Consider the following 56,393-nt stretch of genomic DNA (forward strand, 5'->3'; position numbering starts at 1 on the left):
GCGCAATCTACGTTGCAAGCTCAAGGCTTAAGGGTGGACACGGCTTGCAGCTCCTCCCCCGATGATCAGTCGGGAACCATAACCTCACTGAAAGGCTGTAGTCGAGATACAAGGGTGGACGACGCTTCACCTGCGCGGCCCGATCCGTCCACCAACCTTGCGATCGCAATGGTGGATGAAAAGAGCGTCAGCTACGCGCCCCGATCCACCCTACGTCTGCTATCGCCTTTCTTACCAGAACGTAGCCTGGATTAGCCGCAGGCGTAATCCGGGGCCGAAGGCCGTGATCCATGGTTCAACGCGAGTCACCGACCGGCTGCTTTCGCCTTTTTGCTGTCATTGCTCGAGAGATCGTGAACAGGTTCTTAGATGACGATACGCAAGCGAAACAGCCGCTCACATTGTGCTGGCGTCAGCGCCTGGCCCCAGAACAGCGAAGTGAGCAGCACACCCTCTGCCGATGGCGACTGCAAAGCTGTTCCAGTGAACTAACACGCAGCAACTCCATCGGCGCCTGCTCCAGCTCCGACGGGCATTCATGACCGAAAGCCCCCAGTAGAACCCTACGCCTCATCGCCGCCCCTTCACACCTAGGGTACCGTCAGGCGACACAGTGGTTTCGAGCATTATCGTCTTCTCCCAATGCTGCTTGATACGCCCCGGCGTGCGCCTCGTGGAAGGCGTCGCGCAGTGAGCACTTGCCACGGTGGGCGCGGGGCGATCCGCCTGCAATGCCGAACCACAGCACGTTGGCTCCTACAGGATGCTGCCCGAACCATTCCACCAGCGTCAGGCCGGTGCTCCGGGAAGCCCCGCGCCGACGATCGCAGGGCTGTTCCAGAATCGCAGTCCCATCCAATGCCGATCGTCGGCGCTCTGCGATAGTCCTTGTGCATGTTCCGCCGAGCATCGCAGGCGCGGATCCGGCCATCGCAGCATCTCCCGTAACCTGATAGGTAACCGACATGAGCAATCCAAAAACCGAAGTCCTGACACCACAAAACAGCCAGGTGATCTTCATCGATCAACAACCGCAGATGGCCTTCGGCGTACAGAGCATCGACCGGCAGACCCTGAAGAACAACACCGTGGGTCTGGCCAAGGCAGCCAGGATCTTCAACGTCCCGACCACCATCACCACGGTGGAAACCGAAAGTTTCTCCGGCCATACCTACCCCGAACTGCTCGCCGTATTCCCCGACGCCCCACTGCTCGAGCGCACCTCGATGAACTCCTGGGACGACCAGAAGGTACGCGACGCGCTGAAGAAGAACGGCCGCAACAAGATCATCGTCTCCGGTCTGTGGACCGAGGTGTGCAACACCACCTTCGCCCTCTCTGCCATGCACGACGCCGGCTACGAGATCTACATGGTCGCCGATGCCTCCGGCGGCACTTCGCAGGCCGCCCATGACTACTCCATGCAGCGCATGATCCAGGCCGGCGTAGTGCCGGTGACCTGGCAACAGGTGCTGCTGGAATGGCAACGAGACTGGAAGAACCGCGACACCTATGACGCCGTCATGGCCCTGGTCAAGGAACATTCCGGCGCCTATGGCATGGGCGTCGACTACGCCTACACCATGGTGCACAAGGCACCGGAGCGTGTAGAGCACGGCCCGACCCTGGCGCCGGTCGCCGCGCCGATCTGAGCAGTCGCCAGCCTCCATGCCGTGGGGGCTGGCCCCGATCCGCATACACGCGAACACAGCCGAATGAATCAGACATCCGCCGATACCGTCACCCTGGTGGTACGCCACCAGGTGCGCCAGCATCATGAGCAACACTACGAGACCTGGCTGCGGCAGATCATCGACACCGCCAGCCGCTGCCCTGGTCACCTGGGCGTCGATGTGGTGCGCGGACGCCAGGCTGGCTTCGTGAACTTCACCTGCGTGCTGCGTTTCGACCAGTTGCAACACATGCAGAGCTGGCTTGATTCCGAAGCGAGAACCCAACTGGTCGCCGAAGTACAACCCCTGCTGCGAGCTGGCGATAACACCGAAATCCTGTTGGGCAAGGACTTCTGGTTCAGGCCTGACAACGCTCAGCAACCACCCCCACGTTGGAAGCAGGCCTGCGTGACCTTCCTGGTCATCCTGCCACTGAGCCTGCTCGTGCCGTTGCTCTGGCAGCCCCTGTTTCAACGTATTCCCTGGCTTGGCGGCTATGTGCCGAGCAACCTGCTGATCACCCTGAGCATCGTCCTGCTCGTGGTGTACCTGTTCATGCCCATGGCCACGCGCTTGTTCGCTGCCTGGCTGAACCCAACCCCCGATGAGGATCGACCATGAGCCAGGATCCCTCCGACCCGAAACGCCGTCATTTTCTCGCCACCGGCAGCGCACTCGGCGCCGCGGGTGCGCTGTGGTCCGCCATGCCCTTTGCCGCTTTCGCCGGCACGTCTTCCGCAACTATCCAAGGAGGCAACATGAGTGCCGATCTCATCCTGTTCAACGGCCGCCTGCATACGGTCGATCAGGAAAAGCCACACGCCAGCGCCGTGGCCATCAAGGATGGTCGCTTCGTCGCCGTGGGCAGCGATGCCGAAGCCATGGCCCTGCGCGGTGACGCCACCCGTGTGGTCGATCTGCAAAAGCGTACCGTGATTCCCGGCCTCAACGACTCGCACCTGCACCTGATCCGCGGTGGCCTCAACTACAACCTGGAACTGCGCTGGGAGGGCGTGCCGTCGCTGGCCGACGCTCTGCGCATGCTCAAGGAACAGGCGGATCGCACACCGACGCCACAATGGGTGCGCGTGGTCGGTGGCTGGACTGAATTCCAGTTCGCCGAAAAGCGCCTGCCCACGCTGGATGAGTTGAACAAGGCGGCGCCGGACACCCCGGTGTTCGTCCTCCACCTGTACGACCGCGCCCTGCTCAACCGCGCCGCGCTACGCGCCGTGGGCTACGACAAGAACACGCCGAACCCGCCCGGTGGCGAAATCCAGCGCGATGCCAGCGGCCAACCCACCGGCATGCTGATCGCCCGGCCCAACGCACTGATCCTCTACGCCACCCTGGCCAAGGGGCCGAAGCTGCCGCTGGAATACCAGGTCAACTCCACCCGCCAGTTCATGCGCGAACTCAACCGCCTGGGCGTGACCAGCGCCATCGACGCCGGCGGCGGCTACCAGAACTACCCGGACGACTACCAGGTGATTCAGGAGCTGGCCGACAAGGATCAGCTCACCGTGCGCATCGCCTACAACCTGTTCACCCAGAAGCCCAAGGAAGAGCTGACCGACTTCAAGAACTGGACCGGCAGCGTCAAGCTGCACCAGGGCGACGATTTCCTGCGTCACAACGGCGCTGGCGAGATGCTGGTGTTCTCCGCCGCCGACTTCGAGGACTTCCTCGAACCACGCCCGGATCTGGCCCCAAGCATGGAAGACGAGCTGGAGCCGGTGGTGCGCCACCTGGTCGAGCAGCGCTGGCCGTTCCGCCTGCACGCCACCTATGACGAGTCCATCTCGCGCATGCTCGACGTGTTCGAGAAGGTCGACCGCGACATACCCTTCAACGGCCTGCCGTGGCTGTTCGACCACGCCGAAACCATCAGCCCGCGCAACATCGAGCGGGTGCGTGCGCTCGGCGGTGGCATCGCCATCCAGCACCGCATGGCCTTCCAGGGCGAGTATTTCATCGACCGCTACGGCGCCAAGGCCGCCGAGGCCACGCCGCCGATCCAGCGCATGCTGGCCGAAGGCGTGCCGGTCGGCGCCGGCACCGACGCCACCCGCGTGGCCAGCTACAACCCCTGGACAGCGCTGTACTGGCTGGTCAGCGGCAAGACCGTCGGCGGCACCACGCTCTACCCGCAGGGCCTGCCACGTTCCACCGCCTTGCAACTGTTTACCCACGGCAGCGCCTGGTTCTCCAGCGAGCAAGGCAAGAAAGGCCAGATCCGCGTTGGCCAGCTCGCCGACCTGGTAGCGCTGTCGGCGGACTTCTTCAGCGTCGAGGAAGAGCAGATCAAATGGCTGGAATCGGTACTCACCGTGGTCGGCGGCAAGGTGGTGCATGCCACATCCGAGTTCGACAAACTCGCTCCGCCAACCCTGCCGGTGATGCCGGACTGGTCGCCGGTGGCCCTCGTGCCCGGCCACTGGAGCCCCAGTGCCGCACCGCTGACCGCCAGCATCCACCAGTGCGTCGGCGCCTGCGCCGTGCACGCGCACCAGCACGACCGCGCGCGCCGCAGCAGCGTACCGGTAAGCGATCACCAAGGCTTCTGGGGCGCCTTCGGCTGCTCCTGCTTTGCCTTCTGACATGGCCAACGAAAAAGCTTCGCCCTGGGGCGCGCTCAACCACAGCACGTTCCGCTGGCTATGGCTGGCCAGCATCGCCTCGAACATCGGCACCTGGATGCACGAGGTGGGTGCCGGCTGGCTGATGACCAGCCTGTCGAGCAACCCCATGCATGTGGCACTGGTACAGGTAGCCGGTTCCGCGCCGATGTTCCTTCTCGCTCTGCCGGCCGGGGCCATGGCCGACATCATCGACAAACGCCGTTACCTGCTCGGCGTACAGATGTGGATGGCCGCCGTGGCAACCCTGCTCGCCACTCTGACCCTGCTCGGGCTGACCACGATCGGGTTGTTGCTGGGCATGACCCTGGCCATGGGCGTCGGCACGGCGCTGATGATGCCGGCCTGGTCGGCCTTGACCCCGGAGCTGGTGAACAAGCGCGACCTGCCCTCGGCCATCGCCCTGTCGAGCCTGGGCATCAACGTCGCACGCGCCCTCGGCCCGGCCATCGCCGGGGTGCTGGTCAGCCTGAGCGGCCCGTGGGCGACCTTCGCCCTCAACGCCCTGTCGTTCTCCGCGGTGATGGTGGTGCTGCTGACCTGGAAGCGCGAGCGCCAGGTCGCTACCTTCCCGGCCGAACGCCTGCTCGGCGCCATCCGCGCCGGCTGGCGCTACAGCCGCGCCTCACGTCCTTTGCAGGCAGTGCTGGTGCGCGCCGCGGCATTCTTCGTCGGCGCCAGCGCCGGTATGTCGCTACTGCCACTGATCGTGCGTGGCGAGCTGCAAGGCAGCGCCAGCGACTTCGGCCTGATGCTCGGCAGCGTCGGCGTCGGCGCGGTGCTCGGCGCTACCCTGTTGCCCCGCCTGCGTGAGCACATCAGCAGTGACCGCCTGGTGCTGCTGGCCAGCCTGCTCTACGCCCTGGTGCTGCTGGCGCTGGCCGGTTTACGCCACTTCGCCGTATTGCTGCCGGTGATGCTGCTCAGTGGCGCGGCCTGGATCGCCGTGCTCTCCAGCCTGCAGATCGCCGCGCAGACCTCGGTGCCGGACTGGGTGCGCGCCCGTGCGCTTTCCGTCTATATCCTGGTGTTCTTCGGCAGCATGGCCGCCGGGGGCGCGCTCTGGGGTTTCGTTGCCAGCCATACCTCGATCCCCGTCGCCCTGCTCGCCGCTGCCGGCTGCCTGGTGCTGGGCCTGCTGTTGACGTCACGCTTCCCGCTGCCGGTTACCGAAGCTGAAGACCTTGCGCCGTCGCTGCACTGGCCGGCGCCGATCCTGGCCGACGAGGCCGACCGTGAGCGCGGCCCGGTGATGGTCACGCTGCAATACGACATTGCGCCGGAACAGGCCGCCGCCTTCCGCCAGGCGATGAACGAAGTGGCGCGCATGCGTAGACGCAACGGCGCGTTTTCCTGGGGGCTGGTGCAAAGCAGCGAGAACCCGCGGCACTGGCAGGAATTCTTCTTCGACGAGTCCTGGCTCGAGCACCTGCGCCACCACGGCCGGGTGACGCGCGCCGAACAACGCATCGAGGCCGCCGCCAGGCGTTTCCAGAACCCTGACATAGCGGTACGCATCGAGCATTTCCTGATGCCCGCGAAAGACGTTCCACTGCAGGCGGAGTAGTTACCCACCTGGTCCTGAGAACGACCACGACCAACGCACGACACGCGGGCCTGCGCATGAATCGACACGCTCTATTCATCCACGGTACCTGGCTCACTCCCTCGATCTGGGAGCCGTTCCAGCGTCGTTTCAGTGCCTGCGGTTATTCTTGCAGCGCGCCGCCCTGGCCGCTGCTCGCCAACAAGATGGAGATCCCGCACGAACAACTCGCCAGGCAGATGACGCAACTGAGCATCAGCACCCTCCTTGCCCACTACGAAGAGCACATCCGCAGCCTCGACCAACCGCCGCTGCTGATCGGCCACGACCTCGGCGGCCTGCTGGTGCAACAACTGCTCGATCGCGGCCTGGGCCTGGCCGGTATTGCCATCGACCCCATGCCGCCACGCGCGGGGCTGCTGGGCGTGTGCAGCACCTGGCCATGGCTGCTGCAATGGGCCACTTGGCGTAAGGTGCTATACATGACACCGCAGTATTTCGCGCGCAATATGGCGCAAACCCTGACGCCGGCAGAGCAATGCGCCGCCTACGCGCGACACATCGTACCGGCGCCAGGGCGAGTGTTCTTCGACACGGCGCTGGGTATTGGCAACCGGGTCGATTTTGCCAATTCAAGTCGCGCGCCTCTGCTGCTGATCGCCGGGGGCAGTTCCCGAACCATCCGCGCCGACATAGTCGCCGCCATTTATCGCCGCCATCGCCGTTCGACGGCCGTCACCAGCTTCAAACAGTTCTCCGGCTACAGCCACTGGCTGATCGCCGAACCTGGTTGGGAGAGAATTGCTGACTACAGCATCGAATGGGCACAGAACCAACTTGGACGCTTCTAGACAATCGCACGCCCTACAGGCCCGCCTCTGCCTTGTAATGGGCCTTCTTTGCCTGCTGCTTTTCAGTGCCCCGGCACAAGCCGACAGAAGCGCACTGGAACAGCAGTTGGAACATCGCCGCTGGACTCTCAACGACGACAGCCCCAGCCAGATCGGTGCACTGGCCAAAACCCATGACGGTTATCTGTGGCTGGGCACCCACGACTCCCTCTACCGTTTCGACGGTTTCAACTTCACCAGCTATCGCACGCCGGATGGCCATAATCTGGGCATCGTCTCCAGCCTGCTGGCCGGCGATGCCGGACTGTGGGTGGGGCTGCGCAATGGCGGCGTACGCCTGATCGCCTCGCAGGAAGAGCAACCGCTCGCATTCGATCTGGCCCGCGGCGTGATCTATGCCCTGGCGCAAACGTCGGACGGTCGAGTGTGGGCGGCGGCCAACGACGGCCTGATGCGCTTCGACGGCAAACACTGGGAACACCTGACCAGCGATAGCGGCTTTCTCGGCAAGAACGCCTATAGCCTGTTCGTCGATAACGGCGACAGGCTCTGGGTCGCCGACGAACAGCGCCTCTACTATCTGGAGCCCGGCACGCAGGTACTGCGCGACAGCGGCATTCACAGCAATCGCACCCGGCAGATGGCCCAGGCCCCCGATGGAGCCCTGTGGCTGATCGAGCGCGACCGCGAGACGTTGCTCCGGGTCGAGACGGATAAACCCCAGCCGCAGGCGACTCGTATCGCCGTCGGCGAGGTGGTCAACGCCATGCTCTTCGATCTCCATGGCTGTCTGTGGCTGAGCACGGCTGGCGGCGGCCTAATGCATGTGGCCAGGCCCAACGACCATGACGCCAGGGGGTTTACGTTCAGCGAGCGGTTTTCCTCGCGCGACGGGCTCAGTTCCGACGTCGCCTGGCCCCTGCTCGAAGACGACGAAGGCAGCCTCTGGATCGGCACGCAGAAGGGCCTCGATCGCCTGCGCGAACGCCCGCTGCAGCCCGCAGGTTTTCCCGCCAACGCGCACAACCTGGCACTGGCCGCTGACGACGACGGCAACCTCTGGGCCGCAAGCAGCAACCTGCCGGTCATGCGTATGGACGGCGACAACCTGCATTATCTGTCTTTGCAAACGCCGATCAACGCGATCAGCAAAGCCCCGACAGGCTCGGTCTGGCTGGCCGGCCCCGAAGGTATCTGGCGTAGCGCTGGCGACCAGTTGCAGAAGGTCTCCGCCCTACCCATCGAGCACGACCTGGACTCATCGGTACGCACTCTTCTGGTCGATCGCGAGGAGACGCTCTGGCTATCGCTGAACCGCCAGGGCCTGTACGTTCTGCGTCAGAACCAATGGCAACGACTGCCAGCACCCACCGACAAACCATCCCAACAGATGCCGGTGAGCTCCGCCCTAGCGCCTGACGGTCGACGCTGGTTCGGCTATCGCGACAACCTGATCGTCAGCCATGATGATCAGGGCGAGCGCCACTGGGGCAACACCGATGGCCTGGATATCGGCCATGTGACGGCCATGGCCCATCTGGCGGATCACAGTTGGTTCGGTGGCCAACTGGGCCTGGCACGTTTCGATGGCAGACGCTTCCAGACCCTGCCACTGACCAGTAACGGCCTGTTCGACAACATCTACGCCATCATTGCCGTTAAAGGCGAGCACGGCGAAGACCTCTGGCTGCAGAGCAAGGGAGGCGTCTTTCAGTTGCCGGCCGAAGAAATCGAACGCGCTCTGAACGACCCTCGACACTACATCCGCTATCGAACCTACGACCTGCAAGGTGGGCTGGCCAATGACCCGCAGCAGGTGCTCGCCCTGCCGACTGCCGTGCGCACCACCCAGGGCCGACTGTGGTTCGTGACCCGCAATGGCGTGCTCGGCTTGAACCCGGATCGGGTGGAGCAGAACACCCCTCCCCCCAAGGTGCGGATCGAGTCGATGATCGTCGACGGCGAAACGATCCCGCTGAAAACCTCTCCGACATTGCGAGCCAACAGTCAGCGCCTGGTCATCGGCTATGGCGCCTTGAGCCTGTCCGCTCCCGAAGGCCTGCACTTTCTCTACCGCCTCGATGGCTTCGATAGCGACTGGCATTCCGCCGGGCGACAGCGTGCGGCGATCTATACCGGCTTACCCGCCGGCACCTATCGCTTTCGCGTACGCGCGCTCAACCAGGATGGAATACCTAGCGAGCAGGATGCCGAATTGAGTTTCAGCATCGACCAGGTGTTCTACCGCCATCCCCTTTTCATCCTGGCCTTGGCCCTGGCCGTGCTGGTTACCCTGCATCTGCTCTACCGCAGCAATATGCAGCGGACAGCCGAACGCCTGCGCACGCGCCTGGAAGAGCGCCACGACGAGCGCGAACGCATCGCCCGCGAACTGCACGACACACTGCTGCAAGGAGTACAGGGATTGGTTCTGCATGTGCAGGCCGCAGCAGATAGCCTGCCTGTCGAGCAACCGGCGCGGCGCAAGCTGGAAAACGCCCTGGATCGTGCCGACCAGGTGATCGCCGAAGGCCGCGAACGGGTACGCAATCTGCGTCACGCCCAAGACGCTTCGGCCGACCTGCCGCAGACCCTGCGCGAGTTCGAACACCTGCACGAACACCCCGGCACCCGCTACCAGGTAGAGATCGAAGGCGCGCCCTGCGCATTGCACCCGGTGGTGCATGACGAACTCTGCCAACTCGCCCGTGAAGCCGTCAGCAATGCCTTTCGCCACGCCATGGCCAGTGCCGTGCGCGTACAGCTGGACTACAACCCTCGTCAATTCTCGTTGCGAGTCAGCGATGATGGTCGCGGTATGCTTGCCGAGTACCTGCAAGGTGCAGCACCCGTCGACCATTGGGGCCTGAAGGGTATGTACGAACGCGCCGCCAAGATCGGCGGCACATTGAACATTAACAGTGCCCCTGGGCGTGGCTGCCAGGTGCAGTTGACCCTGGCCGGGCCATTGGCCTACCGCCAGCCACACCCTCGCGCTCGGCACTGGCTACACTGGATACGCTTGATCAGGAACTCGCTCCCATGACAACCGCCAACCCCATCCGCGTCCTGGTCGCCGATGACCATCCGCTGCTACGCGAAGGCATCGCCGCAGTGCTCGCCGGGCAGGCGGACATCGACCTGGTCGGCGAAGCGGGCGATGGCCGGGAGGCGCTGGAATGCTTTCGCCGGCTGCGTCCGGACGTCACCCTGATGGATCTGCAGATGCCACGCATGAACGGCATCGAGAGCATCCTGGCGATTCGTGGCGAATGCCCGGATGCGCGCATCGCCATCCTCACCACCTACCGCGGCGACGTGCGCGCCCTGCACGCGATTCAGGCGGGCGCGCAGGCCTATCTGCTGAAAAGCAGCCTGCGCAAGGAACTGGTGGAGACCATCCGCACACTGGCCGCCGGCAAACGCCACATTCCCCCGGAAATCGCCGCCGATCTGGCCGAACATATCGGCCAGCAGTGCCTCAGCCCGCGCGAAGTGGAGGTATTGCAAGCCGTAGCCGTCGGTTACTCCAATCGCGATATCGCGCTGCAACTGCGCATCACCGAAGACACGGTCAAGGGCCATATGCGCGTGATCATGGACAAGCTCAGGGCCAACAATCGCACCCACGCCGTGGCCATCGCCGTGCAACGCGGGATCCTCGAAGTCGGAACCCCACTTTAGTGCTGTCACCCATCCCCTCCTTGTGAGCTGTGCGCCGCCAGTGGCACCGCGCATGCTTTGCATCCAGTCAGACAAGGAGGCTTCCAGATGGGCTCGCTCGGAGAATTTCGCGCAATCCCGCCCTGCCTGCATCAAGCCGGGCGAGACCCGCAGATGCTTGCACGGGTCGCCAAATTGCTCGGTGATGCCGCAACGGCGCTGCAGGAGGACACGCAAAGCGCTTACTTCTACCTCGACCAGGCCATGGAGCTGTTACGCCAGGCGAACAACTGCAGCGAGTGTGGTGCTCGCCATGCCGGAGGCGGTCTTACCCGCTGGCAGGCTCGCCGCCTGGATCAATACATCAGCCAGAAGCTCGCAGAGCCCATTCGCACCTGCGACCTGGCCGCCCAGCTCAGCCTGAGCAGCAGCCACTTTTCACATGTGTTCAAACAGAGCTTCGGCATCACGCCCCTGGCTTATGTCGCGCGCAAACGCATAGAGGCCGCCAGGGAGATGATGCTGGCTACCGAGGCGCCACTGACGCATATCGCCCATGCCCACGGTTTCTGCGACCAGTCGCACTTCACCCGCACCTTTCGCCGCGAAACGGGGCTGAGCCCGCTAATGTGGCGGCAGCGCTGCGCCCCGAGGACGCAGCCCGGCAATGACCATCAGGAAAGTATCTGATCAGCCCAGCATGGTCACATGGCCCGGATGACTGGCCACGCGCTCGATCCAGGCGCGGATGGCGGGGGAAGGTTTGGCCGGTGGATGAAGGTAATAGATGGGTGGGACATAGCCCAAAAAAAGGCCGCCTCCTGATGGAAGCGGCCTCCGATGCTGGCTAAACAACAATCGATCACTGCGCCTGGTTGGATGCCTCGGCGGCCTTGATCAGGTCAGCCCCGATATCGCCCTCGAATTTCTTCCATACCGGACGCATGGCTTCGCGCCACTGCTCGCGTTCCTCGGGGGTAAGTTCGATGATCTCGCTGGTACCAGCCTTGACGATGGCGGCACGGGCTTCGTTGTTGAGCGCGTCGGCCTGGCGGTTCACCTCGGCAGTGACCTCGACCATGACCTTGTCCAGTTCGCTGCGTACATCCTCGGGCAGACCGTTCCAGAACTTGGTATTGGTGATCACCATGTAATCGATCAGGCCGTGGTTGGATGCGGTGAAGAACGGCTGCACCTCATGCACCTTCTGGCTGAAGTAGTTCGACCAGGTGTTCTCGGTACCGTTGACCACCCCGGTCTGCAGGCCCTGATAGACCTCGGCGAAACTCATCTTGCGCGGCGCGGCACGCAGGGTCTTGAACTGCTCGTCGAGCACCGCGGAGGCCTGCACGCGGAACTTCAGTCCGCGAGCATCCTTCGGCTCACGCATCGCCTTGTTGGCCGACAGCTGCTTCAGACCGTTATGCCAGTACGCCAGGCCGGTGATGCCCTTGCCTTCCATGCTGGTGAGCAGGGCCTTGCCCTCGGCGCTGCCCTGGAAGCGGTCAACGGCTTCCATGTCGTCGAACAGGAACGGCAGGTCGAATATCTGCATCGATTTGGCGTAATGCTCGAACTTGGCCAGGGATGGAGCCAGCAACTGCACGTCGCCGAGCAGCAGGGCCTCCATTTCCTTGCCATCGCCGAACAGCGACGAGTTGGGGTACACCTCGACCCTGACCCGGCCCGGCAGGCGCTCCTCGGCCAGCTTCTTGAACAGCAGCGCGCCCTGCCCCTTGGGCGTGTGCTCGGCCACCACGTGGGCGAACTTGATGCTGATGGGAGCCGCCGGCTTGGCGTCGGCAGCCTGGGCCAGACCGGCTACGGAAACGGCTACAGCGCAGACCAGCGCTTTAAGGGAAAGCTTGAGCATGGTTGTACCTCATCTTGTTTTTGTTGATAGGTAGCTATTCGAGCTGCGTACTACTGTTTACAACGCGCGGCTCCCTCCGCGGAATTCACCATTGCGCATAGGCGCGTTCGGTATCTCCGAACGCAAGGCCTTAACCGGCACGCTCGACGATGCGCCTGGCACGGCCAACAACGGGCGCATCGACCATTTGCCCATCGACCACGAAAACACCGTCGCCGCCTTCGCCGGCCTGCAATACCCGACGCGCCCAGGCCAACTCTTCAGCAGAAGGCGCCAGGGCCTGATGCACCACGGCGACCTGGCTGGGATGAATGCACAGTAGCCCGCCGAAGCCCATATCGCGGGCGTCACGGCTGGCGCGGTCGAGACCGGCCTGATCCTGGATGGCGGGAAATACGCTATCCAGCGGCGCGGCCAGATTGGCCAGACGGCTGTGCAGCAGAACTGCGTAACGGGCCTGATCGAGAATACGCTCGGCTGCCGCCGTGCCGCTGTTCAGTCCCAGGTCGAGCCCCAGATCCAGTCCCCCGAACGACAGCCGCTCGACACCTGCCGCAGCGGCAATGTCTGACAGGTGATGCAGGCCGCGGGCACTTTCGATGATCGGCCATATGGGCTTGCCGGCGTCTGCGACCCGCGCCACCTGGGCGGCGCTTTCCACCTTGGGCAGCAGTACGCCGACAACGCCGGCATGGCGCTGACACAAGGCGATATCTTCAGCGTGCCCGGCATGCTCGGGCGAATTGATGCGTACCAGCAGCCGAGCCTGGGGATGGCCGCCGAGAAAGGCATCCAGGTTGGCCCGGGCCTCGACCTTGAGGCTTTCCTGCACGGCGTCCTCGAGGTCGACGATGACCGCGTCGGCACCGCTGGCCAGGGCCTTGGGAATACGCTCCGGCCGGGAGGCCGGGACGAACAGGGCGGAACGGACAATGGGTGTGCTCATAAAGACTGCTTCCTGGCCCCATGGGGTCAATGGGAAATAGGGTTGAAACTGTTCACGATGTACGACTGCAGAAAGGCGAAGCGGCCATTCGTGGACGACGCTTTATCCGTCCACCGCTCTCGCAATGGTGGACAAAAAGAGCGTTGTCCACCCTACACCCTGGACTGTGGGAGGTGCTTTAGCTCGTAGGATGGGTGAAACCCATCAATATACCGATGGGTTTCACCCATCCTACGTCCGTTCCCGGCCTTGCAATGGCCAACTCCAACTGTCCAGCCCGCAAAATCGTGGACAACGTGTCAGATCGCTCCGCTGGCTCTCAGGCCGGTGATCGCCGTACCGCTGTAGCCCAGCTCCGCCAACAACGCCTCGGTGTGCTCGCCCAATCCGGGTACGGCATCCATGCGTGGGCTGAAGGCGCTGTTGCTGCCTGGCGGCAGCAGTGCGGGCAGCGTGCCGGCCGGGCTGCCGACCTGGCGCCAGCGGTCGCGGGCCTTGAGCTGCGGATGAGCCCAGACACCAGCCATGTCATTGACGTGGGCGTTGGCGATCTGAGCCTGTTCGAGTCGCTCGATCACCTGCTCGGCGCTGAGCGCAGCGAAGGTTTCGACGATGATCGCGCGCAGCGCCTCGCGGTTGGCCGAGCGCTTGAAGTTGGCCGAGAAACGCTCATCGGTCGCCAGCTCCGGCTGCAACAGCACCAGCTCGCAGAAGGCCTGCCATTCGCGCTCGTTCTGCAGGCCGAGCATCACCGTGCCGCCGTCACCGGCGGGAAACGGGCCGTAGGGGTAGATGGTCGAGTGAGCGGCCCCGGCACGCGGCGGCGGCGTGGCACCGTCGTACGCGTAATACAGGGGATAGCCCATCCACTCGACCAGGCTCTCGAGCATGCTCACGTCGATGCGGCTGCCCAGGCCGGTCTTGCCGCGCAGCAACAACGCCGAGAGGATGCTGCTGTAGGCGTACATGCCGGCGGCGATATCGGCGATGGAGCACCCGGCCTTGGCCAGTTGATCGTCGTCTGCTCCGCCGGTGACCGACAGGAAACCGCCCTCGCTCTGGATCAGCAGGTCGTAGGCCTTTTTCTTCTCGTAGCTGCCGCCTTCGCCGTAGCCGGAAATGTCGCAGACGATCAGCTTGGGAAAACGCTCGTGCAGCGCCTCGAACGACAAGCCCATGCGCGCCGCCGCCCCCGGTGCCAGGTTCTGTACCAGCACGTCGGCCTTTTCCAGCAGGCTGTCGAGTACATCGCCGGCACCGTCCTGCTTGAGGTCGAGGGTCAGGCTTTCCTTGGAACGGTTGGTCCACACGAAGTGCGAAGCCAGGCCATTGACCCGCTCGTCATAGCCGCGCGCGAAGTCGCCGCTACCGGGGCGCTCGACCTTGATCACCCGAGCGCCCATGTCGGCAAGCTGGCGGGTGCAGAACGGCGCCGCAATGGCGTGTTCCAGGCTGACCACGGTGATGCCATCGAGCGGACGGGGTTGTTGTGCGTTGTTCATATCCAGATCCTTTCCGTAGGGTGGATCGCGCTTTATCGATCCACCGGAAAATGTCGGCGATGGCAGAAGTCCGCCCCTGCCGTCAGGCCAGGTTGCTCAGATCATCCGTCTCACGCAGGCGCCAGACCTTGGCGATCAGCTCACCCGCATCAAAGCTGCTGCGCTTGCCGGCGAATGCCAGCAGGCGACGGAATTTGTCTTCCAGTTCGACGCGGCTGAGCGTGTTGCCCGGATCGCCCTTGGGCTCGTCGATGGCGCCGTGCAAGGTGCGGCCATCGCGGGTGAGCACCTCGACCCGGCCCAGCCAGCGCGCCGGATAGGCGGCGTCCACCTCGGGATCGAGGCGCATGCTGACCTTGTCGCGGAACCTGGCGACGTCCTCATCGGTGAGCGACAGGTTCTCGAATTCGGTGAGCTGCGCCTTGCCATGCACGGCGATCAGGCCAAGCACGGTGCCCATGGAGAACTTGGCCTGGTGCACGGTCTGCGGCACCACTACACGGCCGAGCACATCGATGGCACCCTGGTGCACATGGGTGATCACTTGTGCGATGTCGCCATGGCACAGACCCTCGCGCTGCATCAGATCCAGCAGCGCATCGGCGGCCGGATGAGTGTGGCGACAGGAGGCGTGGAACTTGAACGAGGTTTCCACCAGCGCCCAGCGGCTGCCGAGGCGATCCGACAGTTTGCTCGGGTCGGCATCGCTGGACATGCCCGCAGCCATGCCCTGCTCGCCCTCCAGAATGTTCTGCGCGCCGGTCAGGCCCTGCTCGGTGAAGTACGCGGCCAGCAGGCCATCGGCGGCGGCCTTGGCGGTGTGCAACTGCTTGGAATCGGCGGCGTCGCGCAGGAACTCCCAGAGCCCGGCGGCCTGGGTACCGGCGTTGCCGAGCAGGTGGACGAACTGCTTCTGGTCGAAGTTCAGCAGCTTGCCCACCGCCACGGCTGCGGCCAGGGTGCCGACCGTGGCCGTGGTGTGGAAGATGCGGTAGTGGGAACGGCCAAGGAATTCACCGATGCGAATGCCCGCCTCGTAGCCGGCCACCGAAGCCAGTAACAGCTCACGGCCGGACTTGCCCAGATCCTGCGCTGCGGCCAGGGCCGCCGGGAATACCACGGTGGCCGGGTGCAGTACCGAGCTGTTGTGCAGGTCATCCTGCTCCACCAGATGGGAAGACGCGCCGTTGACCAGTGCCGCGAAGTACGCCGAGGTGCCACGGCCATTGACCAGGATACGTGCCGGGCCATCGGCCGGGCCCATCTTCTGCGCATAGGCTTCGAACAGCGGAATCGGCCGTGCACCTTCGCTGGCCAGGGCCGAGCCGAGCCAGTCGAGAAACAGGTCTTCGGTGCGATCCAGAACCTGGGCTGGAATCTGCTCGTAATCAAGGTCGGCGAGGAAACCCGCCAGGGCCTGGGTATGGCTCATTTCGGACTCCTCAGAAGCTGCGTGGCAGTTCGAGCAGGTGCTCGGCCACGTAAGACATGATCAGGTTGGTGGAGATCGGCGCCACCTGGTACAGGCGGGTCTCGCGGAACTTGCGCTCGACGTCGTATTCATTGGCGAAGCCAAAGCCGCCGTGGGTCTGCAGGCAGGCGTTGGCCGCGGCCCAGGAGGCTTCCGCCGCCAGGTATTTGGCCATGTTGGCGCTGGCCCCGGCGTTCTCGCCACGGTCATACTGCTCGCAGGCGCGCCAGCGCATCAGGTCGGCGGCCTCGACCTCGATATGCGCCTTGGCGATAGGGAACTGCACGCCCTGGTTCTGGCCGATAGGGCGACCGAACACTTCGCGGTCGCGGGCATAGGCGCTGGCTTTCTCGATGAACCAGCGGCCATCGCCGATGCACTCGGCGGCGATCAGGGTACGCTCGGCATTCAGGCCGTCGAGGATGTAGCGAAAGCCCTTGCCCTCTTCGCCGATCAGGCTGCTGGCAGGAATTTCCAGGTTGTCGAAGAACAGCTCGTTGGTCTCGTGGTTGACCATGTTGGCGATCGGCTGCACGGTCAGGCCGTTGCCGATGGCCTGGCGCAGGTCGACCAGGAAGATCGACATGCCGTCGACCTTCTTCGTCACCTCGGCCAGCGGCGTGGTGCGCGCCAGCAGGATCATCAGGTCGGAATGCTGGACGCGCGAGATCCACACCTTCTGCCCGTTGACCACGTACTTGTCGCCCTGGCGCACCGCCGTGGTCTTGATCCTGGTGGTATCGGTGCCGGTGGTCGGCTCGGTGACCGCCATCGACTGCAGGCGCAGCTCGCCGCTGGCCAGCTTCGGCAGGTAGTAGCTTTTCTGCTCATCGCTGCCGTTACGCAGCAGGGTGAACATGTTGTACATCTGCCCGTGGATGGTGCCGGAGTTGCCGCCGCAGCGGTTCACTTCCTCGAGGATCACCGAGGCTTCGGCCAGGCCCAGGCCGGAACCGCCGTACTCTTCCGGGATCATCGCAGAGAGCCAGCCGGCTTCGGTCAGCGCCTTGACGAAGGCTTCCGGAAAGCCTTTTTCCTCGTCGATCTTGCGCCAGTATTCGGCGGGGAATTCGGCGCACAGGCCACGCACGCCTTCGCGGATGAAATTCAGTTCTTCGCTCTGTTCCGGGGTCATCTTGATTTCCTCGATTGTTCTTGTTGCTTCAGCCGTAGGGTGGATCGGGGCGTGTAGCTGTCGCTTTTTACATCCACCAAAACGCCACCTGGTGGATCGGTAGAGCGTGATCCACCCTACTCGGCATCGGTCATTCGAATTCCACATCGGCCTGTTGGGCCATACCGGCGTCGTTACCGGCCCACAACTGCGCCTTGCCCGGCGCGGTTATCCGCCCGGCCACCTCGAAGGGCTGCGGCGCAATCAGCGGGCGCACGCCGCGATAGGCGAAGCGGCGCAGGCGGGTCTGCGGGTTGGCGCGGCAGAAGGCGCGCAGGTTGAGCGTGGCGATCAATGGGCCATGCACTACCAGACCGGCGTAGCCTTCGGTGCCGGTGACATAGGGCCAGTCGTAATGGATGCGGTGGCCATTGAAGGTCACCGCGGAATAGCGGAACAGCAGGGTCGGGCTGGGCACCACGGCCTCGCGCCAGTCGCCCGCCGGCAGTGCTTCGCCCCCTCCGCTCTTGGGCGGGCTGGGTTCGCGGTAGACGATATCCTGCTCTTCGCGGATGGCCAGTTCGCCGTCCTGCAGGTAGTCGTGCTGCACGGTGACGAACAGCAGTGCTCCGGTACGACCGTGCTTTTCTTCGATGTGCTTGATGGTCGACACGCGGGTAGCCTCGCCGCCCACCCGCAGCGCAGCGATGAACTCGACACGGCCGCCGGCCCACATACGGTTGCGGTTGTCCGCCGGTGGCAGGAAGCCGCCTCGCGCCGGGTGGCCGTCACCACCCAGAGCGCTTTCGGCGATGGGATCCTGAAAAAACGCCCAGTGCCACAGCGGCGGCAAGGCCTCGCCGTGGGCGGGAGTGTCTTCGCCCAGGGTCGCGGCGATGCGCTTGACCAGGTTGCGGCTCAGTTGATCATGGGATTCTTCGGTGCGGCCGATCCAGGCGGAAAAAGCAGAGTCGCTCATGGTGGGTTCCAGCTGTCTTGTTATGTGCTGCCAGCATGCAATTCGCTTATCGTTCTGTGAATTTGCATTTGCATAAGCCGGCGTTCGGTTATGCTGAACACCAAGTTTGTAGGAAGTAGTCTGTCGCGCAGCAAACATGACTCGCTGGATACGCGCTGCAGGAACAGCGGGGATGCCTGACCCTGCTGGCGATAGCGGTGGTGAAATCCAGGCTGGAGTCGCGACAAGAATTTGTATCGCCCGCAAGCGGGCTCCTACGGGGATTTTCCGCCATGCACTTCGATCTGCCGGATCTGCGCCTCTTCATCCATATCGCCGAATCGCCTAGCCTGACACAGGGCGCACGGCGTGCCTCGCTCTCGCCCGCTGCGGCCAGCGCGCGCATCAAGGCACTGGAAGGCCAGCTCGCCACCCGCCTGCTGTACCGCGACAGCCGTGGCGTGGAACTGACACCCTCCGGTCAGCGCCTGCTGCAGCACGCGCGGTTGATCATGCGTCAGGTCGACTATCTGAAAAGCGAGTTCACCGAATACGGCAGTGACTCGGCAGGGCATATCCGCATCTTCGCCAACACCACGGCAGTGACCGAATTCCTGCCCGAAGTGCTGGCCGGTTTCCTGGCCGGTCGCCCTGGCGTAACCGTGGATCTGCAGGAGCGCCTGAGTCGCGATATCGTGCGCGGCGTACTCGATGGCGGCGCGGATCTGGGCATCATCGCCGGCCCGGTAGAAGCCGCCGGCCTGCAGGTGCTGCACTTCAGCACCGACCGCCTGGTGCTGGTGGTGCCGGACAACCACCCCCTGGCGGGCCGCGACAAGGTCAGCCTGCGCGACACCCTGCAGTACCAGCACATCGGCCTGCACGACGGCAGTACCCTGCTGACCTTCCTGCGTGAACACGTGGAAACCCTCGGCGGCACCCTGTCGCTGCGCATCCAGATGTCCAGCTTCGAAGCCATTTGCCGCATGGTCGAAGCCAACGTCGGTATCGGCATCATCCCCGAGTCCGCCGCCAGCCGGCATCGCCGCACCATGAAACTGCATACCATCGAACTGAACGAACCCTGGGCGATACGCGAACGCAGCATGCTGGTACGCGACCTCGAAGCGTTGCCGGGCAGCGTGCGGGCGTTGATTGCGACCTTGTTGCCAGAAGCCTGAATAGCGGGTTTGGTTGGGAGTCGTAGATGTTTGGGAACACGATGATGCCGCTTTCTTGCGGCGGATTACGCCTTCGGCTAATACGCCCTACGGGTTTACGGATCACGCCTCACTGGGCACCCCAATTCATCCTTCACGGCCCAGTACGCAACGTCATGAGCTCGTTGAAATATAGCTACTGACCTTCCCGCCCGATCCCATGCTCGCGCAGCTTGTTGGCAATGGTGGTGTGGGACACGCCCAGGCGTTTGCCGAGCAGGCGACTGCTCGGGAACTCACCGTGCAAGCGCTCCAGCACGGCCTTCTCGAAGCGCCCGACGATAGCGTCCAGCCCGCCCTCCAGGGAGAAGTCGCCGAGCGGTTGGGCCGCCCCGTAGCCTGGCAGGCGAATATGCTCTGGCTTCACCACCCCGCCTTCGCACAGCGAAACCGCCTGGAACAGCGCGTTCTCCAACTGCCGCACATTGCCCGGCCAGTGGTAGCGACCGAGCTTTTCCAATGCTGTCGGCGCCAGGGTCGGCAAAGGGCAACCGATCTGCCGGCTGGCGCGGTCGAGAAAGTGCTCGACCAGTGGCTGCAGACCGTCCAGGCATTCGCGTAGCGGCGGAATATGCAGACTGAGCACGTTGAGGCGGTGGTACAGATCCTCGCGAAACTCACCGCGGGCACACAGCTCGGACAGGTCTACCTGGGTGGCGCAGGTTACCCGCACATCGAGGTAGACCTCTTCATCGCTGCCGACCCGGCGGAAGCAGCCATCCTGCAGGAAGCGCAGCAGCTTGGCCTGCAGGCGCGGGCTCATCTCGGCGACGGCATCGAGAAACAGCGTTCCGCCAGCAGTCAGCTCCAGCAAGCCGAGCTTGCCTTCGGGGCGGGCGCCTTCGAAGGCGCCGGGGCCATAGCCGAACAGCTCGGTTTCGGCCATGGACTCGGGCAACCCGGCACAGTTGAGCGCCATGAACGGCGACTGTCCCCGCGGGCTGGCCAGGTGGCAGGCGCGGGCCAGCAGTTCCTTGCCGGTACCGGTTTCGCCCTCGATCAACAGCGGCGCGTCCAGTGGTGCCATGCGCCGCGCCTCGCGTACCACCGCGGCCATCACTTTCGAGCTCTGGAAGATGCTGTCGAAGCCGCGCAGCTCCTGCTTGCGCACCTGGTAGATGCGCTCGCCGACACGATCGGCGCGGTGCAGGGTCAGCACCGCGCCAGCCATGGCCTCGCTTTCATCGTGTTCGGTTTGCAGCGGTGCGATATCGGCAAGGAACACATCGCCACACACCTTGACCCGCAGGCCATTGATACGCGACCTGTTGGCCCGCACCAGCTCCGGCAAATCGAAATCCTCGGTGTAATGCGACAGCGCGATACCCGGCACCTCGTCCACCCGCACACCGAGCAACTGCGCGGCGGCCCGGTTGGCGGCGACGATGCTGCCAGCCATATCGATGGACAACACCGGAAACTCCAGCGCACCAAGCAAGGCGTTGAGCTCCAGATGGCGGCGCTCGCTGGGCATCAGCCCCACGCGCTTGACGCCGAACACGCCGGTGATGGCTTCGAGCTTGGGGCGCAGAGCCTGGAATTGCAGATTGATCAGGTTGGGGCAATGCAGGTAGATGGCATTGCCCTGCTCGCCCCCGACTTCGCCACGGGCGACGTTGATACCGTAGTCGACCAGCAGTTCGAGAATGTCGCGCAGGATTCCAACACGGTTCTGGCAATGGATCTTGATACGCATGACGGCCGCTCTTGTTATTTTCGTCAAGGTTTCTTGCCAGTCTAGTGGATTCGACTGAGCCCACGACAATGCTTTGCGCGCGACGTAATCCTTTCTTTACGAAAACCTCGGCCATGGCGCTCGAACGGGTCGCGCATGCGCCTCGCGCAATCCTCAGCCTGCGCCATGCTGCACACCGTAGGGTGGGTCGGGCCGCGCAGGTTAGCGACGCCAGTCACAGGACGTGCTCCTGCAGCGGTCTTAACGCGTCGCGTAACCCACCAGTCGATATCCGACATCGTAACCATCACGGATGGAGCGCTGCGACAGATGCCTACCGCCGCCTCGAGACGAGCCGTAACGCGCCAGGGAGATTGCCAGATGAAAGCCAGCCAGTACGTCGCCAGGCAGCCTGACGCGAGCGGCTTTATCCACTATGACGAGGTCGAGCATCGCACCTGGCAGACGCTGATCGAGCGGCAACTCGAGGTGATCGAATCACGGGCCTGCCAACCCTATCTCGACGGCCTCGACAGACTCGCCCTGCCACACGAGCGGATTCCCCAACTGCCCGACATCAACCGCGTGTTGCACGCCGCGACCGGCTGGCAGGTCGCTCAGGTACCGGCACTGATTCCGTTCCAGCGCTTCTTCGAGCTGCTCGCCAACCGGCAGTTTCCGGTGGCCACTTTCATCCGCACAGAAGCGGAACTGGACTACCTGCAGGAGCCGGATATCTTCCACGAGATATTCGGCCACTGCCCGTTGTTGACCAATCCCTGGTTCGCCGAATTCACTCACACTTATGGTCGCCTGGGCCTGGCTGCCAGCCCCCAGGAGCGCGTGTTTCTCGCCCGGTTGTACTGGATGACCATCGAATTCGGCCTGGTCGACACACCTGCCGGGCGGCGCATCTACAGCGGCGGCATTCTCTCGTCGCCCAAGGAAGCGGTGTACTGTCTATCCGCAGACCCCGAACACTTGCCGTTCGATCCAGTGGAAACCATGCGCACGCCCTACCGTATCGACATCCTGCAGCCGCTGTATTTCGTGCTGCCGGATCTGCAACGGCTGTTCGCCCTGGCCCAGGAAGACATCATGGCTCATGTACGGGAGGCCATGCGCCTGGGCCTGCATCCGCCGAAGTTTCCGCCCAAGGCGGCGTGAGAGCAGGAAAATGCCGCACAAACACCACAAAACCATGTAGGAGCTGCGGGGGCGCCTAGCCTTGCGGGCGATGCGATAGCAGTCATCCAGCCCCGTAGCCTGGATTAGCCGCAAGCGTAATCCGGGGAGCACGCGTCACGGGCGATTGAGCACCTTGCAGAGAAGGATCTGCGCGGCCGTGACAATCAGGCAGAACCAATGGCGTACGAACGGACACAAACCTGAACGACACAGTCATCGAATCACGGAGCACCCTATGACCGATCTCAAACAAGCCAAGTGCGAAGCCTGCAACGCCGATGCGCCGAAAGTCAGCGACACCGAGCTGGCCGAACTGCTGAAGCAGGTTCCCGACTGGAACATCGAAGTACGCGATGGCGTGATGCAGCTCGAACGGCCCTACACCTTTCGCACCTTCAAGCACGCTCTGAACTTTACCAACGCGGTGGGCGAGATCGCCGAAACGGAGAATCACCACCCCGCCCTGCTGACCGAATGGGGCAAGGTCACCGTGACCTGGTGGAGCCACTCGATCAAGGGCCTGCACCGCAATGATTTCATCATGGCAGCGCGCACCGATGAGGTGGCCGAGGTGGCTGAAGGACGCAAGTGAGATGCCCGCAAAACGGGAAAAAATCGCTCTGCAACGCCCCGCGATGGTGCCATTCCCTGACCCGAAAAATTAGAAGACCGTTCGTCGATAAAAATAAACCATGCATATCAAATAGTTAACCAACCATCACAAAGATCACTGGCGCGCTTCCTGCTTGCTATCACCTGCATAGTTCCCTAGGGTAGTTCGCCATGTGGTCCTTGATTGCCCCTATCAGCTCGTTGCTGGGTGGGGTTGCGTTACTCCTCCTTGGCAACGGTCTGCTCAACACTCTACTGACCCTGCGTGGCGTCGCCGAAGGCTACTCCACCGGGATGCTCGGACTGATCATGTCCGGGTACTTCGTCGGTTTTCTCCTTGGCACCTGGCTAGCGATTCCGCTGGTTCGTCGCGTTGGGCATATCCGTGCGTTCTCCTTTTGTGCCGCCCTCGCCGCCATCACCGCACTGCTCCATGTACTGATTGTCGATCCCTGGGTCTGGCTCGGTTTGCGTGTGCTCTACGGCCTGGCTTTGGTCAGCCTGTACATGGTCATCGAGAGCTGGCTCAACGCCCAGGTACCCAACGACAAACGCGGGCAGATGTTCGCCGTGTACATGGCGGTGAACCTTGGTGCTCTGGCCGCCGCCCAGCAATTGCTGAACCTGGCCGATCCCGGTGAATTCCTGCTCTTCGCCTTGGCTGCGATGCTGATCAGTGCCGCGCTGATGCCCATCACCCTCACGCGCCAGCCACAGCCCAGCGTGCCGGAAACCCTGCACACCAACCTGCGCAAGATCGCCAGCATCGCCCCATTGGCCATCGCGGCTGCCGGCCTTTCCGGCCTGGCGCTTGGAGCCTTCTGGGGCATGGCACCGGTGTATGCCAGCCTCAACGGTTTCGATGCTGCGGGTGTCGGCCTGATGATGAGCGCGACCATTCTCGGCGGCGCCCTGCTGCAATGGCCGATCGGCCGTTTCTCCGACACTCATGATCGGCGCTGGGTGCTGTTCTGGGTCGTCTGCGCGGCGGTAGTCGTGGCCCTGTTGATGAGCCTGCTACCCGCTGGCCGCCCGCTGCTGGCACTGATGTTCGTGTTTGGCGGACTGTCGTTCGCCATCTATCCCATCGCCGTGGCGCAGCTGATCGACCAGCTGCACAGCGACGAGATTCTTTCCGGCTCCAGCAGCCTGCTGATGGTCAATGGCATCGGCTCCGTATGTGGGCCGCTGCTCGCCGGCGTGCTGATGCAATACACCGGTGCCGCCGCACTACCCCTGTATTTCGCCGCTACCCTGGGGCTGCTGGCGGCCTACACCTTCTATCGTCTACGTCACGTCAGCGACCTGGTCGCCGGCGAGCAGGCGCACTTCATGCCGATGTTGCGCACCAGCCATACCGTGCTGGAACTGATGCCCGACGCCCCGCCGTCGGACGACGACAACGCCTCGGACAACGATAACCCCGACGATGCGCAGGAGCGTGTCGTCACCTCATCGTAGGCACTGGCCTACACAACAGAGGCGTCAACCAAGGCGCCCACTTTGCTCGTCGGCTGATGTCGGCGCGTCACTGCACCACTTTGTTTATGGACAGGGAGACAGCGCATGTTACTTGCAACCGATCTTGATGGAACCTTTCTCGCTGGCGATCCCGAGGATCGTCTGAGCCTTTACCAAACCATCGCCGCCCACCCGGAAATTCAGTTGGCCTACGTCACCGGTCGCAGCCTGGAAGCGGTGCTACCGCTGTTGGCCGACCCGACCTTGCCGCAACCGGACTTCATCATCGCCGACGTAGGCGCCACCTTCGTGCATGGCGACACCTTGCAACCGATCCAGCTGCTGCAGGGCCAGGTCGATGCCCGCTGGCCGGGCGAAAGCCTGGTGGCCCAGGCACTGGACGGCTTCGGCCTGGAGCGTCAGGACGTGCCCCAGACGCGCCGCTGCTCCTACTTCTGCACGCCTGAGCAGGCAGCCGACCCGGCCCTGGCGGCGGTGGCAGAAACGCTAGGTTGCGACCTGCTGTACTCCGCGGATCGCTACCTGGACTTTCTGCCCAAGGGCGTCAACAAGGGCAGCAGCCTCAAGGCGCTGGTCGACTGGCTGGAACTGGATGCAGACCAGGTACTGGCCTGTGGCGATACCCTGAATGACCTGAACATGCTCGACGGCACCTACAAAGGCGTCTGCGTCGGCGAATCCGAACCGAATCTGCTGCGCGCCACCGAGCACCAATCCTGGATCCTGCAGGCGGATCGCTCAGGGTGCGGCGGCATTCTTCAGGCATTCGTGCATTTCGGTTTCCTCGGCGAGCACGGTATCGCCGCGGAAAAACGCAGTGCCACCAAACCAGGCCGGGCCGAGCTGGTGATGGTCTATCACCGCCTGCCCTACGAGGAACACCGCGTCGATGGCAAGCTGCAGCGCCGCCGGCCGACTTCACCCAACGGCATCATTCCCACGCTGATGAGTTTCTTCGGCGATTCGCGTCCCGGTTCCTGGGTTGCCTGGGCAGTGGACGAAGGCGGCGACGAGCCCTTCGAAACCCATACCACGGTGGATGCCGAACGCTATCCCAAACTCACCGCTGCACGGGTGGCGCTGAGCAAGGAAGAAGTCGACATCTTCTACAAGCGCTTCTCCAAGGAAGCCTTCTGGCCGACCCTGCACACTTTCTGGGAGCGTGCGCGTTTCGACGAGGACGACTGGCAGGTGTTTCTCAAGGTCAACCGCGCCTTCGCCGAACGCACGGCAAAGGAAGCCGCGGAAGGTGCCATCGTCTGGCTGCACGACTACAACCTGTGGATGGTGCCGGGCTACCTGCGCGAAATGCGCCCTGATCTGCGTATCGCCTTCTTCCACCACACCTACTTTCCCTCGGCCGACGTCTTCAACGTGCTGCCGTGGCGCCGGCAGATCATCGGCAGCCTGCTGCAGTGCGACTACATCGGCTTCCATATTCCACGCCAGGTGGAAAACTTCGTCGACGTGGCTCGCGGTGTCACCCCGCTGCAAACCATCAGCCGGCAGAACTGCGCGCCGCGCTTCATCACCTATGGCTGCGCCGTGGGCCTGGAGCGCATGACCACCGCCGTGGACACCGGCAGCCGCGTAGTCAAACTTGGCGCTCACCCGGTGGGGCTGGACATCGACCGTGTGCGCAATGCCCTGGCCCAGGACAAGACCCGCAAGCAGATGGCGCACCTGCGTGAAGAGCTGCGCGGCATCAAGCTGGTGCTGTCGGTGGAGCGCCTGGACTACACCAAAGGTATTCTGGAAAAACTCCAGGCCTATGAGCGACTGCTGGCCGACAATCCGGAGCTGCACAAAAAGATCACGCTGGTCAGCATCTGCGTGCCGGCGGCCCGCGAGATGACCATCTACGACGAGCTGCAATCGCAGATCGAGCAGGCCGTGGGCCGTATCAACGGCCGCTTCGCGCGGATCGGCTGGACGCCGGTGCAGTTCTTCTTCCGCAGCTTCCCCTTCGACGAAGTGGTAGCCTGGTACGCCATGGCCGACGTCATGTGGATCACCCCGCTGCGCGACGGCCTCAACCTGGTGGCCAAGGAATTCGTCGCCACCCAGGGTCTGCTCGAAGGCCAGGGCGTGCTCGCACTGTCCGAGTTCGCGGGCGCCGCAGCCGAGCTCAAGGGCGCGCTGCTGACCAACCCCCACGACACCGCCGACCTGGCACAAACCTGCTACCTGGCGTTGAACATGCCCAAATCCGAAGCCCGTGCGCGGATGCGTGAGCTGTTCGATATCGTCAATTACAACGATATCCGCCGCTGGGGCGACGAGTTCCTCGCCGGCGTCGCCGAGCCGGAGGCCGAGAACGTCCTGCATCTCGCGGCAGGCTGAGCCAGAGCTGTAACGATCCGCCGATAGCCCGGCGTTGACGCAGCGGCTCAGGTCGAGCCGCTGCGTGACTAACTGATATGCTGCGCGCCTCTGGCAAGAACGAGACGTGCGGCATGAAAAACATCCTGATCATCGGCATCGGCGCCGGCGACCCCGACTACCTGACGATGCAGGCGATCAAGGCCCTCAACCGGGCCGACGTGTTCTTCATCCTCGACAAGGGCGAGGCCAAGGACAAACTGATCGCCCTGCGTCGGCTGATCTGCGAACGCTATATCGAGACCGGTCGCACGTACCGCATCGCCGAAGCCAGCAACCCCGAGCGCGAACGCGACACGCCTGACTATGACGCCAGTATCGACAGCCTCAATCGCGACAAACAGGCGGTGTTCGAGCAATTGATCGGACAGCTGAAAGATGGCGAAACCGGCGCCTTCCTGGTCTGGGGTGACCCGTCGCTGTACGACAGCACCATCCGCATACTCGACGGGGTGATCGCCAGCGGCCATCGACTCGACTACCAGGTAATCCCTGGTATCACCAGCGTGCAGGCGCTGACCGCCCGCCACCGTATTCCACTGAACCAGATTGGTCGTGCCGTGCAGATCACCACCGGCCGACGCCTGCGCGAAGGCTGGCCAGCAGGCGTGGACAGCGTGGTGGTGATGCTCGATGCCCAGAACAGCTATCGCCATCTCGTCAATCAGGATCTGCACATCTACTGGGGCGCCTATGTCGGCACGCCGGACGAAATCCTGATCGAGGGCAAGCTGGCCGATGTCGCCGAGCGTATCGTGCAAACCCGCGCGGCAGCGCGCGAGGCCAATGGCTGGATCATGGACAGCTACCTGCTGCGCCGCGGCGGACGTGAGGCCTGATTCCAGAGTCGCAGCCCTCAGCAGCCTGTTCGCGATCTGCTGCGTGTCGCCTGCAGACGTATTCGATCGCAAGAAAAGAAGGCGATAGCGGACATTCGTAGGGTGGACGACGCTTGCCTACGCGGCCCGATCCTTCCACCAACCTAGCGATCGCAATGGTGGATGAAAAGAGCGTCATCCACCCTACGTCCTATGGGGTCTATGGCACGAATGTAGCCTGGATTAGCCGCAGGCGTAATCCGGGGCCGAAGGCCATGATCCATGGTTCAACGCGGGTCATCGGCCGGCCGCTTCCGCCTTGTAGCGGCCTGTCAGGCGACCCTTGATTCAGGCTTGCGAGATCGTGAACAGGTTTTCAGAGGCGCCCGCGGAACAGCGCCTGGTGCTTGCGGCATTGCTCGGCCGAAAGCATGAACACGCCGTGGCCGCCACGGGCGAAATCCAGCCAGGCGAAATCCACCTCGGGATACAGCGTCTCGACGTGCACCTGGCTGTTGCCCACCTCGACGATCAGCAGGCCCTTGTCGGTCAGATGATCGGCCGCTTCCGCCAGCATCCGGCGCACCAAATCCAGGCCGTCGTCACCGCAGGCCAAACCCATTTCCGGCTCATGCTGGTACTCGGCCGGCATATCGGCGAAGTCTTCGGCATCGACATAGGGCGGGTTGGAGACGATCAGATCGAAACGCTGCCCCGGCAGACCGGCGAAGCCGTCACCCTGTACGGTGTAGACACGTTCTTCGAGGCCATGGCGCTCGATATTGCGGTTGGCCACTTCCAGCGCATCAAAGGACAGATCACCCAGTACCACTTCGGCGTCGAGAAATTCGTAGGCGCAGGCGATGCCGATACAGCCGGAACCGGTGCACAGGTCAAGAATCCGCGCGGGTTCACCGGCCAGCCACGGGCTGAAACGCTGTTCGATCAGTTCGGAGATCGGTGAGCGCGGCACCAGTACCCGCTCATCGACGATAAAGGGCAAGCCGCAGAACCAGGCCTCGCCGAGCAGATAGGCGGTCGGCACGCGATCCTCGATGCGCCGCTGCAACAAGGTGTGCAGGTGCTGCTGCTCATCTTCTTCGAGACGGCAATCCAGATAGCCGTCAGCGATTTCCCAGGGCAGATGCAGGGCACCCAGCACCAGTTGCCGGGCTTCGTCCCAGGCGTTGTCGGTACCATGACCGAAGAACAGCTCCTCTGCCTGAAAGCGGCTCACGGCCCAGCGGATGTAATCGCGCAGCGTGCGCAGGCGGGTGTTCAGGGCTGGGCGGGCATCGGTCACAGCATGGCTCCGGGCAAAAGGCATTAGTTTAGCAGGCCTACCCCGGCAATCCAGCGCCATCCCCTGTGCGTTCGATATGGCAGCATTCCGTGTGCCCCAGCGAGCTGAAACGATTCACTTGGCGTTGCCGAAGTAGCTGCATCGCAATACAACCAACAGAGAGGTTCACAGCAGCGTCATACAGGCGGACAATATGTACCGTTAACCGCGCCAGCAAGGAGTCGTACATGTCGTCCCACCCGCAAACGTTCTATCAGCTCACCGGTCGTGGCCATGCGCCTGCCAATCTGAGCAATGCGACTCTGCTGGTCATTGATGCCCAGGAAGAATATCGCAGTGGTGTGGTGCAGTTGCCGGGCCTGGATGCAGCCGTGGCGGAAATCGCCAAGCTTCTGGATGCCACACGCCGCCTGGGCGGCTCCATCGTTCACGTCAAACACCTGGGCATTCCTGGTGGCCTGCTCGACCCACGCGGCCCGCGTGGTGAACATCTTCCGGAAGTGGCACCGCTACCCGGTGAGATCGTCGTCGAAAAGCGCATGCCGAACGCCTTCTCCGGTACCGACCTGCATGAAAAGCTGCAGTCTCTGGGTCATCTGGATCTGATCGTCTGCGGGTTCATGACCCACTCCAGCATCAGCACCACCATCCGCGCCACCAAGGACTACGGCTATCGCTGCACCGTGGTCGATGCAGCCTGCGCGACCCGCGACCTGCCGACGCCCGATGGCAAGGTGATCAGCGCCGCCGAAATGCACCGCTTCGAAATGATCGCCCTGGCCGACAACTTCGCAGCCTGGGTTCCGGACGCCAGCGCGCTGGTGTAAGCCTGCAGACATGCGGCGCCTGGCGCTGCATGGTTTGAACCCGCCCCGCTCCTGTCAGTCATAGCGGAAAGATCCTTCGAGGAAATGTCGCCCCATGAAGCAATCAGACGGTTTCGATGCCCGCCGCCTACGCCCGAGAGGATCGGGCCACTGGCGACTGCGCGTTGCCGCCGCCCTGGCGGCGCTGTTCGCGACATTCGGCATTCTGCTGGCCATGGCGGGGGCCGCTACCCTGCTGGGGCGGCCACCAGCCCTCGGCAACCTGAACGACTCCACCAGCGACGCCAGCATTCTACTGGCGCTTGGCCTGATCCTGCTGTGGGGCGGCACAGTGGGCTGGCGTAAATGCCGTCGCCGCATGCGTCAGAGCACAGCCGGTCTGGCCATGTCGCCGCATCTGATGAAGAAACGCGACTGACCCGCCTCTTCCCGCTTGGTAAACTTGGCTTCCCCTGCGGAGGCTCCGATGCAAGACGACGACTTTTCCCTGTTCAAGGCTCAGCTGCAAGGCGTGAAGCCGATCAAGCATGATCGCGCCGACACCGGCAAGCCGAAGAGCGACCGTGCGCGCCTGGCTACCCTGCGCCAGGCCGCGACGCTAAGTACCGACACCATCAAGGTCGATGGCCTGTCCGATCAGTTCGTCATCGACGTTGGCGCCGAAGACGCCCTGTACTGGGCCGGCAATGGCGTGCAGGACGGCCAGATGCGCAAACTCAAGCTCGGCCAGATCCCGTTCGACGGCAGCCTCGACTTGCACGGCATGAGCGTGGAAAAGGCCCGCGACACCCTCTGGGAATTCCTCGCCGAGGCTACCAAGCTGGAAGTTCGCTGCGTACGGGTGACCCACGGCAAGGCGGTACGCACCGACGGCCGCAAGCCGATGATCAAGAGCCACGTGAATACCTGGCTGCGCCAGCACCCGCAAGTGCTCGGTTTCACCTCCTGCATCGCCAAGCACGGCGGTACCGGAGCGGTCTACGTGATACTCAAGCGCACCATGATGGACGGCCGCGACGAGTGATCGGTAGCCCGACGGCTGTCTACCAGCCCACGCTGAGCAGATTTACGAAAATAGCCGGTAGCCATTTAGGGCGCCATTTACGGCGAGCCTGAATGGCAGGCACAAAAAACCCGGCGCGAAGGCCGGGTTTTCATCACACAGCAAGCCTGACGGTCAGACCGGCGCCTTGGCGCGGGACTTGTACTCGCCAGTGCGGGTGTCGATCTCGATCCAGTCACCGATTTCGCAGAAATCAGCCACTTTCACTTCGGTACCATTGTTCAGCTTGGCAGGCTTCATCACCTTGCCGGAGGTGTCGCCACGGGCGGAACCTTCGGTGTAGGCCAGCTGACGCACGATAGTGGTCGGCAGGTCGACGGAGATAACCTTGCCTTCGAAGAACACGGCTTCACAGACGTCGTTCATGCCTTCTTCGATGAACGGCAGAACGCTTTCCAGGTCTTCGGCGCGCAGCTCGTAGGAGTTGTATTCCGGATCCATGAAAACGTAGTCGTCGCCGCTGATGTAGGACAGGTTCACTTCCTTGCGCTCAAGGATGACCGGCTCCATCTTGTCGTCGGCTTTGTAGACGGTTTCAGTCTTCGAGCCGTTCATTAGGTTCTTCAGCTTCATCTTCACGATGGCGCTGTTACGACCGGACTTGGTGAATTCGGCCTTCTGGATCAGCCATGGCTGGCCATCGATCAGGGCCACGCTGTTAGGCTTCATTTCTTGTGCGGTTTTCATACGAATATCCGGATCTGAATGGATTTACAAAATTCGAGGCCGCGTATCATAGCCAATTTCGGTAAAACTGCACCAGCGCTGCGGCAAGATCTGCACGTACCGCCTGGCACTTCGCCCACGCCTGGGCATGTGCAGTCAGTTCATCGTGGCAGTGCAGCCACGCGCTCCAGCCCTGCGCCATGGGCTCGCCAGCGTTCCAGGCCCGCCACACGGCCTGCAGCACCGCGCTGACCTCGGCCGAAAGCCCTTGGCAGTACAACGCCATGAAAGCCTCCAGCTTGTCCCAGTGCGCGCCCTCTTCTTGAGGATAAATGTGCCAGACGAGCGGTCGTCCGGCCCACTGCGCGCGCACGAAGGAATCCTCGCCGCGTACCAGGTTGAGGTCGCAGCACCAGAGCAGCGCGTCGTACTGATCCTGCTGCACGAAGGGCAGCACCTGAACGCTCAGCGCACCACGCCGCGCTACCGCACCGGCTTCAATCGGTTGCCCCAACCAGTGCTGCAGATCACCCAGTATCCGACCTTCGGGCACCAGCAGGTGGGTAGGCGCGACATCGTTCGCCAAGGCATCGAGCCAGCCGGCCAACGCGGCATTTTCGTAGGCGAACAGGGAAATCAATCGAGCGCCAGGGTCTGGCCGTACGCCAATCGACGCGAGGAAGCGCTCACGGGCACCAGCGTCCTGCTGCAACGCATCACGGGCGACCAGCAGATCCTGCTCGCGCAACAGCCCGCCGGTGCCCGCGGTAAAGCCTGGAAAGAAGAAGAATTTCTGCAGGCCATTGCTCTGCATCGATGGCAACCCATGACAGCCCTCGACCCAGTCCTCGGCGCTCAGATACTCCAGATTCAGCCAGAGAATGCGCGTCGGCCTTGCCGCCATCGCCGCTACGTATTCGGCGGGCAACTCACAGGCGAACGCCTCGATCACCACATCCGCCGGCTCGACCGGCTGCCAGGCCTGCGCCCAGCGACGTACCTCGACGCCACGCAGCCGCTGACAAGCCAACTCGGCATCCGCCTGCGGGCAAATCCGCACGAGCGCTGCCAGGTCGTCGACCCACAGGCGTACTTCGGCGCCCTGCTCGGCCACCAACTGTCGCGCCAGCCGCCAGGTCACACCGATATCGCCGTAGTTGTCTACCACGCTACAGAAAACATCCCACTTCACTGCCAGGTTCCCGGTATCAAGGAGGTATCCATGCGTCGATTTTACAATTGCAGGCTGGCACAACGATCCGCAGCTCAGTCCGCAAGACGTTTTGTTACCCGGCACAAGTAGCTCGTACCGACAGTGCAATTCTACTTCGCTTCCAAGTCTGCGCGGCTGCCATCACCCGCTGTTCTGTGCATTTGCAAGACGCTTTGCATTCAACCCGCTTAACGACGAAGAGTCATTAACATGACGTACGATTTCGCGTACGATACAAGCATTCTCAGGAGGCCAAGCATCATGCAAACTCTTACCGCCAGCGAAGCGCGCACCAATCTGTATCGGTTGATGGATCAGTCCGCAGAATCCCACCAACCCATTCTGATTTCGGGCAAACGCACCAACTCGGTTCTGATCTCGGCTGAGGATTGGGAAGCCATCCAGGAAACGCTGTACCTGCTGTCCGTCCCTGGCATGCGCGAATCCATCAAGGAAGGCATGGAAGAACCGGTAGACGATTGCGCCAAGGAACTCGACTGGTGACTTGGCAACTCGCTTTCACGAAACAAGCTCAAAAAGACGCAAAGAAGCTTGCTGCTGCAGGCTTGAAGGACAAGGCCAAAGCCTTGCTGGACGTGGTACAGGTGAACCCCTTCCAGAACCCACCACCGTACGAAAAGCTGGTGGGCGACCTGTCCGGGGCCTACTCCCGGCGCATCAACATCCAGCACCGCCTCGTCTATCAGGTGCTGCAGGATGCGCAAGTGGTCAAGGTGCTGCGGCTCTGGACTCACTACGAATAAAGCGCTTTCGACAGCTCCCTGATCCAGAATGCAAAAAGCCCCGAAAACAGTAACGTTTTCAGGGCTTCAGGTATTTCGAAAGTGGCGGTGAAGAAGGGATTCGAACCCTTGATACGATTTCTCGTATACACACTTTCCAGGCGTGCTCCTTCAACCGCTCGGACACTTCACCGGGTCTCGCCAGACATGCTGTCTGTCGAGGCGCGCTAATGTAATCGAACAATTCGCCAAAGGCAAAACTTTTTTCAGAAGATTCATGCGGTTAAGCCGCCGCTGGGTTCAGCAACGGCTTGTTGCCCCTGTAGATTCGCCTGGCGTTGCCGCGACCAAATTCAAGGAAGGGATTCGAACCCTTGCTAGGGTCTGTTGACGTTTCAGCGCGAGCCGCGTTGCCGTGCGTGAAACGTCAACAGACCCTATTACCTTACTCAGGGCGCCGGCAAAGTGGCCAAAGCCTGACTCACTGGTCATCCTTCGTGCTTTACCTGACCACATCCGATGCGTAACGTCAGCCGCAAATCCAGAACAAGGAGTCGACCATGAGCGACCTGATCAGCTATCAACTCGACGACGGCATCGCCACCCTGACCCTGAACAACGGCAAGGTGAACGCCATTTCGCCTGCGGTAATCGAGGCCTTCAATGCCGCCCTCGATCGCGCCACCCAGGACAAGGCCATCGTGATCCTCACCGGGCAGCCGGGCATTCTTTCCGGCGGCTATGACCTCAAGGTAATGACCTCTGGTCCGCAGAACGCCATCGACCTGGTGGCCGCTGGCTCGACGCTGGCGCGGCGCATGCTCGCTCATCCGTACCCGATCATCACGGCCTGCCCGGGCCATGCGGTGGCCAAGGGTGCTTTCCTGCTGCTCTCCAGCGATTACCGCATCGGTATCGAAGGGCCATTCAGCATCGGCCTCAACGAAGTGCAGATCGGCATGACCATGCACCACGTCGGCATCGAGCTGGCACGTGATCGCCTGCGCAAATCAGCCTTCCACCGCTCGGTGATCAATGGCGAGATGTTCGACCCACAAGGTGCGCTGGATGCCGGCTTCCTCGACAAGGTGGTACCAGCCGAGCAATTGATGACCACTGCCCTGGCCGTCGCCGAGCAGTTCAAGAAGATCAACATGAACGCCCACCGCAAAACCAAGCTCAAGGTACGCGCTGCGCTGCTGGAAACGCTCGACCAATCCATAGAGCTGGATAAGCAGCACGCCTTATAAGCAGCCAGGCATGCAGGCGAGCGCCTGCATGCCCAGCCACCCGGCAATCACTGGTAATGGCCTGGCAATTGCCCAAAGCCTGACCCACCCCTACACTGCGCGACCTTTTTCAAGTGGGTCGCAACCATGCTGTTCGTACTGCGCATGCTGATGATGGGCGTGCATTTCATCATCGCAGGCATTCTCGGGCTGCTGCTGGGCTTGTATCGACCCTTCCATCCCGATAACAGTCGCCTGTGCGCACGCATCTATTCGTTGCCAGCACTGCGCATGCTGCGCCTGCAGGTCAAGACCGATACGCAGAACCTTGCCGAGCATGATCGACCCTGCGTGATCATTGCCAATCACCAGTCCAACTATGACCTTTACATCATCGGCCGCGTGGTGCCCAGGCGCACGGTGAGCATTGGCAAGAAGAGCCTGAAATGGGTGCCGCTGTTCGGCCAGCTGTACTGGCTGGCCGGCAATGTGCTGATCGACCGCGGCAATGCGCGCAAGGCCAAACGCTCGATGCAGGCGACCACCCATACGCTGCAACACGAAAACACGTCGATCTGGGTATTCCCCGAGGGTACCCGCAATGGCGGTGGCGAGATGCTGCCCTTCAAGAAGGGCGCCTTCCAGATGGCCCTCACCGCTGGTGTGCCGATCATCCCGGTGTGTGCCAGCAGCTACGTGCGCAGCCTGCGCCTGAATCGCTGGAACAGTGGCAAGGTGATGATCCGCTCGCTGCCGGAGATTCCCACCACAGGCTTGAGCATGGACGACCTGCCCCAACTGATCGAAACCTGCCGCTCACGCATGCAGGCCTGTATCGATTCGATGGATGCCGAGCTGGCTCGTGCCTGAGAGCCTGCTCAAAGGTGCTGAGCGAGTCGAAATAAGCAGGTAAGCTGCGGCGAACAGGTTACGCACGGGGCAAACCATGGGCGAAGTCGTCGCAGCAGCCGTCTACAGCCAGGGTCGCAAGGTCAGCGACATTCACCTCGACGAAGGTCGCGACTGGGCCAGCAAGCCCGATCATTTCGTGTGGATCGGCCTGCATGATCCTGGCAGCGAGGAGCTCGGCAACCTGCAGCGGCAGTTCAACCTCCACGAGCTGGCCCTGGAAGACGCACTGCAACGCCATACCCGCCCCAAGCTCGAGACCTTCGGCGACGCGCTGTTTCTGGTGCTCTATTCGCCGGTGCAGGTCGGCGATGAACTGACCTTCGTGGAAACCCAGCTGTTCGCCGGCAAGGGCTACGTGATCAGCGCTCGCTATGGCGAGTCGACGCCCTACTCCAAGGTTCGCCAGCGTTGCGAGGCTCGGCCGATGCTGCTCGAGCACGGCGAGGACTTCGTGCTCTACGCCCTGCTCAGCTTCATCATCGAGAATTACCGGCCCTTGATGGACATCTATTACGCCGAACTGGAACAGCTCGAGCAGGCGGTACTGGAGTACGCCATGAGCCACGCCGAGGTGGTACGCATTCAGCATCTGCGCCGCAACCTGCTGCGCCTGCGGCGCAATATAGGGCCACTGGCGGAGATCTGCCAGGAGCTGCAACGCCTGGACTTCCCCTTCATCGACAAGAACATGCGGCCGTACTTTCGCGACGTGGCGATCCACGTCAACCGCCTGCTCGAGGATCTGACCAATCTGCGGGAAATGGCCGACCACGCCATCGAGATCGGCCTGTTGCTGGAGTCCTCGCGGCAGAGCGTCGTGCAACGCAAGTTCGCCGCCTGGGCAGCGATACTGGCGTTTCCCACGGCAGTCGCCGGCATCTATGGCATGAACTTCCACAACATGCCGGAGCTCACCTGGCAGTACGGCTATTTCACCGTCCTGGGCGTTATCGGCGTGGGCTGCACCGGGCTATACGCCAGCTTCCGACATTACGGCTGGCTGTAGACGGCACCTACATCGGCGGTGAATGGTTTGGTGGATCGGTCGGGCCGCGCAGGCGAGGCGTGATCCACCCTACTTCGCGTCGATCACTGCCGCATGCCACGCCCGCTGACCAGCAAACGCACGCACAGTACGTAGAGCACGGCAGTGGCGACCAGCATGAAGCCGATTGCCGTGCCGATGCTGATATCCGAAACACCGAGAATGCCGTAGCGGAAGGCGTTGACCATGTGCAGCACCGGGTTGGCCATCGACACCGTCTGCCAGAACGGCGGCAGCAGGCTGATCGAATAGAACACGCCACCCAGGTAGGTCAGCGGCGTCAGCACGAAAGTCGGGATGATAGAGATATCGTCGAAGTTGCGCGCGAACACCGCATTGACGAAGCCACCCAGGGAAAAGATGGTCGCCGTCAGCAGCACCACCAGCACAGTGAGCCCGAGGTGATGCACCTGCAGATGGGTGAAGAACAGGGAGAGTATCGTCACGATCACCCCAACCGCCAGACCGCGCAACACACCGCCGGTGACGTAACCGATGAGGATGGTATGCGGCGACACCGGCGAGACCATCAGCTCCTCCACCGAACGCTGGAACTTGCTGCCGAAGAAGCTCGACACCACGTTGCCATAAGCGTTGGTGATCACCGACATCATGATCAAGCCCGGCACGATGTACTCCATGTAGGTGAAGCCATCCATATCGCCGATCTGCCGGCCGATCAGGTTTCCGAAGATCACGAAGTACAACACCATGGTGATCGCTGGCGGCAGCAGGGTCTGCGGCCAGATACGGGTGAAGCGACGGACTTCGCGGTAAATGATGGTGCGCAACGCGACCATATTGGCGCTGAATTCGGACTGCTCGCGACTCATACGGCCACCTTCGACAGGTTCTTCTCGACCAGGGACACGAACAGCTCCTCCAGGCGGTTGCTCTTGTTACGCAGGCTCAGTACCTCGATGTTCTGCGCGGACAGCTGACGGAACAGCTCGGTAACGCCGAGGCTCTTGTCCACCTGCACCTCGAGGGTGTGATGGTCGACTATCTTCACGGGATAGCCCGGCAGCTCCGGCACGACTGTAAGGTTATCCTTGAGATCGAGTAGAAAGGTCTCCACATGCAGCTTCTTCAGTAGCGACTTCATGCTGGTGTTCTCGACGATCCGCCCGTGATCGATGATGCCGATGTTGCGGCACAGCTGCTCGGCTTCTTCCAGATAGTGGGTTGTCAGGATGATGGTGATGCCCTGCTTGTTCAGGTCAGTGAGAAAGCTCCACATCGACCGGCGCAGTTCGATATCGACGCCCGCGGTCGGCTCGTCGAGGATCAGTAGCTGCGGTTGGTGCACCAGCGCCCGGGCGATCATCAAGCGGCGCTTCATGCCGCCGGACAGCTCCCGCGAGGCCACGTCGCGCTTGTCCCACAACCCCAGTTGATTGAGGTACTGCTCGGCACGCTCCTTGGCCAGGCGCGCGGGAATACCGTAATAGCCGGCCTGGGTCACGACGATGTCGAAGACCTTCTCGAACTGATTGAAATTGAATTCCTGAGGCACCACACCGAGGCAGCGCTTGAGCGCAGCGGGCTGAGTGTCCAGGTCATGGCCGAATACGTTGACCGTGCCACTGGACTTGTTCACCAGTGTCGAGAGGATGCCGATGGTGGTGGATTTGCCGGCGCCGTTAGGGCCCAGCAAGGCGAAGAAATCCCCTTCGGAGACATCGAGATCGAGGCCGTGCAAGGCTTGAAAGCCATTGCCATAGGTTTTGGTCAGCTGCCGGATCGACAGAGCAGTACTCATAAAGGATACACACGCATAAAAAATGACAGGGTTTAGATGGGGGCGTAGCGCCAACATTGCAACGCAATCACGCAGTCAGGTCAGCTCGGTCATCACCGCGCGCTGATAGGCGGGACGCTCACGCAGCCGCGCATACCACGCCTGCAGGTTAGGCTGCGATGGCCGCTCGATGGGCATCTCGAACCAGGCATAGATGAAGCAACCCAGAGGGATATCACCCATGCCGAAGGCATCACCGGAAAGATAGTCATGCTCGCCCAGCGCCTGCTCGGGCAGCGCGAGAAGTGCGATACAGTGCTGCCGGGCAACCTCGATCGCAGCCAGATCACGTCGCTCGACCGGCGTACGCAAGGTGCCCCAGAACAATTCGCGGAAAGCACCGGCAAAGGTGGACGTCGTCCAATCCATCCATTTATCGGCGAACGCCCGACTCGCCGGATCCACCTGATAGAGGGCGCCCGTCGCGTAGGCGGCCGCCAGGTAACGGACGATGCTGTTGGACTCCCAGAGCACCAGATCACCGTCCTCGAGCACCGGTACCAGCCCATTGGGGTTGCGCGCCAGAAACTCGGGCTTATCGACCACCCCGAAGGCACCGCCAGCGTCGAGCCGCTGGTAGGCGACACCGGCCTCCTCGGCGCACCACAGCACTTTACGCACATTGCTGGAATTCTTGCGGCCCCATATTTTCAGCATCGCGAATCGTCCTTATTAGAATCCCGCCAGCCGAGACGGTGAACAACCCTACCATTCTGGCCGCAAGAAGGAAGCCGGGGCGGATGATGTTGGCTATCGACCCCGTTCATGGAGCGCTGCGCGAAGGTCATTCATGGACTGACCAACAGGTCATCTGCAGACGCAATTTGTTAGGCGAACTCCACAAGCCGGGCAAGGGTCACTATCGTGAACGCGGTAGGTCGTGACCATTCAGAAGCGACCTGTTACGCCCCTGTCGGCAGCCTCTACAGTTGCCGACTACGATTATGGCGGCGGTAGCCGTTCTGCCATCGCCATCATGGAGGATTCTGCATGCTCGTTGTCTGGTTGCTCGTTCTGGTTATCGGTACGGCCTATTTGGCCCACCGCCGCACGGCGCCCCTACCCGCCCTGGCAATCGTTGCCGCCTATCTGCTCATCATGGGCGCCTCTAGCCATGCGCCCGGCTGGCTGCTGGTGATCTTCTGGCTGCTGTGGCTGGGCGTCGCCCTGCCGCTGGCACTGCCGGATCTGCGCCGCAAGCATTTCACGGCGCCGTTGTTCGCCTGGTTCCAGAAAGTACTGCCACCGATGTCGGCCACCGAGAAAGACGCCATCGAAGCGGGCACCGTATGGTGGGATGGCGAGCTGTTCAGCGGCCGTCCCGACTGGGACAAGTTGCTGGCCTACCCGAAAGCCAGGCTGACTGCCGAAGAACAGGCGTTCGTCGATGGCCCGACCGAAGAGCTGTGCGCCATGGTCAGCGACTGGGACATCGGCCAGCGCATGGATCTGCCACCTGAAGCCTGGGCACACATCAAGCAACACGGCTTCTTCGCCCTGATCATCCCCAAGGAATACGGCGGCAAGGGCTTTTCCGCCTATGCCCACTCCCAGGTGGCCATGAAACTCGCCACCCGTAGCGGTGACCTCGCCTCCACCGTGATGGTGCCCAATTCCCTCGGCCCAGCCGAACTGCTGCTGCATTACGGCACCGAAGAACAACGCAATCATTACCTGCCGCGCCTGGCCCGCGGAGACGATATTCCCTGCTTCGCCCTCACCGGCCCATTGGCTGGTTCCGACGCCGGCGCCATGCCCGATAGCGGCGTGATCTGCAAAGGTCAGTGGAACGGCGAGGAAGTCATCGGCCTGCGTCTGAACTGGGAAAAGCGCTACATCACCCTCGGCCCGATAGCGACGCTGCTTGGCGTCGCCTTCAAGGCCTATGACCCGGATCACCTGCTCGGCGACAAGGAAGAGCTGGGCATCAGCCTCGCGCTGATTCCCACCGACACGCCCGGCGTGGAAATCGGCCGCCGTCACCTGCCGCTGGGCGCCGCCTTCATGAACGGCCCCAACTCCGGCAAGGATGTATTCGTACCGCTCGAATACCTGATCGGCGGGCCGGACTACCTCGGCAAAGGCTGGATGATGCTGATGAACTGCCTGTCGGTAGGTCGCTCCATCTCACTGCCAGCCGTCGGTACTGGCGCCGCCAAGTACACCAGCCTGGTCACCGGCCAGTACAGCCAGGTACGCGAGCAATTCAACGTGCCACTCTCGGCCTTCGAAGGCATTCAGGAAGCCCTGGCGCGCATCGGCGGCAACGCCTGGCTGATGGACAGCGCGCGCATCCTCACCGCCAATGCGGTGGATCTGGGCGAGAAGCCGTCGGTACTGTCGGCGATCCTCAAATACCACCTGACCGAGCGCGGTCGAGAATGCATCACCCACGCCATGGACGTACACGGCGGCAAGGGCATCATCATGGGCCCGAGCAACTACTTGGGCCGTTCCTGGCAGGGGGCGCCGATCTTCATTACGGTCGAGGGTGCCAACATCCTCTCGCGCAACCTGATGATCTTCGGCCAGGGTGCGATTCGCTGCCACCCGTATGTACTCAAGGAAATGGCCCTGGCGCAGCGCGAAGATCGTGATCAGGCCCTGCTGGAGTTCGATGACCTGCTGATGCAGCACATCGGTTTCGCCGTCAGCAACGCCGCCAGCACACTGATCCTCAGCCTCAGCCTGGGCATGCTCGGCAAGGTACCGGGCGACCGTATCAGCCGCCCCTACTTCCGCGCCCTCAACCGCCTGGCCGCCGCTTTCGCCATGCTCGCCGATTTCAGCATGATGCTGCTCGGCGGCGAGCTGAAGCGTCGCGAACGCCTGTCGGCACGCCTGGGCGATGCCCTCAGCCACCTGTACCTGGCCTCTGCCGCGCTGAAGCGTTATCACGATCAGGACTACCCGGAATACGTTCGCCCGCTGCTGCACTGGGCACTGGAAGAAAGCCTGGGCAAGGCCGAGACGGCACTCGACGACCTGCTCAGCAACTTCCCCAACCGTGCACTGGGTTGTGCGCTGCGCGTGCTGGTATTCCCCTTCGGCCGTCGTCACCAGGGCCCTGACGATCACCTCGACGCTCAAGTCGCAGCCATCATCGGCCGTAACGCTGGCGATCCGGCTCTCGAAGAACTGCTCGAAGGCTGCTTCCGCCCCAGCTCGACCGAAGATCCGGTTGGCGCCCTGCAACATGCCTTCAACCTGCTGCAGGAAACCCAGCCGCTACAGAAGAAGCTGCACAAGGCCGTCAAAGCCGGGCAGGTTCGGGAAATGCCCGGCCAGAACGAGATCGAAACGGCCGTCGCCGCCGGTGTACTCACTGCCGAGGAAGGCCAGCAACTGCAGCGGGCCGAAATCGCCCGCCGCGTAGTGATCGATGTCGATGACTTCAGCAAGGAAGAGCTGCTGCCCAGCGAGGGTAAAACAAGGTAGTCGTACTGCAGGCACGACAGCGGGCGCCGCGGACTTTATACTCCGGCGCCCGTTTTACTTTCAGGATCCCCGACATGGCCAACACCCATCTCGATCACCATATCGCCCTGCTCAACCACCTGCGCACCATTCTGGTCGCACTGGGCGAAGCCGAGCAGATTCTCGATGACAGCCATGCCAACTTCCTCGAGCGCTACGATGAATTGCTGGCCGAACTGCCGGTGGATCTGGAGCGCAGCCAGTACCTGGGCCAGGATCTGATCAGCCAGATCTTCCAGCGCTATCCGCAAATCGCCCATCTGGTGCCACGCGACCTGCTGTGGTTCTTCGGTGGCGACTGCCTGCACTTCATGCCGGACGAAGAGATCGAGATGTACCAGCAACTCGAAGAGCGCCGTTTCTACGCCGAAGAAAACGACGAGCCGTTCGACTGGAATCAGGAAAAGCAGTTACTGGCCATGCCGGCGCCAAGCAGCCGCCACTGACGAAAGAGCCCGCTGGCACTGACAGGTGCCAACGGGCTTCGGAGCGTCAAAACGCAGAAACGAAAACGCCGCTCGATTGAGCGGCGTTTTCGTTTATTTGGAGCGGGAAACGAGACTCGAACTCGCGACCCCGACCTTGGCAAGGTCGTGCTCTACCAACTGAGCTATTCCCGCATTTACAACAAATTGGCGTCCCCTAGGGGACTCGAACCCCTGTTACCGCCGTGAAAGGGCGGTGTCCTAGGCCACTAGACGAAGGGGACCTGGAACTTTTACAACGATTCAGCAGGTAGGCTGAATCTAGAATCTGGAGCGGGAAACGAGACTCGAACTCGCGACCCCGACCTTGGCAAGGTCGTGCTCTACCAACTGAGCTATTCCCGCATATGTTGCTTCCACTTCTTTCGGAAGTGGCGTCCCCTAGGGGACTCGAACCCCTGTTACCGCCGTGAAAGGGCGGTGTCCTAGGCCACTAGACGAAGGGGACGTTGCCCGGAATTTCCGGCTTCCGCGCTATGCCTTTCGGCATTACCTTGGAAGTGGCGCGCATTCTATGGAGCCTTTTAACGGTCGTCAACCTCTCATATAAAATTTTTTAAAATCAACGACTTCACCCTGGATTTCAACAGCCCGGCAACATCCCTGAAAGTCCTCTATAGATAACCTTAGACGACTGTGGAGCAAGACCTGACTGCCGACATGTCACTGGCGACTTGCTTACCCCCCTGTTGCGCGCGGATGATCGAGGCTCTACCAAAACCTTGGCAATGGCTGAAGAAGCAGTGTGATACAGGCATGATCAAATGCAAATCGCCACTAGGAGGCGATCCGACTAAGCACTACACTCGTGCGAAAACGACGTTCGAGAGGTTACAACGATGTCCTCGCTCGTGATCACCATGGCGATAATCGGCGGCATCATCCTTCTGGTGCTCATCGCCTACCTGAATCAACTGGCCGAAAACAACAAGCGCAAGAAGGCGCGCCTCAAGGCAGATCTGGCCGAGCGCTATCGCCGTGTCGCCGATATCAATGAGCAGCTCGCCGGACAATTGATGTCGCCGGAGCTCAAGCTGCTGCTCAGCCGCCTGCAGTTGCACTTCGCCGAGCGCCTGCTGGAAGTCGACAAACATGACGCTGCCTACGCGGCCATGGCCCAGGAACTGCGCAAGTTCATCGGCCAGGGCGAAGACATCCCGGTTCGCAATGCACCCTTCCCGGTAACCGATGACGCCCGAGCGAAACAGGTTCGTGCTCAACTGGAAGCATTGCACGGCCTGGTCACCAAGGCAGCCCAGACCGGCCTGCTGCCTGTCAATGAAGCCAGACACTGGGCGCAGGAAGCACGCCACATGCTGGCTCAGCTCTATATAGAGCTGTACAGCAACCAGGCTCGACAGGCGCTGCAACAGCAACAAACCGGCCATGCCCGCCTCGCACTGGAGCGTGGCGTGCAATTTCTGCAAAAGCAGAGTGACACCACGCGCTATCAGGCACCACTGGCGCAGTTCCAGAAACAGCTAGCGCGGGTCAATGCCATGTTGGTCAATCCCGAACAGCAGCCCGACGAGGAACCCAGCGAGCTCGCCGAGGGGCTGAAGTCGCTGGAAGATGATGGTGACTGGAAGAAGAAGACGCTGTACGACTAGGGTCTGTTGACGTTTCACGCACGGCCGCGCCGGAGCCCGTTTTGCCGCGAGGCAAGGCACGAGCCGCGAAGTTTAGCGGGCTAAATGAGCCGGCGAGAAACGCAGCATCGCGGCAAAACGGGCCCGGCCCTGCGGGTTGCGCGGGAAATCTCGCCATGCGTTGTTGGAGGACTTGGCAAGGGAACAACCATTCCCCGCGTCCTCCGCCTAGCGGATCGCCGCCCGGCCTTGCGAGATTTCTCGCGGCAACGCGGCTCGCGCTGAAACGTCAACAGACCCTAGGCACCTAGCAGTCACTCGCACGTAACAGCACAGCCGCGAGGCCTTCGATACCACGCTGATCGGCCTCGCTGAAGCGCCCAAGCAGCGGGCTATCCAGATCCAGCACGCCGATCAGACGGTCATCCTTGATAAGCGGGATGACCAACTCGCTATTGGATGCGCTGTCGCAAGCGATATGCCCGGCGAAGGCATGCACATCCGCCACCCGCTGGGTTTGCCGCGACGCTGCCGCCGTGCCGCACACACCACGGCCGAACGGGATACGCACACAGGCGACCTTGCCCTGGAACGGCCCCAGCACCAGCTCATCATCCTTGACCAGATAGAATCCGGCCCAATTGAGCCCTTCCAGTTCGTGGAAAACGAACGCACTGAACTGCGCGGCATTGGCGATGAAGTCTCGCTCGCCGGATAACAGCGCCTCGAGCTGGGCAGTCAGCAGCGGGTAGCCGTCAAGGCCTGCGCCACTCTCGCTCACATCGATCATCGCGGCGTCTCCAACAACTGCAGGCCTACCCACTGGCGGGCGAACTGATAGGCACAGCGACCGTTGCGGTTACCCCGCCCGGTCGCCCAGCGCACGGCAAGCTTCTCCAACTCCTCGCTCCACTGCCATTGCAGGCCAGCCTGCGCCGCCTGCACCTCGATCCAGTGGCGCACCACATCCAGATAATGCTGCTGGGTGAAGGGATAGAAGGACAGCCACAGGCCGAAGCGATCCGACAGGGCGATCTTGTCCTCGACGGCCTCGTTCGGATGCAACTCGCCATCGACGACCTTGGTATTGGCATTGTCGCTTTCGCGCTCCGGCACCAGATGGCGACGGTTGGAGGTGGCGTACAGCAGCACGTTTTCCGGGGAACGCTCCAGCGAGCCGTCGAGCACGCTCTTGAGCACACGGTAATCGCCTTCACCGGCCTCGAACGACAAATCGTCGCAAAACAGAATGAAGCGCTGCGGCAGCTTCATCAATTGCTCCACCACACGCGGCAGGTCAGCCAGGTGATCGCGCTCGATCTCGATCAGGCGCAGGCCGGCGCCGGCATGCTCGGCCAGCAGCGCACGCACCAGCGATGATTTGCCGGTGCCCCGCGCGCCCCATAGCAGCGCGTGGTTGGCCGGCATGCCCTGGACGAACTGGCGGGTGTTACGCGCCAGCTGTTCGCGCTGGGTATCGACACCGATCAGGTCGCTCAGGCTCATGTCCAGGCTCACTTTCAGCGGCTGCAGATAGCCACCGCGCCCTTCGCGCTGCCAGCGCGCGGCCAGGCTCTGCTCCCAGTCGAGCGGGGCGCGGGTGGCTGGCAGCAATGGCTCCAGACGCGTCAGAACGCTGTCGGCGCGCTGCAAAAAATCAAACAAACGGGAATCCACGGTGAGCTCCTCGAATCATCGGTATGTAAGGCATGTGTGCCGAAAAGCAGGCCATATCGACTATGCTTGGGCAGCAAACGGAACGAGACAGCGCCCTATATGGAAATCCCACTCACACAGCGGCTGTCATTCAAACAGGCTGGTCTCACCGTTCTGGTGGCGTTCATTCTCGGCACGCTGCTCAGCCTGGTGCAGATAGGCGTCGATTATGCCAGCGAAGACGCTACCATCAACCGCGAGATTCGTGCGCTGATGGATATCAGCCACAACCCTGCCGCCCGCATCGCCTACAACATCGACGCCGAACTGGCCCAGGAGCTGGTCGCCGGCCTGCAACGCTCACCCGCGGTGATCGGCGCCCGCATCGTCGATAGCAATGGCGAAGCCCTGGCCAGTACGACGCAGCCGCCGGCACAAAGCAACTATCGAATCTTCAGCGACTTTCTATTCGGCGACAGCCGCCATTTCGAAACCCGCCTGTCGGTCGCTCACGCGCCCGACGAACAGCTGGGCGTGCTGCAACTGGACATCGACACCTACGCGTTCGGCAGCAACTTCCTCAAGCGTTCGGTGCTTACCCTGGTCAACGGCTTCACCCGCAGCCTGCTGCTGTCGGTCATTCTGCTGGTGCTGTTCTATTTCATGCTGACCAAGCCGCTGATCCAGGTAATCCAGGCGCTCTCCAGCCGCGATCGGCGCACCCCGGATCGCACCCGTCTGCCCTGCCCCCCTGGCCACGAGCGTGACGAAATCGGCGTACTGGTGAACGTCGCCAACCGCCAGTTCGCCAGTATCGCCTCGGAGATCGAACAGCGGCGCAACGCCGAGGATCGGCTGACCGACTACCTCGGCGAGCTGGAAGCCATCGTTTCCGCTCGCACGGTGGAGATCAAGGCCGCCAACAGTCGCCTCAGCCGCTCCAATGAAGAACTGGAAAAAGCCCGCCACGACGCCCTGGCCATGGCCCAGGCGCGCTCCATTTTCCTGGCCAACATGAGCCATGAGATCCGCACCCCGCTGAACGGCTTGCTGGGCATGCTGGCGTTGTCGCTGGAGGGCCCGCTGAGCAGCGAGCAGCGCCAGCAGCTGTCGATCGCCCACGACTCCGGCAAGGTGTTGGTCGATCTACTCAACGATATCCTAGACCTATCGAAATTCGAGGCCGGGCAACTGGAGCTGGAAAGCATCGCCTTCGACCTCGGGACACTGGTCGAAGGCACCGCCAGCCTGCTGTCGCAGAATGCCCTGCCTGGCGTGGAGCTGACGTGCCTGATCGATCCACAGCTGCCGGCCCAGGTGCTTGGCGACCCGACGCGGGTACGGCAGATCGTCAGCAACCTGCTGTCCAATGCCCTGAAGTTCACCCGCGAAGGCCGCGTCGACATCCGCATCAGCGCCGCGGCGAACCGGGTTCTTATCGAGGTCTGCGATACCGGCATCGGCATCGCCGAAGATGCTCAGGCACGCATCTTCCAGCCCTTTACCCAGGCGGGCGCGGACATTGCCCGCCAGTTTGGGGGCACCGGCCTGGGCCTGGCGCTGACCCGACGCCTGTGCGAGGCCATGCACGGCCAGCTGGAACTGGTCTCTACGCCAGGCAGCGGCAGCCGCTTCACTGCGACGCTGCCATTACCGAGCCTGCTGGCTGCGCCAACCCCGCCACGGCTGACGGGGCGCGTACTGGCCATCTGCGACGCCGACACCGGCCTGGCCGAGCTGCTGCCGGTGCTGGTCGGTAGCTGGGGCCTGGATTACCAGCGCCTGGATAGTGCCCAGCAGGCCAGCGACATCGATACCGACGTGCTGATCAGCGACTGCCCGACCTGCATGGCGCGTCTGCGCCAACATACTGCCACACCGATCATTCTGGTCACCGCCTACGGCAGCTTCCTCGACGCCGAACAGGCTGGCTCCCTGGCGCCATTGGAGCAGGTAGCCAGGCCACTCACCCGCCAGCACCTGCTGCAGGCGCTGGGCCGTGCCTTGCAGCAACCATCAGAGAACGCGAGCGGGCCGCTGGCGCAAGCGGCGCCGCCACACAAGCAGGCACGCGTGCTGCTGGTCGAGGACAACCCGGTCAACCAGTTGGTCGCCAAAGGCATGCTCAGCAAACAGGGCCTGGAAGTGACGCTGGCCAACAATGGTGAACAGGCGCTGGAGCGGCTGCAGGAAGAGCATGTCGATCTGGTTCTCATGGACTGCAACATGCCGGTGATGGACGGCTACGAAGCCAGCCGCCGCATACGCGCCAACCAGGCATGGCGGCATCTGCCGATCATTGCCCTGACCGCCAACGCGCTTTCCGAAGAACGCGAACGTTGCCTGGCGGCGGGCATGAACGATTACCTGGCCAAACCCTTCCGCCGCGAAGAGCTGCTCGGCCTGCTCGACAAGTGGCTACCTGCCTGACAGGCGCCTCTGTCAAAACGCCCGGAGGCCGCGCATGCGCTGCAGAAGCTGATCCAGCTGCGCACGCAGTGGTTCCAGTTCCTGGCTATCGACCCCATGCTCACAGAGCAACTCCCGCTTCAATGCCGGCACCTGGTCGCATAACCGGCGGCCGGCGGCAGTGATGGCCAGGTGCACTTCACGCTCATCCTCGGCACAGCGCTGACGCTCAACCAGGCCGGCGTGCTGCAAGCGTTTGAGCAGTGGCGTCAAGGTGCCCGAGTCGAGCAGCAGGCGTTCGCCCAGTGCTTTCACGGTCGGCTGTGCGGGTGGAACTTCGTCCCACTCCCAAAGCACCAGCATGACCAGATATTGGGGGTAGGTCAGCTCCAGCCTGTCGAGCATCGGCTTGTAGGCACGAACCACCATGCGGGACGTGGCATACAGCTTGAAGCACAGCTGCTGGTCGAGTTTCAGCTCATCCATCGAGCAGCGCTTCGATGGCAGCGCTCAGCGCCTGGGGTTTGGTGGTCGGCGCATAACGAGTCACCTGGCGGCCATCGCCACTGACCAGGAACTTGGTGAAATTCCATTTGATCCGCTGAGTCCCCAGCAGCCCTGGCGCCTGACGCTTGAGTTGCACGTAGAGCGGATGAGCCGCGTCGCCATTCACCTCGACCTTGCGAAACAGCGGAAAGCTGACACCGAAGTTCAACTCGCAGAAACTGGAGATCGCCTGCTCGTCACCCGGCTCCTGCTTGCCGAACTGGTTGCAGGGAAAACCCAATACCACCAGCCCCTTGTCGGCGTACTGCTGCCACAGGCTTTCCAGGCCTTGGTACTGCGGAGTGAAGCCGCACTGGCTGGCGGTGTTGACCACCAGAATCGCCTTGGCACCAAAGTCTGCCAGGCGCTTCTGCTCGCCGGTGATGGTGGTACAGGGTATCGCCAACAGGTCTTGACTCATGGGTACGGACTCCTCGAATGATGGAGCCGAAAGAATAGTCAGCAATTTAATTGCACACAATTCAATTGCTCAAATATAAGGCCCGCCATCAGCGGGCCGAATGATCGTCGTCGACAGGCTCGCGCGTCACGCCTCGCGAGGCACGTGTCTGAGCGACACCGAATTGATGCAATAGCGCTGCCCGGTCGGCCGCGGGCCATCGGGGAATACATGGCCGAGGTGAGCGTCACAGTTGCTGCAACGCACTTCGATGCGATGCATGCCGTGGCTGAAGTCGTCCAGCTCGGTGATGACCTCGGCATTGATCGGCTGGAAATAGCTTGGCCATCCACAACCGGAATCGAACTTGGCATCGGAATCGAACAGTGGCGTGCCGCAGCACACGCATTCATAGATGCCCGGCACCTTGCTGTCGTGGTACTCACCCGTGAACGGACGTTCCGTACCGCCCAGACGGCAGACGTTGAACTGAGCGTCCGACAACTCCTCGCGCCAGGTTTCCAGTGGTTTTTCGAGCTTGCTCACAGGCCGTCCTCCTCGGGATAAAAAAGCCCTATCTGTATCTTTGCCCGACTCAGGCTGACACGTATGATTCGACACCTCAACCCGCCACGGCTCGCCGCCGCCTCGGCCCGCTGAAGGCCGCACTTCTTCGACTCGGGATTCTTCACCATGCAGGTCAGCAAATCCAACAAGCTCGCCAACGTCTGCTACGACATTCGCGGCCCGGTGCTCAAGCACGCCAAACGTCTGGAAGAGGAAGGCCAGCGCATCCTCAAGCTGAACATCGGCAACCCGGCGCCGTTCGGCTTCGAAGCCCCCGAGGAAATCCTCCAGGACGTAATCCGCAACCTGCCCACGGCCCAGGGCTATAGCGACTCCAAAGGCCTGTTCAGTGCGCGCAAGGCGGTGATGCAGTACTACCAGCAGAAGCAGGTGGAAGGCGTCGGCATCGAAGACGTCTACCTGGGCAACGGCGTGTCAGAGCTGATCGTCATGGCCATGCAGGCCCTGCTCAACAACGGCGACGAAGTGCTGATTCCTGCCCCGGATTACCCACTGTGGACGGCTGCCGTGGCGCTCTCTGGCGGCAATCCGGTGCACTACCTGTGCGATGAGCAGGCCGGCTGGTTTCCGGACATCGCCGACATGCGCGCCAAGATCACCCCGAACACCAAGGCCCTGGTGCTGATCAACCCGAACAATCCCACGGGCGCGGTGTACTCCCGGGAAGTGCTGCTGGATATCGTCGAACTCGCGCGCCAGCACAACCTGGTGGTGTTCTCCGACGAGATCTACGACAAGATCCTCTATGACGAAGCCCAGCACATCTGCACCGCTTCCCTTGCACCGGACGTGCTGTGCCTGACGTTCAACGGCCTGTCCAAGTCCTACCGCGTCGCCGGCTTCCGCTCCGGCTGGGTAGCCATCTCCGGGCCCAAGCACCGTGCGCGCGGCTATATCGAAGGCCTGGATATCCTCGCCAACATGCGCCTGTGCGCCAACGTGCCCAGCCAGCATGCGATCCAGACCGCCCTCGGTGGCTACCAGAGCATCAACGACCTGGTACTGCCCAACGGCCGCCTGCTGGAGCAGCGCAACCGCACCTGGGAGCTGCTCAACGACATCCCCGGGGTCAGTTGCGTCAAGCCCATGGGGGCGCTGTACGCCTTCCCGAAGATCGACCCGAAGGTCTGCCCGATCCACAACGACGAGAAATTCGTGCTCGACCTGCTGCTCTCCGAAAAGCTGCTGGTGGTTCAGGGCACCGCCTTCAACTGGCCGTGGCCGGATCACTTCCGGGTGGTCACCCTGCCCCGCGTCGACGACCTCGAGCAAGCCATCGGGCGTATCGGCAATTTCCTCAAGACCTACCGCCAGTAATCACGCTGGTGGCTCACGGACGCCTGCGCAGGCATCCGTGAGCCAGCAGCCTTTCTCAAGACCGAGCCCCATGGATCTGCAGATAGACGACTTCTACAAGGATGCTGCCGGCGGTTTGCTGATGCTGTATCAAGTGTTTCCGCGCAAGGCCGCACTGTACGTGGAGGATCTGATCGGCCGCGAAGAGCCTGACGAGTTCGGCCTGCCGAGCAAACGCCACCAGGCTTGCCTGGGTACATTGCTATGGCTGGCCGATGAGGGCTATCTGCGTTACGAGTCGACCATCGGCTATGACGCCCTGGATCAGGCAGTGCTGAGCGAAAAGGGCTTTCTGCGCCTGTCACGCAGCATTCCCCGCGCCCTGCCGGATGGCGAAACGCCGCCGCCAGCGGTGAGCCGCGTGCAAGCCACCTTGGCCTTCCAGTTGCGCGAAGCCCTGACCCAGCAACATGGTGAACGGATTGCACGACTGACCCGAAAACTGTTCGAACAGCGCCCGGCAGAGCCCCGCCCATAGCGGCGAGCGCACTGAGCCGCCTGTGATAACCGCGGTTTTTCTCGGCTTCGATTGAAATAAACCGGAAAAGCCCCATCTAAGCACTGGCCACCCTGCAGAGCAGTGGTCTCTCGTCAGGGCCATGCGACACAGTTTGAAATAGTCACTCGGTTGAATAGCCGCAGAGCGAGCCCTTATATAGCCGCCGTATTGAGCCTGTATTTCCCGTGAGGAGTCGTTTCACACCATGATGCGCATTATGTTGTTCCTGGCCACCAACTTGGCGGTACTGGTTATCGCCAGCATCACCCTCAAACTGCTGGGGGTTGATCGCTTTACCGGCCAGAACCACGGCAGCCTGCTGATATTCTGCGCGGTCTTTGGTTTTTCCGGCTCGCTGATATCGCTCTTCCTGTCCAAGTGGATGGCGAAGATGAGCACCGGTACCGAAATCATCACCCAACCGCGCACCCGCCATGAACAGTGGCTGCTGCAGACCGTCGAAGAGCTGTCGCGCAACGCCGGCATCAAAATGCCGGAAGTGGGTATCTTCCCGGCCTACGAGTCCAACGCGTTCGCCACTGGCTGGAACAGGAACGACGCGCTGGTCGCCGTCAGCCAGGGCCTGCTCGAGCGTTTCTCGCCCGATGAAGTGAAAGCCGTACTGGCTCACGAGATCGGTCACGTGGCCAACGGCGACATGGTCACCCTGGCACTGATTCAGGGCGTGGTGAACACCTTCGTGATGTTCTTCGCACGCATCTTCGGTAACTTCGTCGACAAGGCGATCCTGAAGAACGAAGGCGGCCACGGCATCGGTTACTTCGTCGCGACCATCTTCGCTGAACTGGTACTCGGCATCCTGGCCAGCATCATCGTCATGTGGTTCTCGCGCAAACGCGAGTACAGGGCCGACGAAGCGGGTGCGAGGCTGGCCGGTACTGGCGCCATGATCGCCGCACTGCAGCGCCTGCGCGCCGAACAGGGCGTGCCGGTGCAGATGCCCGACAGCCTGACTGCCTTCGGCATCAACGGTGGTCTGAAGAACGGCCTGGCCGGCCTGCTGATGACCCACCCACCGCTGGAAGAGCGTATCGAAGCCCTGCGCCGCCTGGGCTGATCGCAGCGCAAAAATGTCCGCTGTCAAGCCTTCTTGTATGAAAACAACGGAGGAAAAGGCTATACAAGGCAGCGAGTTGGAACTGATCTCGGTGCAATACGCGCGGGGTCAGCTTTGCGCTAAGCTGCATAGGTGCGTTGGCAAGCAAGCCTTGGGGCAAAAGGGCATATTCTGGTAGAGGTCGCCATCAAGACATAGGTGACAGTGCGTGGCTGGTATCTACCGGTGTAGCGTCATGCTCGCCAGCGGGCGATGCTCGATGACAGCATAAGGGTTCAGTTTGGTGCCGTGGAAGCCAGTCGTAGAAGATCGGCTTGGAAGAACGTGAACGGTAGCAGCGCTCCTTGGGTCATCGGGCGACATCAGTCTAGGGCCATGGAGATTAGTCTGACCGTGCGTACCGGCTCGGTGGTTGCCCGACATGCCTGCTAAATGCAACGCTGAATGTGCTTGTCGAACCGTAGCCCACACGCTCAGCAACCTCGGAAACTGCCAGACCGTTGTCGCGAAGCAGATCCTTTGCGATCTCCATGCGCCACGCGAGCAGATACTCCATCGGCGCCACCCCTACCATGCGTGTGAAGCGCTCAAAGAACGCGGAACGGGAAAGAGCCGAGATCTTCGCCAACTGGTCAACAGTCCAAGAATGATTGATACGCGCATGCATTTGCTTCAGCGCATGCGCAATTCGCTCATCCCCTAAGCCTCGCAACAATCCCGGAGGGGCATTTCCGGCCGCCGCCGAACGCATTGCTTCCACGAGCAGCAGTTCCACCAGCCGGGACAGCATGAACTCGCTGCCCGGCTTTTGGTCAGTGGACTCTTCGCTCACCATCTGCACCAGTTGCGACAAGCGAACCGAATTCTGCACGTGAACTACTTTGGGCAACAGGGAAACCAGCAGCCCGGGATCGGAACAATCGAACAGGAATGAACCTCCCAGTAACCGCATGTCTGGGGAGCCTTCTTGCTCGCCATAGCGTAGCTCGCTACCGCGAACAGCCCTATTGGGATCCAAATAGACTGGAGGCGCTGACGCGAAGCTCGATAGGGTGAAGGCCGGTGTTGTGGGCAGCAGGATGAAATCCCCCGCGCTAATGGTGATTTGCTCATGCCCGTCAACCGTCAACAGGCAGCTTCCTTTCAGCACGATGCAGAAACTGGGCAGACCAAATTCGGAATAGCGCACAGCCCAGTTTCCTTTGCCGCTGATGATGTTGGCAAAGGCCGCACGTGGATGCAGAAGTCGAACTACCTCGGAAAGTGGGTCGCTCATGCATGGACGCTCGCTAAACAAACATGGACGATAGATCATCGTTAATCCTGAAGTGATCGTCTATCGTTTGCTCCGAATCGACTCGCACATCGGAGCTGCAAATGAAGACTGTACTGATCACTGGCTGTTCTTCCGGCTATGGCCTGGAAACCGCTCGCTACTTCCTCGCGCAAGGCTGGAGCGTAGTTGCCACGATGCGTACCCTGCGGGAGGAACTGCTCCCCGCGTCCAAGAACCTGCGTGTCTTCGCGCTGGATGTGACCCAATCTGACAGTATTGCGCGCGCCTTGGACGCCGCTGGCCCCATCGACGTGCTGGTGAACAATGCAGGAATCGGCTTGTTTGGCGCGTTTGAGGTCACACCCATGTCCACCGTGCGCGATCTCTTCGAGACCAACACGTTTGGCGTCATGGCCATGTGCCAAGCGATCATCCCGCAGTTCCGGGCGCGTCGAGCCGGCACCATCGTAAACATTACTTCGAGCGCCACGTTGGCCCCGTTCCCGTTGGTTGCTTGCTACACGGCCAGCAAGACGGCTATCGAAGGGTTTAGCGCTTCATTGGAACTCGAACTCAAGGACTTCGACGTGCGAGTCAAAGTTGTGGAGCCTGGTTATGGCCCCACGACCAGCTTCACCTCCAACTCCCAACAGCGCATGCAGGGCCTGATTCCCGAAGCCTACGAACCGCTCGCCCACAGCGTGTTCGCCGGGCTCACCAAGGTCACTGCGGTGACCAGGGAAACCGACGTGGCCGAAACCGTATGGAAGGCCGCCAACGACGTTTCCGGTCAACTCCGCTTCCCGGCGGGTGCAGACGCTCTGGCCCTCGTGTAACTGGCGCAGTCGGAAACGGGAGAGAAGAACGCGCCTACCTCTCAGGTGGGACTACCGCCCCAGCGAGCCCCGCGGCCATGGCCCGAAGCAGATAGCGGAGACGCGGGCCGAAGTCGAGCGCCACGTGCGCCCATTCCGGCACTTCCTCGTAGAGCCGGGCGAGCGTTGGCGTCGGATGGGATACCTGCCAGAAGCCCGCTGCCAACATAAGGGTCGTGGCCAGCAGGTTTTGGATCTGTTCGGTGGTCATCCGGCTGGCCTGAACCAGCGCAATGACGATGTTGTCGTGGATGGCGAAGGCGTTGGTTTTATAACGGCGCGCCCGCTCCATCTCCACATCGCCTTCCAGACTCAGGGTTACATGGGTCAAAAGATCGCAGAAAACCGGAAGGGAGATGATGGTTTCGGCGACGACCTCGGCCACCTCGACTGGCGCTAATCCTGTTCGATCGCCAAGCGTGCTTTTGATCGCGTCGCGCCATCGCCCCCAGCCGCGTTCGGCCAGTTCGAGAAGTAGTTCCTCCTTGTTGGCGTAGTAGCGCCGGACGCCCGTCCGATGCAGGCCCGCACGCTCAGTCACGGCCGCCACGGTCACGAACCGCACGCCGACGAGTTCTAGCGCAAGGGACTCGGCTGCATCGAGCAAATCCTCGGAACGCTGCTGCTTGTCTTCGACTGAACGGGCTCTCTCTCTCATCCTTCGACTTTAACGCATCTTGATGTGCATTACATCAGGGCCTGTGCTATCGTCCCTTTAACGCATCATTAGGTGCGTAAAGATGAGGCGCGTCCCCTCAGGCCGTATTGCAAAGGAAATTCCTATGAAGGCTGTCCAAGCCGCCCAGTTCGGAGACCCAACTGTCCTCGTTGTTACGGAGTTGCCCGATCCGACACCCGGCCCGGGTGAAATCGCAATCGATGTCACCCATGCTGCAGTCGGGCTTGTCGATGTCTTCTTCCGCCAAGGACTATTCAAAGACATGCCGGGCATGGCCCAGCCGCCCTTCATCCCCGGCCTCGAAGTAGCAGGTACGGTGCGTGCACTCGGCGAGGGCGTAGTCGGGTTCACGGTCGGCGAAAAGGTCGTATCGATGTCGGCCGGTGCCGGTACCGGCGGCTATGCCTCCGTGTACATCGCCCCCGTGCATGGCGTCGTGTCGATCGAAGGCTCCGGCATCGACCCGGCGCTCGCTGTCGCGGTCATACCCAACGCGGCGATGGCGCATGTCGCCCTGACGCAAGTTGCACATCTGGCGCAAGGCGAGAGTCTCCTCATTCATGGTGCACTCGGTGGCCTTGCCGCTGCATTCCCAGGCATCGCCAGGCAACTTGGTGCGTCGCGTGTGGTCGGTACGGTGCGCACGAGCAAGCTGGATGCCGCGGCGAATACGAAGCTGCCGTACGACCGGATCGTCGATTCCGATGCGTTGCCGGGAACTCTCGGCGACGAGAAGTTCGACGTCATCATCGACCCGGTTGGCGGTGCTGTTCGCAGCCATAGCTTCGCGCTGATGAAGCCAGGCAGCCGGCTCATCGTCGCTGGCAACGCCAGCGGCGATTGGGGGCACCAGGTGAAGACCAACGACCTGTGGCTGGGCAGTGCCACCGTGTCCGGCTTCAATGCTGGCGCCTATCTTCCCTCTCATCCGCAAGTGCTGCGTCCCGCACTTGAAGCTGCGCTTGAAGCTGTCGCTTCCGGGCTCGGCCAAACCGAAATCGACGTACTCCCATTCAGTGACGCTGCCATTGCGCACCAGCGAATGGAGAGTCGCGCTCTCAATGG

Annotated in this window: 51 protein-coding genes and 5 tRNA genes (1 of these 56 running past the window's edge); 31 read left to right on the forward strand and 25 right to left on the reverse strand. The window is 62.2% G+C overall.

Annotated features, from left to right (window positions below):
* Positions 1-965: 965 nt before the first annotated feature.
* From DNK06_RS12470 to DNK06_RS12505, 8 genes are all read left to right on the forward strand, one after another.
* Positions 966-1,652, forward strand: coding sequence for a hydrolase (locus DNK06_RS12470; protein WP_131180341.1), 687 nt, complete (start codon positions 966-968; stop codon positions 1,650-1,652).
* 63 nt (positions 1,653-1,715) lie between these two features.
* Positions 1,716-2,294, forward strand: a complete 579-nt coding sequence (locus DNK06_RS12475) for a putative antibiotic biosynthesis monooxygenase (RefSeq protein WP_131180342.1) — start codon at positions 1,716-1,718, stop codon at positions 2,292-2,294.
* Positions 2,291-4,273, forward strand: coding sequence for an amidohydrolase (locus tag DNK06_RS12480; RefSeq protein WP_131180343.1), 1,983 nt, complete (start codon positions 2,291-2,293; stop codon positions 4,271-4,273). The genes DNK06_RS12475 and DNK06_RS12480 overlap by 4 nt, the downstream gene beginning before the upstream one ends.
* 1 nt (position 4,274) lies before the next feature.
* The gene (locus tag DNK06_RS12485) at positions 4,275-5,879 is read left to right on the forward strand and encodes an MFS transporter (RefSeq protein ID WP_131180344.1); all 1,605 of its coding nucleotides are present in this window, start codon (positions 4,275-4,277) and stop codon (positions 5,877-5,879) included.
* Between the two features lie 56 nt (positions 5,880-5,935).
* A complete protein-coding gene (locus DNK06_RS12490) occupies positions 5,936-6,709 on the forward strand; it encodes an alpha/beta fold hydrolase (protein ID WP_131180345.1) in 774 nt (257 codons plus the stop codon).
* A 106-nt stretch (positions 6,710-6,815) separates the two neighbouring features.
* A complete protein-coding gene (locus DNK06_RS12495; RefSeq protein ID WP_242674659.1) occupies positions 6,816-9,755 on the forward strand; it encodes a sensor histidine kinase in 2,940 nt (979 codons plus the stop codon).
* Positions 9,752-10,393, forward strand: a complete 642-nt coding sequence (locus tag DNK06_RS12500; protein ID WP_131180347.1) for a response regulator — start codon at positions 9,752-9,754, stop codon at positions 10,391-10,393. Before DNK06_RS12495 ends, DNK06_RS12500 begins: the two co-directional genes overlap by 4 nt.
* A gap of 87 nt (positions 10,394-10,480) precedes the next feature.
* Positions 10,481-11,062, forward strand: a complete 582-nt coding sequence (locus DNK06_RS12505; RefSeq protein ID WP_131180348.1) for a helix-turn-helix domain-containing protein — start codon at positions 10,481-10,483, stop codon at positions 11,060-11,062.
* A gap of 172 nt (positions 11,063-11,234) precedes the next feature.
* On the opposite strand, the gene DNK06_RS12510 is transcribed toward DNK06_RS12505, so the two are convergent.
* The 6 genes from DNK06_RS12510 to DNK06_RS12535 all read right to left on the reverse strand — a co-directional run bounded on the left by DNK06_RS12510 (position 11,235) and on the right by DNK06_RS12535 (position 18,257).
* Positions 11,235-12,245: a TRAP transporter substrate-binding protein gene (locus DNK06_RS12510; RefSeq protein WP_131180349.1), complete on the reverse strand. Its 1,011-nt coding sequence runs from the start codon at positions 12,243-12,245 to the stop codon at positions 11,235-11,237.
* Positions 12,246-12,375: 130 nt separating this feature from the next.
* On the reverse strand, positions 12,376-13,191 hold the full coding sequence (locus DNK06_RS12515; RefSeq protein WP_131180350.1) for an HpcH/HpaI aldolase/citrate lyase family protein: 816 nt from the start codon (positions 13,189-13,191) through the stop codon (positions 12,376-12,378).
* 299 nt (positions 13,192-13,490) lie between these two features.
* Positions 13,491-14,693 carry a CaiB/BaiF CoA transferase family protein gene (locus DNK06_RS12520; protein ID WP_131180351.1) on the reverse strand — a complete coding sequence of 401 codons (1,203 nt, stop codon included), beginning with the start codon at positions 14,691-14,693 and terminating at the stop codon, positions 13,491-13,493.
* 82 nt (positions 14,694-14,775) lie between these two features.
* On the reverse strand, positions 14,776-16,125 hold the full coding sequence (locus DNK06_RS12525) for an MmgE/PrpD family protein (RefSeq protein WP_131180352.1): 1,350 nt from the start codon (positions 16,123-16,125) through the stop codon (positions 14,776-14,778).
* Positions 16,126-16,135: 10 nt separating this feature from the next.
* Positions 16,136-17,299, reverse strand: coding sequence for an acyl-CoA dehydrogenase family protein (locus DNK06_RS12530; protein ID WP_131180353.1), 1,164 nt, complete (start codon positions 17,297-17,299; stop codon positions 16,136-16,138).
* A gap of 130 nt (positions 17,300-17,429) precedes the next feature.
* Positions 17,430-18,257 (reverse strand): HTD2 family dehydratase, encoded by an 828-nt coding sequence (locus DNK06_RS12535; protein WP_131180354.1) that lies wholly within the window; start codon positions 18,255-18,257, stop codon positions 17,430-17,432.
* Positions 18,258-18,529: 272 nt separating this feature from the next.
* Between DNK06_RS12535 and DNK06_RS12540 the strand changes: the two genes are divergently transcribed.
* Positions 18,530-19,417 carry a LysR substrate-binding domain-containing protein gene (locus DNK06_RS12540; protein WP_131180355.1) on the forward strand — a complete coding sequence of 296 codons (888 nt, stop codon included), beginning with the start codon at positions 18,530-18,532 and terminating at the stop codon, positions 19,415-19,417.
* Positions 19,418-19,592: 175 nt separating this feature from the next.
* On the opposite strand, the gene DNK06_RS12545 is transcribed toward DNK06_RS12540, so the two are convergent.
* Positions 19,593-21,152 carry a sigma-54-dependent transcriptional regulator gene (locus DNK06_RS12545; RefSeq protein ID WP_131180356.1) on the reverse strand — a complete coding sequence of 520 codons (1,560 nt, stop codon included), beginning with the start codon at positions 21,150-21,152 and terminating at the stop codon, positions 19,593-19,595.
* A gap of 360 nt (positions 21,153-21,512) precedes the next feature.
* Here DNK06_RS12545 and phhA point away from each other — a divergent pair, with 360 nt between their 5' ends.
* The 5 genes from phhA to cobF all read left to right on the forward strand — a co-directional run bounded on the left by phhA (position 21,513) and on the right by cobF (position 27,634).
* Positions 21,513-22,298 (forward strand): phenylalanine 4-monooxygenase, encoded by a 786-nt coding sequence (gene phhA / locus DNK06_RS12550; protein ID WP_242674660.1) that lies wholly within the window; start codon positions 21,513-21,515, stop codon positions 22,296-22,298.
* A gap of 256 nt (positions 22,299-22,554) precedes the next feature.
* Positions 22,555-22,911: a 4a-hydroxytetrahydrobiopterin dehydratase gene (locus tag DNK06_RS12555; protein ID WP_131180358.1), complete on the forward strand. Its 357-nt coding sequence runs from the start codon at positions 22,555-22,557 to the stop codon at positions 22,909-22,911.
* A 191-nt stretch (positions 22,912-23,102) separates the two neighbouring features.
* Positions 23,103-24,392 carry an MFS transporter gene (locus DNK06_RS12560; RefSeq protein ID WP_131180359.1) on the forward strand — a complete coding sequence of 430 codons (1,290 nt, stop codon included), beginning with the start codon at positions 23,103-23,105 and terminating at the stop codon, positions 24,390-24,392.
* A gap of 105 nt (positions 24,393-24,497) precedes the next feature.
* Positions 24,498-26,756 carry a glucosylglycerol-phosphate synthase gene (ggpS, locus tag DNK06_RS12565; RefSeq protein ID WP_131180360.1) on the forward strand — a complete coding sequence of 753 codons (2,259 nt, stop codon included), beginning with the start codon at positions 24,498-24,500 and terminating at the stop codon, positions 26,754-26,756.
* 113 nt (positions 26,757-26,869) lie between these two features.
* The gene (gene cobF, locus DNK06_RS12570) at positions 26,870-27,634 is read left to right on the forward strand and encodes a precorrin-6A synthase (deacetylating) (RefSeq protein ID WP_131180361.1); all 765 of its coding nucleotides are present in this window, start codon (positions 26,870-26,872) and stop codon (positions 27,632-27,634) included.
* Positions 27,635-27,989: 355 nt separating this feature from the next.
* Here cobF and prmB read toward each other — a convergent pair whose 3' ends face one another.
* Positions 27,990-28,916, reverse strand: coding sequence for a 50S ribosomal protein L3 N(5)-glutamine methyltransferase (prmB, locus tag DNK06_RS12575; protein ID WP_423228055.1), 927 nt, complete (start codon positions 28,914-28,916; stop codon positions 27,990-27,992).
* Positions 28,917-29,143: 227 nt separating this feature from the next.
* On the opposite strand from prmB, the gene DNK06_RS12580 reads away from it, so the two are divergent.
* The 3 genes from DNK06_RS12580 to DNK06_RS12590 all read left to right on the forward strand — a co-directional run bounded on the left by DNK06_RS12580 (position 29,144) and on the right by DNK06_RS12590 (position 30,767).
* Positions 29,144-29,743 carry a cysteine hydrolase family protein gene (locus tag DNK06_RS12580; RefSeq protein WP_131180363.1) on the forward strand — a complete coding sequence of 200 codons (600 nt, stop codon included), beginning with the start codon at positions 29,144-29,146 and terminating at the stop codon, positions 29,741-29,743.
* A gap of 94 nt (positions 29,744-29,837) precedes the next feature.
* Positions 29,838-30,161 (forward strand): hypothetical protein, encoded by a 324-nt coding sequence (locus DNK06_RS12585; RefSeq protein ID WP_131180364.1) that lies wholly within the window; start codon positions 29,838-29,840, stop codon positions 30,159-30,161.
* 48 nt (positions 30,162-30,209) lie between these two features.
* A complete protein-coding gene (locus DNK06_RS12590; RefSeq protein WP_131180365.1) occupies positions 30,210-30,767 on the forward strand; it encodes a Smr/MutS family protein in 558 nt (185 codons plus the stop codon).
* Between the two features lie 153 nt (positions 30,768-30,920).
* Here DNK06_RS12590 and efp read toward each other — a convergent pair whose 3' ends face one another.
* Together efp and earP are read right to left on the reverse strand one after the other, a co-directional pair.
* A complete protein-coding gene (efp, locus tag DNK06_RS12595) occupies positions 30,921-31,493 on the reverse strand; it encodes an elongation factor P (protein WP_042556123.1) in 573 nt (190 codons plus the stop codon).
* 46 nt (positions 31,494-31,539) lie between these two features.
* Positions 31,540-32,670: an elongation factor P maturation arginine rhamnosyltransferase EarP gene (earP, locus tag DNK06_RS12600; protein ID WP_131180521.1), complete on the reverse strand. Its 1,131-nt coding sequence runs from the start codon at positions 32,668-32,670 to the stop codon at positions 31,540-31,542.
* 276 nt (positions 32,671-32,946) lie between these two features.
* Between earP and DNK06_RS12605 the strand changes: the two genes are divergently transcribed.
* Positions 32,947-33,189, forward strand: a complete 243-nt coding sequence (locus tag DNK06_RS12605) for a type II toxin-antitoxin system Phd/YefM family antitoxin (RefSeq protein ID WP_131180366.1) — start codon at positions 32,947-32,949, stop codon at positions 33,187-33,189.
* Positions 33,186-33,449, forward strand: a complete 264-nt coding sequence (locus DNK06_RS12610; RefSeq protein WP_131180367.1) for a Txe/YoeB family addiction module toxin — start codon at positions 33,186-33,188, stop codon at positions 33,447-33,449. The genes DNK06_RS12605 and DNK06_RS12610 overlap by 4 nt, the downstream gene beginning before the upstream one ends.
* An 82-nt stretch (positions 33,450-33,531) precedes the next feature.
* Here the strand turns inward: DNK06_RS12610 and DNK06_RS12615 are convergent.
* Positions 33,532-33,621, reverse strand: a tRNA-Ser gene (locus DNK06_RS12615).
* Positions 33,622-33,988: 367 nt separating this feature from the next.
* Here DNK06_RS12615 and DNK06_RS12620 point away from each other — a divergent pair.
* The 3 genes from DNK06_RS12620 (at position 33,989) to DNK06_RS12630 (ending at position 36,575) form a co-directional block, all read left to right on the forward strand.
* Entirely contained in the window at positions 33,989-34,678 is a 690-nt protein-coding gene (locus DNK06_RS12620; protein ID WP_131180368.1) for a crotonase/enoyl-CoA hydratase family protein, read from the forward strand.
* 126 nt (positions 34,679-34,804) lie between these two features.
* Complete coding sequence (locus tag DNK06_RS12625) at positions 34,805-35,527, forward strand: lysophospholipid acyltransferase family protein (protein ID WP_131180369.1); 723 nt, start codon at positions 34,805-34,807, stop codon at positions 35,525-35,527.
* Between the two features lie 76 nt (positions 35,528-35,603).
* Complete coding sequence (locus DNK06_RS12630) at positions 35,604-36,575, forward strand: magnesium and cobalt transport protein CorA (protein ID WP_131180370.1); 972 nt, start codon at positions 35,604-35,606, stop codon at positions 36,573-36,575.
* Between the two features lie 83 nt (positions 36,576-36,658).
* Here DNK06_RS12630 and DNK06_RS12635 read toward each other — a convergent pair whose 3' ends face one another.
* The 3 genes from DNK06_RS12635 to DNK06_RS12645 form a co-directional block, all read right to left on the reverse strand.
* Positions 36,659-37,447 (reverse strand): ABC transporter permease, encoded by a 789-nt coding sequence (locus tag DNK06_RS12635; protein ID WP_131180371.1) that lies wholly within the window; start codon positions 37,445-37,447, stop codon positions 36,659-36,661.
* Entirely contained in the window at positions 37,444-38,376 is a 933-nt protein-coding gene (locus tag DNK06_RS12640) for an ABC transporter ATP-binding protein (RefSeq protein ID WP_131180372.1), read from the reverse strand. Before DNK06_RS12640 ends, DNK06_RS12635 begins: the two co-directional genes overlap by 4 nt.
* A 75-nt stretch (positions 38,377-38,451) precedes the next feature.
* Positions 38,452-39,072, reverse strand: coding sequence for a glutathione S-transferase family protein (locus DNK06_RS12645; protein ID WP_131180373.1), 621 nt, complete (start codon positions 39,070-39,072; stop codon positions 38,452-38,454).
* Between the two features lie 333 nt (positions 39,073-39,405).
* On the opposite strand from DNK06_RS12645, the gene DNK06_RS12650 reads away from it, so the two are divergent.
* Both DNK06_RS12650 and DNK06_RS12655 read left to right on the forward strand, forming a co-directional pair.
* On the forward strand, positions 39,406-41,853 hold the full coding sequence (locus DNK06_RS12650; RefSeq protein ID WP_131180374.1) for an acyl-CoA dehydrogenase: 2,448 nt from the start codon (positions 39,406-39,408) through the stop codon (positions 41,851-41,853).
* A 74-nt stretch (positions 41,854-41,927) separates the two neighbouring features.
* A complete protein-coding gene (locus tag DNK06_RS12655; protein WP_131180375.1) occupies positions 41,928-42,338 on the forward strand; it encodes a PA2817 family protein in 411 nt (136 codons plus the stop codon).
* Between the two features lie 98 nt (positions 42,339-42,436).
* On the opposite strand, the gene DNK06_RS12660 is transcribed toward DNK06_RS12655, so the two are convergent.
* From DNK06_RS12660 to DNK06_RS12675, 4 genes are all read right to left on the reverse strand, one after another.
* Positions 42,437-42,512, reverse strand: a tRNA-Gly gene (locus DNK06_RS12660).
* A 13-nt stretch (positions 42,513-42,525) separates the two neighbouring features.
* Positions 42,526-42,601 (reverse strand) — tRNA-Glu (locus DNK06_RS12665).
* A 45-nt stretch (positions 42,602-42,646) separates the two neighbouring features.
* Positions 42,647-42,722 (reverse strand) — tRNA-Gly (locus DNK06_RS12670).
* Between the two features lie 27 nt (positions 42,723-42,749).
* Positions 42,750-42,825, reverse strand: a tRNA-Glu gene (locus DNK06_RS12675).
* A 391-nt stretch (positions 42,826-43,216) separates the two neighbouring features.
* Here DNK06_RS12675 and DNK06_RS12680 point away from each other — a divergent pair.
* Positions 43,217-43,987, forward strand: coding sequence for a hypothetical protein (locus DNK06_RS12680; protein WP_131180376.1), 771 nt, complete (start codon positions 43,217-43,219; stop codon positions 43,985-43,987).
* A gap of 286 nt (positions 43,988-44,273) precedes the next feature.
* Here DNK06_RS12680 and DNK06_RS12690 read toward each other — a convergent pair whose 3' ends face one another.
* Both DNK06_RS12690 and DNK06_RS12695 read right to left on the reverse strand, forming a co-directional pair.
* A complete protein-coding gene (locus DNK06_RS12690; protein WP_131180378.1) occupies positions 44,274-44,756 on the reverse strand; it encodes a GAF domain-containing protein in 483 nt (160 codons plus the stop codon).
* Entirely contained in the window at positions 44,753-45,643 is an 891-nt protein-coding gene (locus tag DNK06_RS12695) for an ATP-binding protein (RefSeq protein ID WP_131180379.1), read from the reverse strand. Before DNK06_RS12695 ends, DNK06_RS12690 begins: the two co-directional genes overlap by 4 nt.
* Positions 45,644-45,742: 99 nt before the next feature.
* Here DNK06_RS12695 and DNK06_RS12700 point away from each other — a divergent pair, with 99 nt between their 5' ends.
* Positions 45,743-48,052 (forward strand): hybrid sensor histidine kinase/response regulator, encoded by a 2,310-nt coding sequence (locus DNK06_RS12700; protein ID WP_131180380.1) that lies wholly within the window; start codon positions 45,743-45,745, stop codon positions 48,050-48,052.
* Positions 48,053-48,064: 12 nt separating this feature from the next.
* On the opposite strand, the gene DNK06_RS12705 is transcribed toward DNK06_RS12700, so the two are convergent.
* From DNK06_RS12705 to msrB, 3 genes are all read right to left on the reverse strand, one after another.
* The gene (locus tag DNK06_RS12705; RefSeq protein ID WP_131180381.1) at positions 48,065-48,517 is read right to left on the reverse strand and encodes a MarR family winged helix-turn-helix transcriptional regulator; all 453 of its coding nucleotides are present in this window, start codon (positions 48,515-48,517) and stop codon (positions 48,065-48,067) included.
* On the reverse strand, positions 48,510-48,998 hold the full coding sequence (locus DNK06_RS12710) for a glutathione peroxidase (RefSeq protein ID WP_131180382.1): 489 nt from the start codon (positions 48,996-48,998) through the stop codon (positions 48,510-48,512). Before DNK06_RS12710 ends, DNK06_RS12705 begins: the two co-directional genes overlap by 8 nt.
* Before the next feature lie 126 nt (positions 48,999-49,124).
* Complete coding sequence (gene msrB, locus DNK06_RS12715) at positions 49,125-49,523, reverse strand: peptide-methionine (R)-S-oxide reductase MsrB (RefSeq protein ID WP_131180383.1); 399 nt, start codon at positions 49,521-49,523, stop codon at positions 49,125-49,127.
* A 147-nt stretch (positions 49,524-49,670) separates the two neighbouring features.
* On the opposite strand from msrB, the gene DNK06_RS12720 reads away from it, so the two are divergent.
* The 3 genes from DNK06_RS12720 to htpX all read left to right on the forward strand — a co-directional run bounded on the left by DNK06_RS12720 (position 49,671) and on the right by htpX (position 52,498).
* The gene (locus DNK06_RS12720; RefSeq protein WP_131180384.1) at positions 49,671-50,882 is read left to right on the forward strand and encodes a pyridoxal phosphate-dependent aminotransferase; all 1,212 of its coding nucleotides are present in this window, start codon (positions 49,671-49,673) and stop codon (positions 50,880-50,882) included.
* A gap of 70 nt (positions 50,883-50,952) precedes the next feature.
* On the forward strand, positions 50,953-51,399 hold the full coding sequence (locus tag DNK06_RS12725; protein WP_131180385.1) for a hypothetical protein: 447 nt from the start codon (positions 50,953-50,955) through the stop codon (positions 51,397-51,399).
* Positions 51,400-51,625: 226 nt separating this feature from the next.
* Positions 51,626-52,498, forward strand: coding sequence for a protease HtpX (gene htpX / locus DNK06_RS12730; protein WP_131180386.1), 873 nt, complete (start codon positions 51,626-51,628; stop codon positions 52,496-52,498).
* Positions 52,499-52,880: 382 nt separating this feature from the next.
* Here htpX and DNK06_RS12740 read toward each other — a convergent pair whose 3' ends face one another.
* Positions 52,881-53,774 carry an AraC family transcriptional regulator gene (locus DNK06_RS12740; RefSeq protein ID WP_242674661.1) on the reverse strand — a complete coding sequence of 298 codons (894 nt, stop codon included), beginning with the start codon at positions 53,772-53,774 and terminating at the stop codon, positions 52,881-52,883.
* A gap of 101 nt (positions 53,775-53,875) precedes the next feature.
* Between DNK06_RS12740 and DNK06_RS12745 the strand changes: the two genes are divergently transcribed.
* Positions 53,876-54,610: an SDR family oxidoreductase gene (locus DNK06_RS12745; protein ID WP_131180388.1), complete on the forward strand. Its 735-nt coding sequence runs from the start codon at positions 53,876-53,878 to the stop codon at positions 54,608-54,610.
* A 34-nt stretch (positions 54,611-54,644) separates the two neighbouring features.
* Here DNK06_RS12745 and DNK06_RS12750 read toward each other — a convergent pair whose 3' ends face one another.
* Complete coding sequence (locus tag DNK06_RS12750; protein WP_207390004.1) at positions 54,645-55,307, reverse strand: TetR family transcriptional regulator; 663 nt, start codon at positions 55,305-55,307, stop codon at positions 54,645-54,647.
* Positions 55,308-55,431: 124 nt separating this feature from the next.
* Between DNK06_RS12750 and DNK06_RS12755 the strand changes: the two genes are divergently transcribed.
* Positions 55,432-56,393, forward strand: partial view of a quinone oxidoreductase family protein gene (locus tag DNK06_RS12755; protein ID WP_131180389.1) — the 5' portion only. The gene runs 22 nt beyond the window's last position; only the first 962 of its 984 coding nucleotides appear in the window; it begins with the start codon at positions 55,432-55,434; its stop codon lies off the right edge, out of view.

Source organism: Phytopseudomonas daroniae, assembly GCF_004327285.1.
Taxonomy (GTDB): Bacteria; Pseudomonadota; Gammaproteobacteria; order Pseudomonadales; family Pseudomonadaceae; genus Aquipseudomonas; species Aquipseudomonas daroniae.

What these genes read in the sequence shown, in the direction of transcription:
- DNK06_RS12470 (WP_131180341.1), top strand. Translation starts at nt 966, where the DNA reads ATGAGCAATCCAAAAACCGAAGTCCTGACACCACAAAACAGCCAGGTG.
- DNK06_RS12475 (WP_131180342.1), top strand. Translation starts at nt 1,716, where the DNA reads ATGAATCAGACATCCGCCGATACCGTCACCCTGGTGGTACGCCACCAG.
- DNK06_RS12480 (WP_131180343.1), top strand. Translation starts at nt 2,291, where the DNA reads ATGAGCCAGGATCCCTCCGACCCGAAACGCCGTCATTTTCTCGCCACC.
- DNK06_RS12485 (WP_131180344.1), top strand. Translation starts at nt 4,275, where the DNA reads ATGGCCAACGAAAAAGCTTCGCCCTGGGGCGCGCTCAACCACAGCACG.
- DNK06_RS12490 (WP_131180345.1), top strand. Translation starts at nt 5,936, where the DNA reads ATGAATCGACACGCTCTATTCATCCACGGTACCTGGCTCACTCCCTCG.
- DNK06_RS12500 (WP_131180347.1), top strand. Translation starts at nt 9,752, where the DNA reads ATGACAACCGCCAACCCCATCCGCGTCCTGGTCGCCGATGACCATCCG.
- DNK06_RS12505 (WP_131180348.1), top strand. Translation starts at nt 10,481, where the DNA reads ATGGGCTCGCTCGGAGAATTTCGCGCAATCCCGCCCTGCCTGCATCAA.
- DNK06_RS12510 (WP_131180349.1), bottom strand. Translation starts at nt 12,245, where the DNA reads ATGCTCAAGCTTTCCCTTAAAGCGCTGGTCTGCGCTGTAGCCGTTTCC.
- DNK06_RS12515 (WP_131180350.1), bottom strand. Translation starts at nt 13,191, where the DNA reads ATGAGCACACCCATTGTCCGTTCCGCCCTGTTCGTCCCGGCCTCCCGG.
- DNK06_RS12520 (WP_131180351.1), bottom strand. Translation starts at nt 14,693, where the DNA reads ATGAACAACGCACAACAACCCCGTCCGCTCGATGGCATCACCGTGGTC.
- DNK06_RS12525 (WP_131180352.1), bottom strand. Translation starts at nt 16,125, where the DNA reads ATGAGCCATACCCAGGCCCTGGCGGGTTTCCTCGCCGACCTTGATTAC.
- DNK06_RS12530 (WP_131180353.1), bottom strand. Translation starts at nt 17,299, where the DNA reads ATGACCCCGGAACAGAGCGAAGAACTGAATTTCATCCGCGAAGGCGTG.
- DNK06_RS12535 (WP_131180354.1), bottom strand. Translation starts at nt 18,257, where the DNA reads ATGAGCGACTCTGCTTTTTCCGCCTGGATCGGCCGCACCGAAGAATCC.
- DNK06_RS12540 (WP_131180355.1), top strand. Translation starts at nt 18,530, where the DNA reads ATGCACTTCGATCTGCCGGATCTGCGCCTCTTCATCCATATCGCCGAA.
- DNK06_RS12545 (WP_131180356.1), bottom strand. Translation starts at nt 21,152, where the DNA reads ATGCGTATCAAGATCCATTGCCAGAACCGTGTTGGAATCCTGCGCGAC.
- phhA (WP_242674660.1), top strand. Translation starts at nt 21,513, where the DNA reads ATGAAAGCCAGCCAGTACGTCGCCAGGCAGCCTGACGCGAGCGGCTTT.
- DNK06_RS12555 (WP_131180358.1), top strand. Translation starts at nt 22,555, where the DNA reads ATGACCGATCTCAAACAAGCCAAGTGCGAAGCCTGCAACGCCGATGCG.
- DNK06_RS12560 (WP_131180359.1), top strand. Translation starts at nt 23,103, where the DNA reads ATGTGGTCCTTGATTGCCCCTATCAGCTCGTTGCTGGGTGGGGTTGCG.
- ggpS (WP_131180360.1), top strand. Translation starts at nt 24,498, where the DNA reads ATGTTACTTGCAACCGATCTTGATGGAACCTTTCTCGCTGGCGATCCC.
- cobF (WP_131180361.1), top strand. Translation starts at nt 26,870, where the DNA reads ATGAAAAACATCCTGATCATCGGCATCGGCGCCGGCGACCCCGACTAC.
- DNK06_RS12580 (WP_131180363.1), top strand. Translation starts at nt 29,144, where the DNA reads ATGTCGTCCCACCCGCAAACGTTCTATCAGCTCACCGGTCGTGGCCAT.
- DNK06_RS12585 (WP_131180364.1), top strand. Translation starts at nt 29,838, where the DNA reads ATGAAGCAATCAGACGGTTTCGATGCCCGCCGCCTACGCCCGAGAGGA.
- DNK06_RS12590 (WP_131180365.1), top strand. Translation starts at nt 30,210, where the DNA reads ATGCAAGACGACGACTTTTCCCTGTTCAAGGCTCAGCTGCAAGGCGTG.
- efp (WP_042556123.1), bottom strand. Translation starts at nt 31,493, where the DNA reads ATGAAAACCGCACAAGAAATGAAGCCTAACAGCGTGGCCCTGATCGAT.
- DNK06_RS12605 (WP_131180366.1), top strand. Translation starts at nt 32,947, where the DNA reads ATGCAAACTCTTACCGCCAGCGAAGCGCGCACCAATCTGTATCGGTTG.
- DNK06_RS12620 (WP_131180368.1), top strand. Translation starts at nt 33,989, where the DNA reads ATGAGCGACCTGATCAGCTATCAACTCGACGACGGCATCGCCACCCTG.
- DNK06_RS12625 (WP_131180369.1), top strand. Translation starts at nt 34,805, where the DNA reads ATGCTGTTCGTACTGCGCATGCTGATGATGGGCGTGCATTTCATCATC.
- DNK06_RS12630 (WP_131180370.1), top strand. Translation starts at nt 35,604, where the DNA reads ATGGGCGAAGTCGTCGCAGCAGCCGTCTACAGCCAGGGTCGCAAGGTC.
- DNK06_RS12635 (WP_131180371.1), bottom strand. Translation starts at nt 37,447, where the DNA reads ATGAGTCGCGAGCAGTCCGAATTCAGCGCCAATATGGTCGCGTTGCGC.
- DNK06_RS12640 (WP_131180372.1), bottom strand. Translation starts at nt 38,376, where the DNA reads ATGAGTACTGCTCTGTCGATCCGGCAGCTGACCAAAACCTATGGCAAT.
- DNK06_RS12645 (WP_131180373.1), bottom strand. Translation starts at nt 39,072, where the DNA reads ATGCTGAAAATATGGGGCCGCAAGAATTCCAGCAATGTGCGTAAAGTG.
- DNK06_RS12650 (WP_131180374.1), top strand. Translation starts at nt 39,406, where the DNA reads ATGCTCGTTGTCTGGTTGCTCGTTCTGGTTATCGGTACGGCCTATTTG.
- DNK06_RS12655 (WP_131180375.1), top strand. Translation starts at nt 41,928, where the DNA reads ATGGCCAACACCCATCTCGATCACCATATCGCCCTGCTCAACCACCTG.
- DNK06_RS12680 (WP_131180376.1), top strand. Translation starts at nt 43,217, where the DNA reads ATGTCCTCGCTCGTGATCACCATGGCGATAATCGGCGGCATCATCCTT.
- DNK06_RS12690 (WP_131180378.1), bottom strand. Translation starts at nt 44,756, where the DNA reads ATGATCGATGTGAGCGAGAGTGGCGCAGGCCTTGACGGCTACCCGCTG.
- DNK06_RS12700 (WP_131180380.1), top strand. Translation starts at nt 45,743, where the DNA reads ATGGAAATCCCACTCACACAGCGGCTGTCATTCAAACAGGCTGGTCTC.
- DNK06_RS12705 (WP_131180381.1), bottom strand. Translation starts at nt 48,517, where the DNA reads ATGGATGAGCTGAAACTCGACCAGCAGCTGTGCTTCAAGCTGTATGCC.
- DNK06_RS12710 (WP_131180382.1), bottom strand. Translation starts at nt 48,998, where the DNA reads ATGAGTCAAGACCTGTTGGCGATACCCTGTACCACCATCACCGGCGAG.
- DNK06_RS12720 (WP_131180384.1), top strand. Translation starts at nt 49,671, where the DNA reads ATGCAGGTCAGCAAATCCAACAAGCTCGCCAACGTCTGCTACGACATT.
- DNK06_RS12725 (WP_131180385.1), top strand. Translation starts at nt 50,953, where the DNA reads ATGGATCTGCAGATAGACGACTTCTACAAGGATGCTGCCGGCGGTTTG.
- htpX (WP_131180386.1), top strand. Translation starts at nt 51,626, where the DNA reads ATGATGCGCATTATGTTGTTCCTGGCCACCAACTTGGCGGTACTGGTT.
- DNK06_RS12740 (WP_242674661.1), bottom strand. Translation starts at nt 53,774, where the DNA reads ATGAGCGACCCACTTTCCGAGGTAGTTCGACTTCTGCATCCACGTGCG.
- DNK06_RS12745 (WP_131180388.1), top strand. Translation starts at nt 53,876, where the DNA reads ATGAAGACTGTACTGATCACTGGCTGTTCTTCCGGCTATGGCCTGGAA.
- DNK06_RS12750 (WP_207390004.1), bottom strand. Translation starts at nt 55,307, where the DNA reads ATGAGAGAGAGAGCCCGTTCAGTCGAAGACAAGCAGCAGCGTTCCGAG.